Origin of the sequence: Streptomyces ardesiacus (assembly GCF_003112575.1) — a bacterium.
GTDB classification, from domain to species: Bacteria; Actinomycetota; Actinomycetes; order Streptomycetales; family Streptomycetaceae; genus Streptomyces; species Streptomyces ardesiacus.
The window spans coordinates 280,807-323,526 of sequence record NZ_BEWC01000004.1; the positions used below are offsets into that span (position 1 = coordinate 280,807).

Here is a 42,720-nt window from a genome sequence, read left to right on the forward strand (position 1 = left end):
GAGAGGGCCGCACGCGAGGCGATACGGAGGGTCGCCCCGGCGACCGGCGCCGTCGTGGAGACCTGGCCGGCCGACGACCGGCCCGAGCCCGGCAGCACGCCGCTGGCCGGAGTGCCGTTCCTGATCAAGGACTTCGGCATCTCCATGGCGGGCCGGCGCATGGAGATGGGCAGCCGGCTCGCGGCCGGGCACGTCGCCCGCTCCGACTCGTTCCTGATGCGGCGCCTGCGCCGCGCCGGCCTGGTGACCCTCGGGCGCACCGCGTCACCGGAGCTGGCCTACAGCATCACCACGGAACCGGCGCTGTACGGCCCGGTCCGCAACCCGTGGGACCCCGGCCGCGGCGCCGGTGGCTCCAGCGGCGGCGCGGGAGCGGCCGTCGCCTCCGGCGCGGTCCCGCTCGCCCACGCCACCGACGCGGCGGGCTCGTTGCGGATCCCCGCCGCTCACAACGGCCTCTTCGGGCTGAAGCCCACCCGTGGCCGCGTCTCCCTCGGTCCCGCCCTCGACGAGGGGTTCAACGGGCTGGCCGTCCAGGGCGGCGTCAGCCGGACCGTGCGGGACAGCGCGGCCCTGCTCGACCTGGTGCGCGGTCCGGAACCGGGCGACCCCTACTTCGCCGAGCAGCCGTCCCTCCCCTACGCCCAGGAGGTCACCCGCCCTCCGGGCTCGTTGCGGATCGGGGTCCTGCCCCAGGCATGGGGCGGACGCCGGACGGCCGCCCCGGTGACCGACGCGCTGGACCGTACGGTGCGACTGCTCGAATCCCTCGGGCACCGCACGGAGGAGGTCACGGTCGGCCTGGGCGTCGGCTGGGAGGAGTTCGTACTGGCCAACGCCCGCCTGTCGACGGCGAATCTCGCGGCCTCGGTCGACGACCTGGCCGCCTCCCTCGGCCGGCCCGTCGACTCCTCGACCCTCGAACCGTCGACGCTGGCCGCCCACCGGTACGGGCAGGAGGTCAGCGGCCCCCAGTTCGTCGCCGCCCTCGCCGTCCGCAACCGGGTCGCCCGCACCCTGGCCCGCGTCTTCGGCACCCACGACCTGCTGCTCACCCCGACCCTGCCGGAACTCCCCCCACTGCTGGGCGCCTACGGCGAGGGCGCGGAGGCGCTCGACGGCCTCGGCTGGATCGAGCGGCTCAACGACCGCTCGCCGTTCACGATGGCGTTCAACGTGGCGGGCACGCCCGCCATGTCGGTGCCCCTGGCGGCGGACGCCGGGACGGGCCTGCCGATCGGGATGCAGTTCGCCGCCGGCTACGGGCGCGAGGACCTCCTCTTCCGTCTCGCCGGACAGCTCGAGAGGGCCCAGCCGTGGGCGGGCCGGACCCCGGACGTGTGGGCGGGTGCCCGCTGACGGCCGGTGCGTGGAAAATCCGGTTGCCCTCCGGACGCCGGTGGGGTTGTCTTCGGGGCATGAACGTCATCGGCCGAAGCACCTTCGCGACCGCGCGAGCGACCAGCTCGCCGGTTGCCGCCGTCTGACCTTCCCCCTCTTCCACCGGCGACCGGAAACGGTTCGTCGGTGGTCCACGTGGCGCCCCGCCACCTTCACCTCGGTGCGAGGACCGCACGGTTCCGTTCTCCGGTGCCCCTCCCGCCCCGAAGCGAAGGAGTCACCCCATGGACACCGAGCACGTCGTCCGCACGTTCGTCGAGTACTACGAGGACCACGGCCACCGCCGGATCACCGGCTCGACGCTGCTGCCCGAGCCGGGCGACCCCGTGCTGTTCACCAGCGCCGGCATGCACCCGCTCACCCCGTACCTGGAGGGCCGCCCCCATCCGCTGGGCCGGCGGCTGGTCAACGTGCAGCGCTGTCTGCGCACCACTGACCTGGACGAGGTCGGAGACCGCACCCATCTGACCGTGTTCCAGATGCTCGGCACCTGGTCGCTGGGCGACTACGAGGGCCCGACGAGTCTGGAGTGGGCCCACCGCCTGCTCACCGAAGGGCTGGGCGTCGACCCGGGCCTGCTGCACGCCACCGTGTACGGGGGCGGCGAGCAGGCCGGGCCGGACACCGAGTCCCTGCGGCTGTGGCAGGAGCTCGGTGTTCCCGTGGAACCGACCGAGGACGACAACTGGTGGTCCAACGGGCCGGTGGGCCCGTGCGGTCCCGACTCGGAGATCTTCCTGTGGAGCGGCGACACCCCGCCCCGCTCCACGCCCACCGGGGACGACCGCTGGGTGGAGGTGTGGAACCACGTGATGATGCGCCACCGCCGGCTGGAGGACGGCCGTCTCGTGCCGCTTCCGCAGCGCAACGTCGACACGGGCATGGGTCTGGAACGGCTGGTCTCGCTGCTGCAGGGCAGGCCGTCGGTGTTCGACTGCGACGTCTTCGAGCCGTGGCGGCGGGTGCTGCCCTCCCTGTGGCCGCTGGACGAGCCGTCGTTCCGGGTGGTCTGCGACCACCTGCGGTCCGCCGTGGTGGTCGTCGGCGACGGGGTGCGTCCGGCCAACACCGGCCAGGGCTACGTGCTGCGCCGCCTGGTGCGACGGCTGCTCACCGTGCTGTGGCGGGACGATCCCTCGCGCGGGCTCGGCGACCTGCCCGAGGAGCTGATCACCCACACCTCGCACCACTTCCGGCAGGCCGTGGACCCCGGCCTCGTACGGCGGCTGCTGGTGGAGGAGGAGCGCCGGTTCCGGCGGCTGCTCGAACGCGGCCGCCACGTGCTCTCCCGGCCCCGCTTCCGGGGGCCGCTGGGGGAGGAGGACTTCCGCTACCTCCACGACACCCACGGTCTGCCGCGCGAGCTGGTGACAAGCCTGCGCGGGGACGAGGACCCGCGGGGGGACGGCGTGGAGTCCGTACGGCCGTGACGCCCCGTCGGCCTCTGCGCGGGCACTCCCCACGCCCGCAGCGGACGGCACCGCAGGTCTCGCCGCGGGCGGTGGCCGGGGAGGGCGAGCGGCGCGGACGCGCGTGAGGACACCGGCGCGCGGGGCAGTCCTCATTAACATCCGGAGGGCGGCATTCCCCGTCCCGGACGGCCGACCGGCCCTCTCCCCACGCCGGCTACCCCACCGGCCCGTGCCTAGGAGCAAGCGTGCGCCAGCTCGACCTCGTGGTGATCGTGGTCTATCTGATCGGGATCGCCTGGATCGGCCTGCGGAAGGCCGGCCGCCAGAAGTCCTCGAAGGACTACTTCGTCGGTGAAGGCCACATGCCGTGGTGGGCGGTCTCCTTCTCCGTCGTGGCCACCGAGACCAGTGTGCTGACGGTGATCAGCGTCCCCGGCGGCGCCTACAGCGGCCAGGCCTTCGGCAACGTCGAACTCGCCCTGGGCTACGTCCTCGGACGCGTCGTCGTGGCCACCGTGCTGATCCCCCTCTACAAGCGCGGCGGCTTCGTCAGCGCCTACCAGTACCTGGGCGACCGGTTCGGCCCGAAGCTGCAGGGCCTCGCGTCGGTGACCTTCGTGTTCACCCGGCTCCTGGCCGAGGGGGTGCGGCTGTTCGCCTCCGCCATCCCGATCAAGCTGCTGCTCGACGAGTTCGGCGTGCACGCGAGCTACCGCGTCATCATCGTCGTGATCACGCTGATCACCGTCGTCTACACCTACCTGGGCGGGATCAAGGCGGTCATCTGGACCGACGCCATCCAGATGATCCTCTACCTCGGCGGCGCGGTCCTCGCCGTCGCGGTGCTGTCCGCGCACGTCGGCGGCGACGGCTACGCACGTGCCCTGGACGCCGGAAGGTTCACGCTCTTCGACACCGACTTCGGCCTCGCCCACATCCTCACCAGCCCGTTCGCCCTGCCCACGGCCCTCGTCGGCGGCGCCATCTTCGCCATGGCCTCGCACGGCTCCGACCAGCTCATCGTCCAGCGGGTGCTGGCGACCCGGACGCTGCGCGAGGGGCAGAAGGCCATGATCGCCTCGGGTGTCTTCGTCACCGTCCAGTTCGCCGCCTTCTCGCTGGTCGGCGCGCTGCTGTGGTCGTACAACCAGGGCCGGTCCTTCTCGGAGCTGGGGCTGTCCAGCTCCGACAACCTCTATCCGGAGTTCATCCTGCACGGGCTGCCCGTGGTGGTCTCGGGTCTGCTCGTGGCCGGCATCCTGGGCGCCGCGATGGGCTCGCTGTCCTCGGCGCTGAACTCCATGTCGAACTCGACGGTCGCCGACATCATCCACAGTTTCTTCCGCAGTACACCGTCCGAGGAGGCACTGCTCCGGCTCGCCCGCTGGACGACGCTGGTGTGGGCGACGCTCATGGCCGTCTTCGCCTGCGCGTTCAGCGCGAGCACGGGCAACGTGTACCTGACCGGCCTGACCATCGCGGGCTACACCTACGGCGCGCTGCTCGGCGCCTTCCTGCTGGGACGGCTCGTCGCACGGGCCAACGAGGCCGACTCCGTCGTGGCCTTCCTGGTCACCGTCGGCGTGATGACGTACATCGTGCGCGGGGTGAAGATCGACGTCACCACGGGCGGCACCACGGTGTCCCAGGCGATCGCGGCCCAGTGGCTGGTGCCCGTCGGCGTGGTGGTCACCCTCGTCGTCGGCGGTGCGCTGAGCCTGTTCCACCGGGCGCCGGAGCCGGGGCGGAGCGCGTCGGCCGGCGAGGGGCCGGGGGCGGGACCCGACCGGGCGGCCACGACGGCCGACCGCGCCTGATCCCGGCCGGCCCGACCCACCCTTCGCGGGAGTACCCGGTCCGACCAACCCTTCGCAGGAGTACGTCGTGCGTGTGATCGGCCTAATGTCAGGCACGTCCTACGACGCCGTCGAGGCGGCCGCCGCGGATCTCGAACTGAGGGGCGAGGCCCTGGAGATGCGTCCGCTCGGCCATCTTTCCTCCCCCTGCCCCGACCGGCTGCGCGACCTGATCGCCGGCAGCCTGCCGCCGTCGGCGGTGACGGCCCGCACCGTCGCCGAGCTGGACACCGGCATCGGGCAGGCGTTCGCCGACGTGGCCGTGCGGGCCGTGCGCGAGCTGTGCGGGGGCGGCGCCGACCTGGTGGTCTCGCACGGGCAGACCCTGTACCACTGGGTCGAGGACGGCACCGTGCGCGGCACCCTCCAGCTCGGCCAGCCCGCCTGGATCACCGAGGCGACGGGACTGCCCGTCGTCTCCGACCTGCGCAGCAGGGACGTCGCCGCCGGTGGCACCGACGCCCTCGCCCTGGCGGCGCTGCCCGGCGTGCCGGCGGCCCTGAACCTCGGCGGGATCGCCAACGTCACCGTCGTCGCCCCCGGCGCCCCGCCGCTGGCCTTCGACACCGGGCCCGCGAACGCCCTGATGGACGCCGCCGTACGGCACTTCACCGACGGCGCCGCCCCGTACGACGAGGACGGGCGCGGGGCCGGTGCGGGCCGGGTCGATCCGGCGCTGCTGCGCGTGCTGCTGGACGACCCCTACTACGGCCGGCCTGCGCCGAAGAGCACCGGCAAGGAGCACTTCCACCTGCCGTACCTGCTGCGGGCGCTCGCGGCGGCACCCGTGGCGCGGCCCGAGGACGTCCTGGCGACGCCGGCCCGGCTCACCGCCGTCACGGTGGCCGACGCCTGCCGTGCGCACGGCGTCACGCGGCTCGTCGTGTCGGGCGGCGGCGCGCACAACCTCGTGCTGACCGGCATGCTCGCCGAAGAGCTGCCCGGGGTGTCCCTCGGCCCCAGCGACGCGCTCGGGCTGCCGTCGGACGCCAAGGAGGCGCTGGCCTTCGCCCTGCTGGGGTTCCTGACCGTCATCGGCCTGCCCGGCGCGCTCCCTTCGGGTCCGGGGGCGCGCCGGGCGGCTCTGCTCGGCACCGTCACGCCGGGACGGGAGCCGTTGCGCCTGCCCGAACCGGCCGGCCGGCCGCCCCGGCTGCTCCGCGTCACCGGCGGGCCCTCGTCCTGAGCGGCGCCCGGGTCAGGGCCGGGCCAGGACGAGGGACGAGCCGCCGGCCCGGATGCCCTCGGCCGCGGCGTCGGTCAGGTCGGTGTCCGTGACGATGGTGTCGAAGGCCGTCAGCGGTGCCACGCGGTAGCGGCCGAAGGTGCCGTACTTGGACGAGCCGGCCACCAGGACGGAGTGCGCGGCCGAGGCCATGGCCGCCTGTTTGACGTCCACCTTGGGTTCCGACGGGGTGGTGGTGCCGCGGAGCAGGTCCCAGGAGCTGGTGCTGATGAAGGCGATGTCCAGGGCGAGTTGCCGCAGGGTGTCGGCGGCGAGGCGGCCCACGCTGGAGCGGTTGGAGACGTCGACGCGGCCGCCGACGTGCACCAGTTCCAGGTTCTCGGCGTCCATCAGCCGGCCGATGGTGGTGAAGTCGTTGGTCACCACGGTGAGGTGCGGCAGCCGGGCGAGGGCGGGAGCCATGGCGAGCAGGGTGGTGCCCGCGTCGAGGTAGACGGTCATGCCGTCCTGGACCAGGCGGGCGGCCTCGGCGGCCATCGCCCGTTTCTGCGGCTGCTCGACCTCGGACTTGTCGAGGAAGCCGGGTTCGGTGCTGATGGTGCTGGCGATGCGCACTCCGCCGGGGACGGAGAAGACCAGGCCGCCGCGTTCGAGTTCGGCGATGTCGCGCCGCACGGTCATGTGGGAGACGCCGAGCAGCCGGGTGATCTGCTGCACGCTGAGCACCCCGTCGCGCCTGAGGTGCTTCAGCAGTTGCTCGCGGCGCTGGTCGGGGATGAGCGGAGGCTGCTCGCCGTCCGAGGTCATGGTCTGGTCTCCCTTCGACCGTGCTGACGTTAGCGGATGATCATGCCGGTGACGGCCGGGACCGTCACCGGCGGGCGCGCGCTCAGCCGTGCACGACGGTGCTGAGCAGCATGACGCCGGCGAGGCTGAGCAGCGACTGGACGGACAGCATGAGGGTCCAGGTCCGGAAGGTCTGCGCCACCGACAGCTGGAAGTACTCCTTGAACAGCCAGAACCCGGAGTCGTTGACGTGGGAGAGCATCACCGCTCCCGAGGCCGTGGCCAGCACCATCAGTTCCGGCGAGGTGCCGGGCGAGGCACTGAGCAGCGGCGCGACGATGGCGGTGGCCGCGGCGGTGGCGACGGTCGCCGAGCCGAGGCAGATCCGCAGCAGGGCGGCGACCAGCCAGCCCAGCAGCAGCGGGGGTATCGCCCAGTCCACGGCGTAGTCGGAGATGAGCTGGTCGATCCCGGTCTCGGTGAGCATCGCCTTGAAGCCGCCGCCCGCGCCCAGGATCAGGATGATCGCGCCGACCGGGGCGAGCCCCTTGGAGGCCATCTTCTGCAGCTGGCCGAGGCCGAAGCCGGACCGTACGCCGAGGGCGAAGAAGGCGAAGACCACGGCCGCCAGCAGGGACAGCACCGAGGAGTTGCAGGCGTCGAAGAACTGGTACGGCAGGGTGCCCTCGGCCGTGTTGGCCGTGCCCAGGGTGCCGATGAGCATGAGGCCCGGCGGGAGCAGCACGGTGATGAGCGCGAGGGTGAAGGAGGCCGGCTTGCGCGGGTGCTCGGGCTCGGTGCTGACCGACTGGACCGGGCCGCGGTCGAGGTCGGGGGCGGGGCCGAACCAGCGGCTGACGACCCGGGTCAGCAGGGGGCCGGTGAGCACGGCCATCGGGATGCCGATGACCAGGCCCCACAGGATGGTGAGGCCGGTGTTCGCGCCGTACGCGGAGACGGCGAGGGTCGGCGAGGGGTGCGGCGGCAGCAGGCCGTGCGACACGTAGAGGCCGGCGGCCATCGGCAGGCCCACCCACAGCAGGTGGGTGTTGCTGCGCTTGGCGACGGTGTACACCAGCGGCACCAGCATGACGAAGCTGACGTCGAACAGGTGCGGCATGCCGATCAGCAGTGCCGCGGCGGTGATGGCCGCCGGGATCCACTTCACGGGCCGGGAACCGATGAAGACGGTGGCGATGCGGTCGGCGCCGCCGGAGCCGAGCAGGATGCCGCCCAGCAGGGTGCCGAGGCCGATGGTGGGACCGCTGCCGCCCAGGGTGTCCCCGAACCCGTCCTGGAAGGCCTCGACGGCACGCACCGGGGCGATGCCGGAGGCGATGCCGAGCCCGAGGGCGGACAGGGCGAGCGCCAGGAACGGGTGCAGCTTGGTCTTGGTGATCAGCAGGACCAGGACGACGACGGCGGCGGCACCGAGGAGGAGGTGCTGGAGGTCGGTGCTCATACGGTGGGCTCTCCTTCCGTGCCCCGGGGGCAGCCGCGCGAGGCGCGGCCGGCCCGCCAGGCACTCAGCAGGCCCGGGTCCGGGTCGGCCAGGTCGGCCACGCGCAACAGCTCACCCGCGGCGACCGGCCGGGCGAGGGTGGCGTGGGCGGCGAGGTAGAGGGGCGCGACGTCGTCGGGCGCGTCCTCTCCGCGCAGCAGGACGGCCCGTACGCCGGTGACGTCGTGGTGGTGGCCGCCCATCGCGAGCACGCTCCCGGCGGGCAGGCCGGTACGGACGCGGCCGGCGAGCACGGCGTACGAGCGGGGGTCGGTGCCGCCGGAGGGGCGGTGGTGGAGCACCGCCGAGAGCAGGCTGACCGGCGTCTCGACGCCCATGAGGTGGTACGGCAGGTAGATCGCGGCGTACCGGCCGTCCTTGCTGAGGACGTGGCCCTTCTGGCGCAGCGTCTCCCAGGTCACCGGGTCGTCGGTGCGGACGACGACGAAGACGCCGCCCGCGAAGGACGCCTCGCCGGGCAGGCGCAGCGCGCTGAAGACGTCCACGGCTCCGTCGCGGGCCAGGACGCCGCCTTCCTCGCGGGGGCGGTAGACGTCGGCGAGTTCGGCGATGCGGGCGACGGGGTAGTGCAGGCGTTCCGTGTCCGGGCGAAAGCCCGTGTTGTTGGCGACGACGGCCATCTCGCAGTAGTCCGCCGTGGCGCCGGTGGGCAGGCCGGCCACGGCCGCGGCGCGGGCGTCGAGGGTGGCCCGCACGTCGTCGCCGAGTTCGAGGAGCCCGGCGAGCGCCGGTGCGGGCACCGTGGTGTCGAGCTGGGTGACGGTGCCGGCCTCGGGGTCGAGCACGAGGTCGTACTCGGTGGACTTGCCGATGGCCACGATGTCGAGGCCGAGCAGTTCGGCCCAGGTCACCAGGCCGATGAGGTTGGCGGGCTGGTCGCCGTCGGCGGTGGTGTAGACGAGGCCCCGGGCGGCGGCGAGGTCGGCGAGGTGGAGCCCGGCGACGGAGTCGACCTCCTTGCTGACCATCGCGACGTGGCGGTCGGCGGCGAGGGCCGCCTCGGCCATGGCGAGGCCGTCCGCGGGGCTGCCGGTGGCCTCCACGAGGATGTCCCAGGGGGCCGCGGTCAGGAGCGCGGCGTCGGCGACGAGGGCGATGCCGCCGCGGGCGACCGTGTCCGCCACGGCCGCCGCGTCGTGGCACTCGGCCGGCTGTGCGGCGTCGTGTCCCAGGTCGTCCAGCATGGCGCGCAGCCTGGACAGGTCGCGGTCGCACAGGACGGCCGGGACGAGGCCGGGCAGGCGGCGGCTCTGGGCCAGGAGGGTGCGCGCGAATCCGCCGCCGGCCCCGGTCAGTGCGTAGCGCACCGTCCGGCCGCCGCTGTCGGCGAACAAGTGGTGCAGGTTCATGAGGCCCTCCTGAATGAGCGCGCAAGGTGGTGGCAGGGGCTAGGTGGTGGCAGGGGCTTCTCGCGCGGTCGACGGGGCGACGGTGTGCCGTGGGACGCGCGTTCCAGAAGCAGCGGATGAACATTGTGTATCACCAGATCCCACTTGCGTAAAGTCTGTTAACATAATTTCACAGATCATCACGGGTGGCCGTCGGCCGCACCAGGAACCCGGACAGCAGAGCAGGAGCACGTGATGCCGACCCTCGGGGCCATCGCAGACGATTTCACCGGCGCGACCGACCTTGCGACGATGCTGGTCGCCCGCGGCTTCCGGACCGTGGTCGCCGTCGGCGCCGACGCCGTCGCCTCCCCCGCGGAGCCGGACGCGCCGGACCGGTGGGCCGACGCGGACGCCGTCGTGGTGGCGCTGAAGTCCAGAACGGCTCCCGTCGCGCAGGCGGTGCAGGAGTCGCGCCGGGCACTGCGTGCGCTGCGGGCCATCGGCTGCCGGCGCTTCTACTTCAAGTACTGCTCGACGTTCGACTCCACGCCCCGCGGCAACATCGGTCCCGTGACCGACGCACTGCTCGCGGAGACCGGCGAGCGGCGCACGGTGGTGGTCCCCTCCTTCCCGGCGACCGGGCGGACCGTGTACCGGGGGCGGCTCTTCGTCCACGACGACCTGCTCGACGAGAGCCCCATGCGCCACCACCCCCTCACTCCGATGCTGGACTCCCGCGTCGACCGGCTGCTGCGGCCGCAGACGGACCACCCGGTCACCCGTGTCGGCCTGGACACCGTCCGGGCCGGTGCCGACCGTCTCCGCGCCGAGCTGGACGACGAGGCGCACGCCGACGCCCTGGTCGTCGTGGACGCCGTCGACGACGAGGACCTGCGCACCGTCGCCGCCGCCACCGAGGACTTCGGCCTGGTGACCGGCGCCGCCGGACTCGCCGCGGGACTGACCGGCCCGCATCCGGACCAGGCGCGCGCACGTGCCGCCTCGCGTCCGGGGGACCCCGGGGTCGTCCTCGCGGGCAGCGCCTCCGCGGCGACCCGGGCCCAGGTCGCCCACGCCCTCGTACGGCTGCCGCACCGGCGGCTCGACCTGACCCTGCTCCGCGGCGACTTCGGCGCCGCCGTGGCCGGCCTCACCGCCTTCGTGCGCGACCAGTGGGCCCACGACCCCGCCCGGCCGCCCCTGATCTACGCCGTCGCGACGCCCGAGGACGTCGAGACGGACACCCCGGCGGGGGCGGAACCGCCGTCGGTCCTGGTGGAGAGGGCGCTCGCGGCCTGCGCCCGGGAACTGGTGGACGCCGGGGCCCGACGGCTGCTGGTGGCGGGCGGCGAGACGTCGGGGGCCGTCGTCACGGCGTTGCGCGCCCGCACGCTCGCCGTCGGGGCACCCATCGCCCCGGGGGTCGCCTGGGCCCGCACCGAGGTGCGCCCCTCCGGTGCCGCCCACACCGTCGATCTCGCCCTGAAATCGGGGAACTTCGGCGGCACCGACATCTTCACGCAGGCATGGGAGCAGCTGGTATGACCGCCCTCGCACACGAACTCGTCGGGGCGGCAGCCCACTTGGCCGCGCTGGGACTGAGCCCCGGTTCCTCGGGCAACGTCAGCGCCAGGGAGGGCGACCGCGTCCTGATCACACCGACCGGCACCGACCTCGCCGCGCTCGATCCCCGGAACCTGTCGGTGCTCGGCCTCGACGGCACCCACCTCGACGGACCGGCGCCGTCCAAGGAGTACCCGCTCCACCTGGCCTTCTACCGGCGCGAGCGGGCCACCCGGGCCGTCGTCCACCTGCACTCCCGGCACGCCGCCGCGGCCTCCTGCCACGCGCCCTGGTCCGAGCGCAGCGCGCTGCCGCCGCTGACGCCGTACTTCGTCATGCGGGTCGGGCAGATACCGCTGCTCCCCTACGCCCCGCCCGGCGACCCCGCGCAGGCCGCCGAGCTGGAGCGGCTCGGCTTCCCCTGCCGCGCCGCGCTGCTGCAGAACCACGGCCCGGTCGTGGCGGGCACGTCGCTGCGCGCGGCGACGGAGGCCGCCGTGGAGGTGGAGGAGGCCTCCGCGCTCCACCTCCTCCTGGGGGACCGGCCGGTACGCCACCTCACCGCGGCCGAGGCGACCGCGCTGGCCACGAAGTACGGCACCTACTGGGAGCCGGCGCACTGAGCCCAGTGGGGGAAGGCGGGGGGCGGGCGGGTCACGACGGACTCCCCGAACTCGCCGATGCGGGAGTGCACTTGGCGCATCAGACGGGTGTCCTCGATCCGGTCCAGGTACCGACAGCGGGCGGCGAGGCCCGGCAGGTCGAAGGCGAAGTACAGGGACAGCAGCGAGTTGACGAACAGCTCGCTGCCTCGGGTGCGTCCGGTGAACCGGACGTCGCCGAACTCGCCCCGGACGGCCGCCGCGACGGAGCCGTTGACGATGCTGGGACGCTCCGGCGTGTGCTCCTGGGCGTGGGCCGGCGCGTCGAGGCGGAGCGCGCCCTCACGGGTGGTGCGTGAACGGAGAACGCGCCCAGGTAGGCCCCCGCGCGCTCCAGGACGGCGATGTTCTCCAGGACCTGCACGTGGTTGACGCCGTGGTACGCGTCGAGGCCGAAACCGGGCGAGACGACGAGGCGGGGAGGCCGTCCAGCGGGGCCGGCGCCGCCACGCCGGTGAGGCCCTCCTCCGGGGTCCCCAGTCCCGCCAGCGAGCCGTGCGAAGAGCGGGTTCGTGTGCAGAGTTGTCATGCCGGTCATGGTGCCGGTGCGCCTCTCGCCCCTGCCGGGCGGGACCGCACGGCCGGCGGTACGGCGACGAGGGGGACGGGCGCGCCGCGTGTGCGCGGGAGGGGGCCGCACGGAGCCGGTCCCGGGGGCGCAGGTCCGCGTCACCACTGCCGCCGTCTCCGCTTGCGAGGGCCGTGCGGCGGCGGAGACTGATACGGACGACGGCACTTTGGAGGTCCTGGACGGATGGGCGAGCACGCGGTGCGTCCCGGCGCCGGGACGCGGCACGGCCGGCGGGCCGACGGTCGTCGCCCCGGGGCCGTCCGCCCCGGGCCCGGCCCCAGCGTCGGCGGGAACGCCCTGCCGGGCGGGCCGGAGCGGACCCCGTGCGCCGTGATCGTGCCGCGCGGTCCCCGGGCGTCAGCCACTCCCCGACGAAAGGCAGTTCCATGACGGACACCCCGCCCGCCACCACCACGGACTCCGGCGCGCCCGCGGAGAGCGACGAACACTCGCTCACCGCGGGACCGGCGGGTCCGGTCCTCCTCCAGGACGCCTACCTCATCGAGCAGATGGCGCAGTTCAACCGGGAGCGCATCCCCGAGCGCCAGCCGCACGCGAAGGGCAGCGGCGCCTTCGGCCACTTCGAAGTGACGCACGACGTGAGCGCCTACACCAAGGCGGCCGTCTTCCAGCCGGGCACGCGCACCGACCTGGTCGCCCGGTTCTCGACCGTCGCGGGCGAACGCGGCAGCCCGGACACCTGGCGCGACCCCCGCGGCTTCGCGGTGAAGTTCTACACCAGCCAGGGCAACTACGACATGGTCGGCAACAACACGCCGGTGTTCTTCGTCAAGGACCCGATGAAGTTCCAGCACTTCATCCGGTCGCAGAAGCGCCGGGCGGACAGCAACCTGCGCGACCACGACATGCAGTGGGACTTCTGGACCCTCTCGCCGGAATCCGCGCACCAGGTCACCTGGCTCATGGGTGACCGCGGCATCCCGCGCACCTGGCGCCACATGAACGGCTACACCTCCCACACCTACATGTGGATCAACGCCTCGGGCGAGCGCTTCTGGGTGAAGTACCACTTCAAGACGGACCAGGGCATCGAGTTCTTCACCCAGGACGAGGCCGACCAGATGGCGGCGGCCGACACCGACTACCACATGCGGGACCTCTTCGAGCACATCCGCGACGGCGACTTCCCGAGCTGGACACTGCACGTACAGGTCATGCCGTACGCGGAAGCCGCCGGCTACCGGTTCAACCCCTTCGACCTGACGAAGGTGTGGCCGCACGGCGACTACCCGCTGATCCCGGTCGGCCGCATGACGCTGGACCGGAACCCGACGGACAACCACGCCGAGATCGAGCAGGCGGCCTTCCAGCCCAACAACCTGGTCCCCGGCATCGGCCCGAGCCCGGACCGCATGCTGCTGGCCCGGCTCTTCTCGTACGCCGACGCCCACCGCCACCGGATCGGCGCGAACTACCAGCAGCTTCCCGTGAACGCTCCGGTGGTCGACGTCCGCACCTACTCCAAGGACGGTGCGATGGCCTACCGGAAGACGACCGACCCGGTCTACGCGCCGAACTCCAAGGGAGGTCCGGCCGCCGACACGGAGCGCTTCGGCACGCCGCCCAGTTGGGAGACGGACGGAGCCATCACCCGGACGGCCTACGTCAGCCACGCCGAGGACGACGACTGGGGGCAGCCGGGCACCCTGGTGCGCGAGGTGATGGACGACGCGGCCCGGGACCGGCTGGTCGACAACGTGGTGGACCACCTCCTCAACGAGGTGACCGAACCCGTGCTCCAGCGGGCCTTCGCGTACTGGTCGAACATCGACAAGACCATCGGCGACCGCATCGCCAAGGGCGTCCGGGCCAAGGCGGGCGAGAAGGACTTCAAGGCCGCCGAGCAGCGCAACCCGGCCCGGCAGTCCATGCAGGACAAGGCCTGACCCTCCGCCGGACGCCGGCCACGGGGCACCCGCCCTCCCGGCCGGTCAGTCCTCGCGCACCGGAAGCGCGTACAGGCCCGGCAGGTTGACCACGATCGCCTCCTGCGTACTGCGGGCGATGACGACCACCGCCTCGTCGGCCGGGTCGGGATTCTCCTCCCGGTGCGGGACGAACGGGGGGACGAAGACGTAGTCGCCGGGGGAGGTGCGCAGCCGCACCTCCTGCGGGCGGTCCTGCGAGTCGTCCAGGAACACGAATTCGGGATGACCGCTGACCACGTAGATGGCGGTCTCCGACGCTCCGTGGTGGTGGTCGGAGGAGGAGGTCGACGGGGCGACGTGGGTCTGGCCCATCCACAGCTTCTCGGAGCCCACCGCACGCCCGCTGACCGCCGCGAACCTGCGCATGCCGCCGGTCTGCGCCGTGCCGCCGTCCAACGCGTCGGCGCGGATGTGGTGCAGGCGGCTGCGCAACGGGGTGACCTCGGGTGCGGGGGCGTCGTGCAGGTGGGGGTGGAAGCCCTCGCCGGGGGCTGTCAACGGCTCGCTCATGGCGGGGACGCTAGAAGGGTGCCGAAAAGGATGTCAAGAGGTGTCCATTGCGTTTCACCTGCGGCAATGTTGCCGCAATGAAGGTACGCAGGCGGTGAAGGCCCTGGGCACGGCGGCGGTGTCGGGCATCATGGGCGCATGCATATCTCCGCGAAGGCGGACTACGCCACGCGGGCCCTTCTGGAGCTCGCCCGTGAACCCGCCCGCCCGTTGACCTGTGAGGCCATCGCCTCCTCGCAGCGGATCCCGTTCCGTTTCCTGAAGTCCGTCGTGGGCGAGCTGCGCCGGGCCGGCCTGGTCCGCAGCCAGCGCGGCTGCGAGGGCGGCTACTGGCTCGGCCGGCCCGCCGACGAGATCACGCTGCTGGACGTCTCCCGTGTCGTGGACGGCGAGTTGCTCACCCTTCGGGGCGAGGCCGTGGCGGCGCTGGACTATCCCGGGGCCGCCTCCGGGCTGCCCGACGTGTGGCGCCGCATCGAGGCGGACGCGGCGGCCGTCCTCGGCGGCGTGACGGTGGCCTCCCTGCTGCCGGCCGGTGACGTCCTGGCCGGGGCGGGCGGGGCGCCGGCCGCGAAGGGTGCCGCGTGACGGCGGTGCCCGACGGACCGCTCGCCGGGACGCCGGGGACGACGGAGGTGGTCGAGTACACCGATCCGCTGTGCCCGTGGGCGTGGGGCTCCGAACCCGTCTTCCGGTGGCTGCGCGCCGCCCTGCCCGCCGGGGTCCGCCGGCGCCGCGTGTTCTGCGTCCTCTTCGACGAGGACGACGACCCCGCACCCGACCCCGCGGCCGAGACGGCCTGGTACGCGCGGTACGTCGAGGACGTCGCCCGGCACACCGGCGCTCCCCGGGCTCCCCGGCTGCACCGGGTGGCGGCGAGTTCGTGGCCGGCCTCGCTGGTCGCCAAGGCCGCCGAGACCCAGGGGGCGGACGTCGCCGAGCGGGTGCTGCGGCGGCTGCGGGAGACGGTCTTCGTCCTCGGCGTGCCGGCCGACACCCATGAACTGGCGCTCGCCGCGGTACGGGGCGTGCCGGGCCTGGACCCGGCCCGGCTGGCCGCCGACGCGCTGTCCGACGCCGTACGGGAGCGGGTGCGGGCCGACCGGAGCGAGGCGCGGCGGCCGGTGCCCGGGGCGAGGTCGGTGCCGGGCGGTTCGCCGCACCCCGGTGCCGCCAAGGAGACCGGGGACGGCGGCTACCGGTACGCGCTGCCCACGGTGCTGGTCCGGGCACCGGGCGGCCACCGGCTGGTCCCCGGACTGCGTCCCCGGGAGGCGTACGCGGCCGCCGTCGGCGAGATGTGCGCGGGGGTGCCGCTCGTGGCCGTGCGGCTGTCGCCGGACGAAGCCCTGCTGCGCCACCGGTCCCTGACCGGGCCCGAGTGGGAGTTGTTGACGGACGGCGGGGAGCCCCCGTCGTGGGCGGTCCGCGTCGAGACGGGCAACGGGCCGCTGTGGCTGCACCCCGAGGAGGCGGCGACCCACCCCGCGACCCGGTCCGGCTCCACCGCCGGACGGTGACAACGCTCTGATCTGCGAGGGAGCCCGTCCCGCCCAATGAGACACCAATTGGTGTCCATTGACAGGCGCTCAGGACTGCCCCCAGGATGTGCACCATGCTCACGACGCACCCCGCCGTGGTGTGCCGCTACGTGGACCTGCGGCGCACCTGCAGCGCTCTCTGTCGCTGACCGACCGCCGCGATCGGCCCGGCGGCGCCCGGCCCTCCGCACGGGCCCGGCCCGCCGCCCCCGCCTCCCGGCGCTTCGCCGTCCCCTCCCCCTCCCTCTTCTCCCCCGCCCGGGACGACGCCCGTCACGCGTCCCGCCGTGCGCCTGACCTGCCCTGACCCGCACTGCCCTGACCGTCGCTCCCGCATGTCCGCGCCGACGTCAGGTCCGCCCGTGCGACCGCCCGTTGCCCCGTAGCCGCGCCCCGGCCTGCCCGGACGCGGCCGCGGACCGTCACAGAAAGTACGAGATGCCCGGACGACTCACGCCCCGCCGCCCCGGACCGCGGCGCCGCTCCCGCCGACTGCGTGCCACCGCGCTCGGCGCCGCCCTCGCCACCGTGTGCGTCCCCGCCCTCAGCGCGTGCGGCGGTGACGCGGCCTCCGCGAGCGGCGACGCCACCCTCAAGTGGACCTCCACCTACTTCCCCGCCCACTGGGACCCCGTGGTCGGGGGAAGCGGTGCCCAGTTCCGCGAACTCTCCCTGGTGTACGCCTCGTTGACCCGCACCGACGCCGAGGGCAAGGCCGTCCCCGACCTCGCGGAGAGCTGGGAGTACAACGACAGGGGCGACCGGATCACCTTCCACCTGCGCCCCGGGCTGAAGTTCAGCGACGGCGAGCCGGTCGACGGCGCCGCCGTCAAGGCGGCCGTGGAACGGGCGCAGAAGCAGAAGAACTCGGCGCTCTTCGGCGATCTCACCTCGATCGCGTCGGTGGACGCCCAGGGACTGGACGCCACCCTTCACCTCAACCAGGTCGACTACCAGATACCCCAGTTGCTCGGCCAGCGCGTCCTCCAGATCGCGAGCCCCAAGGCCGCCGCAGCACCGGAGAAGCTGGACCAGAACCCGGTCGGCGCCGGTCCGTTCACCGTCACCCGGATCGTGCCCGGCACCAAGGCGGTGCTCAAGAAGAACCCGGACTACTGGGACGCGGAGAACATCCACATCGACCAGGTCGAACTCACCTCCGCGCCCGACGCCTCCACGGTCGTCTCCGGTTTGCAGACCGGCGTGTACAACTTCGCGGACATCGACCCCAGCCAGGCGGACGCCGCGAAGAAGGCAGGCCTCGACGTCTTCGTCCAGCCCGGGTTCAACGCCTCCAACATCAGCCTCAACATCAACAAGGCGCCGTTCGACGACGACAAGGTCGTCGACGCCGTGCGCCACGCCGTCAACCGCCAGGAGTTCGTCGACAAACTGACCTTCGGCTACGGCGAGGTGACCAACCAGCCCTTCCCCCAGGGGTATGTGGCCTACGACCCCGAGTCCGAGGACGCCTACCCCTACGACCCCGCCCAGTCGAAGAAGCTGCTCGCCGAGGCCGGCTACCGGGCCGGTGACATCAAGCTCGACCTGGTGATCCCGGCGGAGGACCCGCAGGCCGAGATCGTGCAGTCGCAGCTCGGGAAGGTGGGCATCACCGTCGACATCAGGATCGACAAGAACTGGGCCACACCCTTCTTCGCCAAGGACCTCACGTTCTCGCTCTACGGCACCACCGGCCGGGACTCCGCCGCCCAGACGCTCACCGCGCACTTCGGACCCGACGGACCGCTCAACCTCAGCTCCCCCTACCAGCCGGAGGGCTTCGAGGCGGCGGTCGCCAAGGTGCGGCGGACCCCGCTCGACGCACCCGAGTACCCCGAGGTGCTGCGAGCCGCGACGCGGGCGGGCCTGGGCAGCAAGGCCCTGGTCTTCACGTACTCCTCGCCCAACCTCCTCGCCAAGAGCAAGTCGGTCTCCGACCTGCCGAAGAACCCCGCCCACATCGACTGGACCGGCGTGACCATCGGCGGCAAGGGGGCGACCCCGTGAGGGCCGGCCGGACGCTGGGCCGGGTCCTGGTGACCCTCGCCCGGTCGGTCGCGATCTTCGTACCGGTGTTCCTGGTGGCGACCTTCGTGACCTTCGCGCTGCGCTCGATGAGCGGCCTCAGCCCCGCCCGGATCCAGCTCGGCGAGGAGGCCACGCCCGAGGCGATCGCCCGGGTCGAGGCCCAATGGGGCCTGGACCGCCCGTTCCTGGTCCAGTACGGCGACTGGATCGGCGGCGTCCTGCACGGGCAGCTCGGCTCGAGCTGGACCAACGGCGCCGACATCTCCGCACTCATCGGTCTCGGTCTGGGCGTCAGTCTCTCCGTCGCGACGTTCGCGCTGGTGATCGGTGTGGTGGTGGGCTTCGCGCTCGGCACGCTCGCGGCGCTGCGCCGCACCACATGGGTGGACCGGGCGGTCACCGGGTTCGTCACGGTGATCTCGGTGATGCCCGCGTTCGTGGTCGGCATCGTGCTGGTCGCGGTGCTCGCCGTCCAGTTCCGCCTCTTCCCCTCCGCCGGATACGTCCCGGCGGGGCAGGGTCTCGGGCCGTGGCTCGCGCACATCACGCTGCCGGCGCTGGCACTGAGCCTCGACGTCGTCGCCGACGTCGCGCGCCAGCTCCGCTCCGGTCTCGTCGCCGCCTACCGGGAGAACTACGTGACGGGCGCGGTCGTACGGGGGCTCGGCCCGCGGCGCATCTTCTTCGTGCACGTGCTGCGCAACGGGCTGGGACCGGCGCTCGCCACCCTCGGCCTGAAGTTCCCGGCGCTCGTCGGCGCCTCCGTGGTGACCGAGTGGATCTTCGGTCTTCAGGGCTTCGGGCGTTTCGCCAACGACTCCGCCCAGGCCGGTGACGTACCGGCCGTGCAGGGGGTCCTGGTGGTGTCGATCGCGCTGGTCGTCGCCTTCAACCTCGTCGTCAACCTGGTGCTGGCGCGTGTCACGCCGGCTTCGCAGAGGGGGGTGTGACACATGGTGCGTCGCGTCCTCTCGCTCACCTCCGGACGCATCGCCGTCGCCATCCTGACGGCGGTCGCGCTGCTCGCGGTCCTCGGGCCGCTGCTCGCGCCGCAGGATCCGCTGGCCACCAGCGACAACACGCTCGCCGCCGCGTCCGGCGGCCACTGGCTGGGCACCGACTACCTCGGCCGGGACGTGCTGAGCAGGCTCCTCGACGGCTCGCGGGTCAGCGTGCTCGGCGCCCTCCAGGTCGCGCTCACGGCACTGGTCGTGGGCGCCGTCCCCGGGATCCTGTCGGTGTACCTGGGCCGGGTCTTCGAATGGATCACCCTGCGGCTGGCCGACACGCTGGTGGCCCTGCCGTTCCTGCTGTTCGCCGTCGCCGTGATCGCGCTGCTCGGCAACGGGCTGACACAGGCGATGCTGGTGACCGGCGTACTGGTGTCACCCCTGTTCTACCGGGTGTCCCGCGCCGCCACCCTGGCCGTGGCCCGCTCGCAGTACGTCGAGGCGGCGCTGATCTCCGGCGCCTCGATCGGCTGGGTCGTACGGCGCCACGTCTGGGCCAAGGTGCTGCCGCCGATCGCGGTGGCCTTCGCCCAGACCATCGGCACCGGCTTCGTCATCGTGTCGAGCCTGACCTTCCTGGGCATCGGTGTGCAGCCGCCGGAGCCGACCTGGGGCGGGCTGCTCGCCTCCGACCTCGGCTACCTCAGCCACCGGCCGTGGGCGCCGCTGACCCCGGCGCTGCTGATCATGATCACCGTCTGGGCCGGCAACCTGCTCGCGGACGCGATCCGCGACGTGTCGGGCGAGGCGGGGCGCGCCCTGCTCAGGGGCCGCGGCGCCCGCACCGGCCGGACGGACCGGACCGGACCCACCGAACCCGCCCCCGCCGGAGGTGCGCGATGACGACCGTGTCCGAGAAGCTCCTCACCCGGGCCGAGGAGAGCGGCACCCGGGGTCCCGCCGGTCCGCCCGGCCCCGCCGTGCCCCTGCTCTCCCTGCGTGACGTGCGCATCGCCGACGGCGGCGACGGGCGCGAGATCGTGCACGGCGTCAGCTTCGACCTCACCCCCGGCAAGGTGGTCGGCATCGTCGGCGAGTCCGGCAGCGGCAAGACCCTCACCTGCCGGGCGGCGCTGGGCATCCTGCCCGACCACTTCGCGATCACCGGCGGTTCGGTCGAGATCGAGGGCACCGACATCTCGGCCCTCACGCCGGCGCGGTGGACCGCGCTGCGCGGGGCCACCATCGGCGCGGTGTTCCAGGATCCGGCGTCCTACCTCAATCCGTCGCTGCGCATCGGCAGGCAGATCGCGGAGGTCGTCCGGGTCAAGAAGGGCCTCGGGCGCCGCGCGGCGCGGGAGCGGGTCCTCGCCCTGCTGCGGGCGGTGCACCTGCGGGACCCGGAACTGGTCCACGACCAGTACCCCCACGAGTTGTCCGGGGGCATGCTCCAGCGCGTGCTCATCGCGGCCGCCGTCGCCGCGGACCCGCGGATCCTCGTCGCCGACGAGGCCACCACCGCGCTGGACGTCACCGTGCAGGCGGAGATCCTCGACCTCCTGGCCGACCTGCGCGACCGCGCCGGGCTCGCGCTCGTCGTCGTCTCCCACGACCTGGCGGTGGTGGCCCGGCTGTGCGACGAGGTCCTGGTCATGCGGCGGGGCGAGGTGGTCGAGCAGGGACCGACCCGCAGGGTCCTGGACGACCCGCGGCACGCGTACACGCGGCTGCTGATCAGCGAGCACGAGCAGTACGGGCTGGAGAAGTTCCTCGGGCCCGCGGCATCGAAGGGGGAGGCATGAGCACCGGTACCCGCCCGGTCCTGGACGTCACCGGGCTCGACGTCCACTACGGCGGGCGGCGCCGGCGCCGCCGGGTCCTGCACGGCGTCTCGCTGAGCGTCGCGCCGGGCGAGACGGTCGGCCTCATCGGCGAGACGGGCTCGGGCAAGTCGACGCTCGCCCGCACCGTGCTCGGCTTGGTCCGGCCCACCGCCGGGTCCGTGGTCCTCGACGGCGAGGACGTCACCGCGTACGGCGCCCGCCAGTGGCGAGAGCTGCGCCGCGGCGGGGTGGTCCAGTACGTCTTCCAGGACCCGCTGCGCAGCCTCGACCCGGACCTCACCGTCGAGGCCTCGCTGACCGAACCGCTGCTCGTGCGGGGCACGTCCCGGGCGGAGGCGGCGGCACGGGTGCGGTCCTTCCTGCCGCGCGTGCGGCTGACCGAGGACCTGCTCGGCCGGCTGCCGGGCGAGCTGTCCGGCGGTCAGCGGCAACGGATCGCGGTGGCCCGCGCCCTGGTCACCGACCCCCGGCTGGTCATCCTCGACGAGCCGGTCAGCGCCCTCGACTCCGCCAACCGGGTCCAGGTCCTGGAGATCCTCAAGGAGCTGCGCGCGAGCGGGGTGGCCCTCGTCTTCATCTCCCACGACCTCGGATCCGTGGCGGGGATCGCCGATCGCATCGCCGTGCTGTACCGCGGCGAACTGGTCGAGGTGGGTGCCGCACGCGACGTCGTGGGACGGCCGGAGCACCCGTACACGCGGCTGCTGGTCGGTTCGGCGCCGACGCTGCGCGGCGCCCCGGCCGACCGCGCCGAGCGCGCGGCCCTGCGCGCGCTGCTCCCCGCCTGACCGGCCCACCTCGGTTCACAGCCAGCAGTCAGCAATCAGCCGTCGGCAGTCGGCAGTCGGCAGTCGGCAGTCGGCAGTCGGCAGTCGGCAGTCGGCAGTCACTGAAGCCTCTTCACGACAGACAGGAACGAACCATGTCCCGAAGGATCCATCTCGCCCTGCACCCCTACGGCGTCGGCGGTCCCGGCCAGCACGGGCTGTGGAAGGACCCCCGCGTGGCCAAGAACGCCAGCATCGACATCAACTACTACATCGGGCAGGCCCAGGCGGCCGAGCACGCCCTGTTCGACGCCCTGTTCATCGTCGACAGCCAGTTCATCAACGCCACCTACCCGGCGCACTACCTCAACCGGCTGGAGCCGCTCACCCTGCTGTCGGCCGTCGCCACCCACACCCGGCACATCGGCCTGGTGGGCACGGCCAGTTCGACGTACAACTCGCCCTTCAACCTCGCCCGCCGCTTCGCCTCGCTCGATCTCATCAGCGGCGGCCGGGCCGGCTGGAACGTCGTCACCAGCTTCGACACCGGCACCTCGCGCAACTACGGGCTGGACGAACACCTCGACTACGCCACCCGCTACGGCCGGGCCCTGGAGTTCGTGGAGGTCGCCCGCGGGCTGTGGGACTCCTACGAGGACGACGCCTTCCCGGCGGACGTGGCGCGCAACGTCTTCCTCGACCCGTCCCGGCTGCACGAACTGAACCACGAGGGGGAGCACTTCAAGGTCGCCGGACCGCTGAACGTCTCGCGCTCCGCTCAGGGCCAGCCGGTCATCTTCCAGGCCGGTGTGTCGGAGGAGGGACGCGACCTGGCCGCGCGGGTGGCCGAGGGCATCTACGCGCCGGGCGGCTCGCTGGAGCAGGCACAGGACTACTACGCCGACATCAAGAAGCGGACCGCCGCGTACGGCCGGGACCCCGACCACATCAAGATCTTCATCCACGGCGGTCCGGTCGTCGCCGCCACCGACGAGGCGGCCCGGCGCAGGGAACGGGAGATCTTCGAGGAGGACAACGACTTCGACCGCCACCTGGCGCTGCTCGGCCGTTCCTTCGGCGCCTACGACTTCAGCGTGCACGACCTGGACGCGCCGTTCCCGGACGTCGCCCACCTCGCCGAGAAGGGCGGCCGGACGGGCGCCGCGCAGATCATCGAGCGGGCACGCAAGGAGAACCTGACGCTACGTCAGGTGGCCCAGTCGGTCGCCGAGTTCCGCCGCTCCCCCTTCGTCGGAGCTCCGGAGACCGTGGCCGACACCATCGAGCGGTGGTTCGAGGCCGGCACCTTCGACGGGATCAACCTCGCCTTCCGCACCCAGGAGGAACTGGACCTCTTCGTCGACGGCGTGGTGCCGATCCTGCAGAAGCGGGACCTGTTCCGCACCGAGTACGAGGCCGACACGCTGCGCGGCAATCTGGGCCTGCCGGTCCCGGCCAACCGGCACACCCTCCGGCGCCGTCCCGCGAACGGCTGAGGGGGCCTGGCATGACCGGCGAGCGACCCCGTTTCAGGCTCGGCTTCCTCACCCACGTCCAGGGGCGCGGCACCGACCTCGCCCGCACCTACCGCGACGCCCAGGACCTGTTCGTGGTCGCCGACGAACTCGGCTTCGACGTCGGCTGGGTGGCCCAGCACCACGTTCCGCTCGGCGGCGGCGGACTGTCCTCCCCGTGGACCTTCCTCGCGCACGCCGCCGCGCGCACCACCCGGATCCGGCTCGGCACGGCGGTCACGGTGCTCCCTTTGGAGGACCCGGTCCGCCTCGCCGAGGACGTCGCGACCGTCGACGCGCTCAGCGGCGGGCGGGTGGAACTCGGCGTGGGCAGCGGCTCCGGCGACCTGGAGTACGCCGCCTTCGGGCGGGACGCGGCCCGCAAGCGCGAACTGACCAGCGAGCACCTGGACGTCCTGCGGCGGGCCCTCGGCAACGAGGAGGTCGGCGCTCCCGGCTTCCGCGTCCAGCCCGCGCCCGGCGATTTCACCGACCGGATCTGGCAGGGCGTGTTCAGCCGGGGCGGAGCGGTCCACGCGGCGGGCGGCGGATCCAACCTGCTGCTCAACCGGGCCGCCTACGGCCACGACGCACCCACCGACGAGGTGCAGCGTCCCTGGGCGGACGCCTTCCTGGCCGCCTGGAGCCGCCCCCGCGGGCCGCGCATCGGTCTGTCCCGCCTGGTCTTCCCGGCGAAGGACCGCCGCACCGCGCTGCGGCACATCGGGGACGACGTGCACCGTGCGGCGCTGCGCATGGCGGAGCACGGCGCGTTTCCCGAGGGGCTCGGCGCGGAGGAGGCGCTGCGCCGCTTCCACGCCTTCCACGGATCCCCGGAGGAGATCGTCGCGGCCTTCCGACGGGAGAAGGTCCTGCCCCTCACGACCGATCTGATCACCCAGTTCAACCCCGCAGTGCCCGACCACGACGCCACGGTCCGGGCGCTGGAGCTCATCGCGACCGAGGTGGCACCCGCCCTCGGCTGGAGCCCGGTGCCCCGCGACCAACCCGCACCCGCACCCGCACCCGCACCCGCACCCGCACCCGCACCCGCAGGAGTCTGACATGACCGACCACACCGACCACCACGCCCCCGAGGGCCTGCGCACCCGCGGCACGGTCGTCGTGGTGCCCGGCCGCGGCGAGACCCGGGCGACCTACGGGCGGCTCGCGGCCCGCCTCGCGGCCGACGCCTACCGCGTCCGCGTCGTGGACGCGCCGGATCCGGAGGCCGGGGGCAGCGGGGCGCCCGACGGCACCGACGCCACGCTCACCCGCTTCGGCGCCCTGCTGGCGGAGGCGGTCGACGGCACCGCGGGTCCCGGGGGCGTCACGGAACCCGTCGTGCTGCTCGGCGCGGACGCGGGTGCCGCCGCGCTCGCCGCGCACCTCGGGCGGACCGGGCGGCTGCCGGGCGGCCGGCGTCCCGACGCCGTCGTCCTCGCCGGGCTGCCGGGACGTACGACCACCGCCGTGGGCACCTGGGACGAGGAACTCGACGTCCGCACGTCCTGCCCCGCGCACCGCGGCACGCTGAGCGACGACGCCGCGGTACGGCGGGGCTCGCTGGGCGAGGCACTCCCGGACGCGCTGCTCACGGCGGCCTACGAGGCCGAACTCGACATGCCCGCGCTGTTCCTGGTCGGCGACACGGACCCGCTCGCGGACCGGGACGCCCTGGTCCGTACGGCCAAGTCCCTGCCCCGGGCGCGCCTCTCGGTGGTCCGGGGCGCCCGTCACGACGTCCTCAACGACGTGCAGCACCGTTCGGTGGCCGCCGAGATCGTCACGTTCCTGGAGACCCTGCGCGAGGGCCTGGTGCCGGTGGTCGCCGTGGAGACGAGCCCCTGGTGAGCCGCGGGACCGCCCGCCCCTCCGAACCCCGACCGCGAAAGGGTGACCGCATGGCCGCCGTCCTGTCCGTTTCCGGAAGCCCCTCCCCCACCTCACGTACCGCACGCCTGCTGCGCCATCTGGACGACCGGCTGCGGCTGCACGGCCACGAGGTCACGCCGTTGGACGTCCGCACGCTGCCCGCGCAGGCCCTGCTGGGCGCCGACTTCCGGCACCCGGCGATCACCGACGCCGCCGCCCTTTTCGAGCGGGCGGACGGGGTGGTGATCGGGACCCCGGTGTACAAGGCCGCCTACTCGGGCCTGCTCAAGTCGCTGCTCGACCTGCTCCCGCAGTACGCCCTGGCCGGCAAGACGGTGCTCCCGCTGGCCACCGGCGGCAGCACGGCCCATGTCCTGGCCATCGACTACGCGTTGCGCCCCGTGCTCAGCTCGATGGGGGCGCTGCACATCGTTCCCGGCTGGTTCGCCCTCGACAAGGACATCACCGTCGGCGAAGACGGCACGACGCTCGTCGCCCCCACCACCGCCGACGCCCTGACCCGGGTCACGGACCAGTTCTCGACAGCCCTCACCACACGCACCACCAGCCTCGCCCCGACGGGGTGAGCGCCGCGCCGAGGACCGGCGGCGGCAACGCGCCGGAGCGCGCCCCGGGGTCCCGGAGCCCCGGCATCCCGGCATCCCGGCATCCCGGCATCCCAGAGTGATGGCAGCCGCTGTCATCGCGTGTTACGGTCGATGACAGCGGCTGTCATCGACGGTTCCCGTGGCGCGTGCCCGGTGGGACCGGCAGCCGGCGTGTACGGACATCTCTGGAGGAATCTCATGCGTGTCTTCGTCACCGGCGCCTCCGGCTGGATCGGATCAGCCGTCGTTCCCGAGCTGATCGGGGCGGGTCATCAGGTCGTGGGGCTCGCCCGTTCGGACGCCTCGGCCGAGGCGCTCACCGCGGCCGGGGCCGGCGTGGTCCGGGGCACCCTGGACGACCTCGACGTCCTGCGCGGCGCCGCCGCCGACGCGGACGGCGTCGTCCACCTGGCCTTCAAGCACGACATCGCGTTCTCGGGGGACTTCAAGGGCGCGGGGGAGGCGGACCGGCGTGCCGTCGAGGTGATCGGTGAGGCGCTCGCGGGCTCCGGCCGGCCGTTCACGATCGCGTCCGGGACCCCCGCGATCCCCGGGCACGTGGCGACGGAGCGCGACGGCCACGACCCGGACCTCGCCGCGGCCGCCCGGGGCGAGGCCCAGCACACCCGGGCCGCGACCGCCGAACTGACCCTCTCCCTCGCGGCCCGCGGTGTCCGCTCCTCGGTGGTCCGGCTGGCCCCGACCAATCACGGCGAGGGGGACAACGGGTTCGTCCCGGCCCTCATCGGGATCGCCCGCGAGAAGGGGGTCTCCGGCTACATCGGCGACGGCACCAACCGCTGGTCGGCGGCCCACCGGCTCGACTCCGCGCACCTGTTCCGTCTCGCGCTGGAGAAGGCGCCCGCGGGCTCGACGCTGCACGCCGTCGCGGAGGAGGGCGTACCCGTCCGGGTCCTGGCCGAGGTGATCGGCCGGCAACTGGGCCTGCCGGTGGTGTCCGTCCCGGCCGCCGAGGCGGACGCCCACTTCTCGTGGCTGGCGGGGCAGTTCGCGTCGAACCGGGCCGCGTCCAGCGCCCTGACACGGGAACTGCTGGACTGGCGGCCCGTCCAGCCGGGGCTCGTCGAGGACCTCGAACAGGGCCACTACTTCAAGTAGCCCCCCGGTCCCGTCCTCAGACCAGCTCGGGCTGCGGTTCCGCCGGGCGCGGCGGTTCCGGCTGCCGCGCGGGTACGGCCTCCGACTCCCACAGCCGGGTGGTGCGCACGTACCCGAGGACCATGGAGGCCGTCGCGAGGACGAGCAGCGGCCCGGCGGCCCACGGGTACGCGGCCATCTCCTGCGGCAGGTACCGGTACGACACCAGCAGCGCGACGAACACCGCGGTGCCGTACCCGACCAGCCGGACGGCCGCACGGTCCCAGCCCCGGGCGAACGCGCGCATCGCGGCCTCGACGGTGAGCGCGAAGACCACGCCGGCGACGAGGTCGGCGCCGTAGTGGTAGCCGAAGCCCAGCGTCGCGGTGAGCGTGGCGACCAGCCAGAAGGCGCCCGCGTACCGCATGGGGCGGGAGCCCTTGCGGGAGTGGATGAAGAGCGTGGTGGCCCACGCCGTGTGCAGGCTCGGCATGCAGTTGCGCGGGGTGATGTCGTCGAACGGGATCGCGTGCGGCGCGCCGCCCGGCGGCAGGGTGTCGGGCCACACGTGGGCCAGCGCCCACTGGCCGCCGTCGGCGCCGTAGGCGAAGACCGGTCCGACGACCGGGAAGACCATGTAGACGGCGGGCCCGAGCAGGCCGATGACGAGGAAGGTGCGCACGAGGTGGTGGCTCGGGAAGCGGCGCTCGACCGCCACGTGACGCAGTTGGTACAGCCCGACGAGCGCCGCGGCCAGCGGCAGCTGGCCGTAGACGAGGTGGAGGACGTGACCGCCGACCGGTTCGGTGGCCTCGACGAACCGGCCCACCAGCCAGGAGGGGTCGCCCAGCGCGTGGTCGGCGGTGGCCACGTACGGGTCGAGCACCGCCTTGCGGGTCTCGGAGGTGATCAGCAGCCAGGTGTCCCCCGTCTTGTGTCCGGCCACCAGCAGCAGGCCCAGCCCCGCCCCCTTCAGCAGCAGGGCCCGCTCAGCGCCGGTGCGGCGCGTCACGGCGACGACCGCACAGCCCAGGACCACCCACAGCGCGCCGTTGCCGAAGTTCATGTCGGCGCCGGCCGCCCAGCGCACCAGCCAGAACACCACGTCGATGCCGATCGCGGCACCGGCCGCGACAAGGCGCTGCCGCCAGGTCAGCACCACCGTCGTCAGGGCGAGCCCGGCGTACAGCAGCGGCCCGGAGTCCGGGGCGAAGACCACCTCTCGCGCCTGCTCCGTGATCGGGCCCCGCACGCCGTAGTGGCGCGCGGCGAACTCCAGCGCGACGAGGAAACCGAGGGTCACCACACCCGCGGCGGTCCACAGCACGGCCCGCGGCCGGCGCCACGCGGCGAGCAGGGGACCGGGGTCTCTGCGCGAGGATATTCGTGAGGGTGTGGTTTTCACTTGTTCGGCCCGTTTGCTAGGGATCGACCACGGAGGACGCTCGTACGGTTCGTCACGAGTTCGAACATGCTAACGGCACCGCTTGCCTAAGCATCTTAGGCAAGCTCATAATCGTCTCCGGCCGACGGACGACCGACGCGGAGGACGGGTGTGGCCCGGGCAGGACTGACGACCGAGACCCTGATCAGGGCCGGGGCCGAGACGGCCGACGAGATCGGCTTCGAGCGCACCACCCCCACGGAGCTGGCCCGGCGCTTCGGCGTCCGGACGGCGAGCCTGTACTCGCACGTGCGCAACGCCCACGACCTCAAGACCGGGATCGCGCTGTTCGCCCTGGAGGAGCTGGCCGACCGTGCCTCCGAGGCGGTGGCCGGCCGGGCGGGCAAGGACGCGTTGGTCGCCTTCGCCAACGTCTACCGCGACTACGCCCTCGAACACCCGGGCCGCTTCGCCGCCACGCAGTTCCCCCTCGACGCGGAGGCGGCGGCGTCCAGTGCCGGAGTGCGGCACGCCCAGATGTCGCGGGCGATCCTGCGCGGCTACCACCTGACGGAACCGCACCAGACCCACGCCGTGCGCCTGCTGGGCAGCGTCTTCAGCGGCTTCGTCGGTCTGGAGGCCGCGGGGGGCTTCAGCCACAGCGCCCCCGACTCGCAGCAGAGCTGGACGGAGATCCTGGACGCCCTGGACGCCCTGCTGCGGACCTGGCCGACCACGTCGTGACCCGCCCCGGCCCGGGCGCCACGGCGGTCCGCCTCCGCCGCCTCAGGACCGCGCGGCGGTCAGGGAGAGGGCGTACAGGGCCGTCGCGGTGAAGTCGTCCGCCGGCTCCACCGTCTGCCAGGCCCGCACGTCGTCGACGTAGCCGGCGCCCCGGCCGTCGAACGCGGCCCACGGCGCGTCCTCGGGGGCGTAGGAACACGGCCGGGCCCCGTCGAAGGCCTCCGGTTCCTTCAGCAGTTCCGCGTCGTTCGGACCGTTGACGACGGCGCCGCGCAGGATGTCGCCGCGGCCGCTGCGGCTCATGGCCAGGTTGGCGACCTGGTGCTGGAGGCAGTGCGGGAAGAGGTCGCCCGCTCCCACGACGAAGCTGGTGCCCCAGGCGTTGGCCCCGAAGACCCACGCCCGCTGCTGCGCGGCGAAGTCGTCGTAGCGGCGGTCGCCGGTGACGCGGGCGTACAGTTCGGCGGTCGCGAGCAGCCCGAAGGTGTTCGGCACCGCGTCGAAGTCACCGGGGACGACACCCGAGCGGAAGGGGTCCTCGGCCGCGCGTTTCCTCCCCGTCTCCACCTGCCGCCCCAGCTCCGCCGTCAGCGCGGCCGTAAGGTCCGCGCCGGGGTCCGCCGAGGCGAGCACGTCGGCGTGGGCGAGGGCGCTGACGTCGGCGGGGCCCAGCGGGCCGCCGCGCTCCTCCCGCAGGGCCGCACGGGCCCAGGTGGCCGCCTCCTCGCGCCACCGCGGGCCCCGTGCGTCCCCCAGGGCCTCGGCGCCGCGGGCGAGTTCGACGGCCGCCCACTCCATGTCGTCGCGCCAGGTCTGCTCCGGGTAGTAGTCCGCGGGCGTCGTGGTCACCAGGGCCCCCTCCCCCGGTCGGGTGTCCGCCCGTGCGTAGACGGCAGCCGCCTTGTCGAGCCACTCACGGGCCTGCGCCGGGCGCTCGGCGGCCTCGGTCTGTGCCGCGAGGGCGAAGGCGGCGCCCACCCGGCCGGCCAGGTTGGGACTGACCGGCTCCCCCGGCCCGTTGGCCCGGAAGACGGGCCGGTACTTGATGAGGTAGTCGGCGTCCCCCGGCGCCACGGTGAGCCGGTCGTCCTCCTCGGGCAACCGCCACACGTCGTGGTCCCCGCGCACCTCCCCGGCGCCGGATCCGAGCCCGACCTGCGCGTAGAGCGTGCCCGTCTCCCCGTCCCACATCCTGTCCAGCCACCGCAGACCGTGGCGTGCCTCCTCCCGCAGCCCGGGCACCGAGGGGGTGTCGCGGACGGTGGTCAGCATCTGCGCGACCACGTACGACGCCGTGTGCGTGAACTTCAGGAAGTCGCCGGCGTCGAACCAGCCGCCCGACACGTCCACGGTCCCGGCGGTGTGCGACGGCTTCGGGGCCGGCGTCGTCCCGTCGGCCGCCGAGGCGGTGCGCGGCATCGCGTAGGTCCGGGCCCGCGCGTCGGTCAGGTGCGAGGGCACCCGCCCGGTCGCGTCGGTCAGCACGTCCTCGCCGTCCCGCTGGGTGCTGAAGAACCGCACGCTGTCGGCGCGCAGCGGGTCCAGCAACTGCCGGGCCGGTGCCACCCGGAAGCGCACCCCGGGGTCGCCGTCCGCGCCGACCAGGCGCAGCCGGTAGGTGCCGGCGCGGTCGAGCGGGGTGAGGTCGACGGTGCGCACGGCGCCGTACGTGCTGTTCCAGCTTCCGAGCGAGGGACCGAGGCCGCCATGGGCCGCCGTGTTCCCCCGCTCGTCCAGCACCTCGTACTCCGCGTCGGCCAGCCGCTTCCCGTCGCCCATGACGTAGGCGACCTTCTGCTCGCCGCTCACGTATCCGACCTGGTTCACGCGGAGGGCCACCGGCGCGTCGCCGCCGCCCCCGGAGCACGCGGTGAGACAGCAGGCCGCCAGGACGGAGGCGGTCACGGCCGACACGGCGCGGGCCGGCGGCGGGAAGACACGGTTCATGGTGCACAGTCTGGTCGACGGCGGCACCCGGCTGCGGGCCGAGGTCCCGAACCGGGGCACGGGGGCCGTGAGAAGGGCCGTTCGGGCGGGATAGGCTTCCGACCTGCCAGCCCACCCGGACCGTCACAGGAGGAGTCGGCCATGGGCCCACAGGACCCGCGGGAGACGCCCGCCGCACCGGACACGGCCGCGCGGCTCCGGGCGATCGGCGACGAGCTGTCGGACCGCTTCTACGAACGTGCCGACGTCGTACGGACGTTGCTGGTGACGCTGCTGGCCGGTCAGCACTCGCTGGTGCTGGGGCCGCCGGGGACGGCCAAGTCCGAGCTGGCCCGGGAACTCACGGGCCGGATCGTGGGCGCGTCGTACTGGGAGATCCTGCTGTCCAAGTTCACCGCGCCGACGCGGATGTTCGGGCCGGTCGACGTCGCCGCGCTGGCGCGCGGGGAGTACCGCCAGATCTACGAAGGGCGTGCCACCACCGCGCACGTCGCGTTCATCGACGAGATCTTCAAGTGCTCCACGGCGGCGCTCAACGAGACGCTGGGCTACCTCAACGAGCGGATCTACCACCCCGAGAGCGGCGGCGAACCGGTGCGCTGCCCCCTCATCGGGGCCATCACCGCGAGCAACGAACTGCCCGAGGGCGAGGACACGGCGGCGATCTACGACCGGCTGCTGGTGCGGATCGAGGTCACGTACCTGGAGGACCCCTCCAACTTCGCCGCCCTGGTCCGCTCCGCCGTCCGCCGGCCGGCGGCGCCGAAGCGGACCACCGTGGAACTGGCCGCGCTGCGGCACGCCGTGGACGAGGCCGTCCCCGCCGTCGAGGTGCCCGACGCGATCGTGGACGCGGTGTGCACCCTGCGGGCCGCCCTGCGCCGCAAGGAGCTGATCGCCTCCGACCGCCGCTGGCGGCAGGCGGTGGGCCTGCTCCAGGCCTCCGCGTACCTCGACGGGCGGCCCGCGGTCGCCGAGAGCGACCTGACGGTGCTGACCCACGTGCTGTGGGACTCCCCCGCCCAGCGCCCGACCGTAGAACGCGAGGTGCTGCACCTGGTCAACCCGGACGCCAAGGAGGCCCTCGATCTGGCCGACACCATCGACGAGCTGGAGACCCAGCTCGACGCGATGGCCGGGCAGTCGCGCGAGGCGCTGAGCGAGTGGGTCATCAAGAAGGCCCACAACCAGTTGGCCACGGCGGGCCGCCGGCTGGAGAGACTGCGCGCGGAGGCGGTGGGCGCCGGCCGCTCCACCACCGCCATCGACCGGATCGCCGGGCGCCAGCGTGCCGTCCGCGCCCGGGTCCTCACCGAGGCCCTCGGCGTGGACGCCAGCACGGTGCAGGCCCAGCTCTGAGCGCCGGGACCGACGGCACCGTGGGCGACGGGACGAAGGCACACCCGGACACGACCGGCGGCGGGGCCCGCACGCGGCTCGACGCGCTGACGGACCGGGCCGGAACGTGGCTGGCCCGGTCGGCCGCCGGCGCTCGCACAGGGCACACCGGCGCCGTCGTCGCGGACCGTTTCGACCGCGCCACCTGGCACGACACCTACGAGCAGTCCGCCGCGCTGCGGGAGCTGGCCGCCGAACTGGACGCGCTCCACCCGCACACCGGCGACCTCCTGACGGACGCCTTCCTGGCGGCCTACAAGGCCGCCCCGCGCCTGCGCGACGCCACCGGGATGGAGCCTTCCCGGATGGTCAACCACCGCATCGTGGCCGCACTGCTGGAGTCGCCGGAGTTCGCCGCACTGCACCGGGAGACGGCCGGCGACCCGTACGCCGCCGCCCTCGCCGTGCTCGCCCAGGGCGCCGCGCTGCGCCGGATGCTGGACGACGCCCGGCCCGCCCGGGACCGTGACGAGCGCGCGGACATGGCGCGGCGGGAGGCCGGGGACGCGGCATCCGCCGTGGCCGAGGCGCTGCGGCAGGCCGCCGAGGCGGCCGACGAGGACGGCACCGTGCCGCAATCGGCGGCCGACGCCGTACGACAGGCGGTCGACGCCGCGGAGGCCGCTGCGCGCAGGGCCGCCGACGGCGCCGGTCAGGCCCTGGCCGCGGCGGTCCCCGGCGTCCGTGCCGTCGCGAGGGGCGCGGTGGCGAAATCGGCGGCGGCCGCCCGCGAGGAGGCCGCGCTGATGCGGGCCTGGGGCGTCGGTCCCGGCGAGCTGGAGCGGATGCCCTTCGGCGAACGCGCCCGGCTGGCCGAGCGGCTGCGCACCGGGCGGCTCGCCGGATGGGCCCGGCTGATCGGCCGTTTCCGGCAGATGGCCGACGGCGAGCGGGCCCGCAAGGTGGAGAACGCCACCGGAGAGCTGATCGGGGTCACCCTCGGCGACGACCTGTCCCGGGTCGTCCCCTCCGAGCTGGCCAGTCTCGGACTGCCCGAACTGCGGGCGGTGTTCGCCGCGCGGTACGCCGCCGGCGAGCTGATGCTCTACGACAGCCGGGGCGAGCAGTCCACCGGCCGGGGCGCGGTCGTCGCGTGTGTGGACACCTCGCACTCGATGTACGAGGCGGGGCCGGGCGGCATCACCCGGGAGGCGTGGGCGAAGGCGTGCGCGCTGGCGCTGCTGGACCAGGCCCGCCACGAGGGGCGCGACTTCGTCGGCATCCTCTTCTCCGCCGCCGACAGACTCCGGGTCTTCCGCTTCCCGGCCGGCCGCCCCGCCCCTCTCGCCCGCACCCTCGACTTCGCGGAGACGTTCCTCGGCGGCGGCACCAGTTACCAGCGGCCCCTGACGGCGGCGGCGGAACTGCTGGAGGAGGAGTTCAACGACACCGCCCGCACGCGCGGGGACATCGTGATGCTCACCGACGACGACTGCGGCGTCACCGAGGAGTGGATGCGCGGCTGGAACGCGGCCAGACGCCGGCTGGGCTTCCGGGTCTTCGGCGTGGGCATCGGCTCCCCGCGGGTCGCGGCGGCCGGGTCGGTCCTCGAGGCACTGTGCGACAACCTCCGTTCCGTCGAGGACTTCACCGACGTCCACGCCGCCGCCGACCTGTTCCGCGTCATCTGACCCGGGAGCCCGGCCCGGCGGGCGGGCCGGTCGGGTCGGCCGGGTCGCTACGGCTTGCGGGCCACCGCCCCGTACATCGCGACGTCCTCGTCCCGGATGCCCTGCTCGCCGGTGCCGTCGGGATGCCACTTGTGGACCTGGACGATGCCGGGTCCGGCCAGCTCCAGGCCCTCGAAGAACTCGTGGGCCTCCTCCATGGTCCGCAGCCGCATCGGCATGCCGCGGGCCGCGTACTCGCCTGCGACCCGGCCCACCTCCTCGGGGGCGAAGTCGGCGGTGCCGATGGTCATCGCCAGGTAACTGCCCGCGGGCAGCGGCTCCAGCAGGCGGCGGACGATGCCGACCGCGTCGTCCTCGTCCAGGACGAAGTGGACGATCGCGATCACGGTGAGCGCGACGGGCCGGCTCAGGTCCAGGGTCTTGCGGAACTCGTCCGACTCCAGGACGGCCTCCGGGTGCTGGAAGTCCGCCTCGATGTACGTCGTGCGGCCCTCGGGCGTGCTGGACAGCAGGCCCTGGGAGAGGGTGAGGACGATCGGGTCGTTGTCCACGTAGACCACCCGTGACTCGGGGGCCACCGACTGCGCTATCTCGTGCAGGTTGGGCGAGGTGGGGATGCCGGTGCCGATGTCGAGGAACTGGCGGACACCCGCCTCCTCGGCCAGCCATCGCACCGCGCGGTTCATCCAGTCCCGGTTGGCGCGCATGTGGACGGGGAAGGCCGGCCATTCCCGCGCCATCGCGTCGCCCGCCTCGCGGTCGGCGGGATAGTAGTCCTTCCCTCCCAGGATGTAGTCGTAGATGCGGGCCGAGTGCGCGTGGTCGGTGTCGATCCGGTCGGCAGGCCATCCGCTGTCGGACAACGTGCGCCCCTCTCTCCGTCGGGTGGTGCGGTACGGGTGGACTCTCGGTGGCGGGCTCTCGGTCTCGGCTCCCCGGGTGCTCACAGCTCCTTGCGCAGCGCGCCGAGGAGTTCCTCGGTGCCCCGGGCCGGCACCGCCTGGGCGCCCAGGCGGTCCAGGGCCTCGCGGTAGACGACCACGTCGTCGGCCTTGTCCAGGTAGACGGCGCCCACGAGCCCGCCCAGGTAGACGATGTCGGGCAGTTCGGGCGCCCGGAACCGGAACAGGTCGAACGCGCCGGCGCGCATGGCGGGGTGCGGTCCGGCCGCGAACGGCATGATCTGGAGCGTCACATGGGGCAGCCTGCCCACTTCGATCAGGTGATCCACCTGCTGCCGCATCACCTCGACGCCGCCGACGGGCCAGCGCAGGACCGTCTCGTCCATCACCACCCACAGCCGGGGCGGACGGGGCCGGGTGAGGATCTCCTGGCGCCGCATGCGCAGGGCCATCCGCCGCTCGGTGGCCACGGAGGAGGCGTGCGGATTGCCGGCGCTCAGCAGGGCCCGCGCGTAGGCCGGGGTCTGCAGCAGGCCGTGCACGAACCCGGACTCGTAGGCGCGGATGTGCAGGGCGGCCTGCTCCAGGCTCAGGTACGCCGCGAACCAGTCCGGCATGACGTCGCGGTAGGTGTGCCACCAGCCCCGTTTGTTCGCCTCGCGTGCCGACTTCAGGAAGGTGTCGATCTCCTGCCGGTCGTGGACGCCGTAGGTCTGGAGCAGTTTCTCCACGTCCGGAAGGCGCAGCCGGGCCACCTTCGCCGCTTCGAGCCGGCGGATCGTGGAGTGGCTCACCCCGATCGCCTCACCGGCCTGTTCGAACGTGAGACCGGCGCGGGTGCGCAACTCCTCGAGCTGCCTGCCGAGGATCATCCGCAGCACGGAGGGGGCGCCGCCCCAGTCGGTCTCCGTGGTCACACCGTCTCCCTTTCACCGTCCCGCGCCCGGTCCGGACACACGAGTCTGACACGGGCGCCACCTCGCCGCAGGAGCATGCCTCCACGTACCTGCAATTTTCAACTTGGTGGTTGCGCACGGTTGTTGACGGGTGACAGAGTGACTCCACCGCCCCTGCCCTTCCTCAACCGACGACCAGCACCGTCCTGTCGCGGACTCTTCCCCCCTCCCCTCCCCCGGGACGGTCGCGCGCGACCACGTTCTCCTGCCGTCCGTCGCGGCCAAAGGACACACCCCCCATGGATCCGCAGCACACCCGTGACCCACGTCCGTCCGAGACCGCCGGCCGCGACCCCTCCCGCCCCTCCGGGGCCGCGGCCGGCCCGCCCGGCCGACACGGTCCGGTCCCCGCCTCGCTCCGTCTGCCCGCGGGAGTGCGCGCCGGACTCGGGCACGACGCCGTGGGCACCTCCGCCTCCGACGGCGAGCGCATCCTGGCCCGACTGCCCCGCGCCGGCTGCGTGTTCGCCGAGGGGGAGCGCTGGTGGTGGATCGTCCCGTCCGGCTCCGACATCGGGGTGACGTGGCCCTTCGGCACCCACTACGTCACCGGCGACCCGTCCTGGGCCCGTCCCCGGCCCGCGGACCCGCCGCGCGGTCCGCTTCTGGTCCACGGTCCCGACGGCGACTCGCCCTACACCGCGCCCCTGCCGCTGTACTTCGTCGTCTGCCGGCTCGCCGGTGTACCACCGCACTGGTCCTCGCCCCTCTGAGGGTCCACGCCAACTCCCGCCGCCCGCTTCACCTCTCGAAGCTGGAGGCTGTTCTTCCGATTGATTTCGTTCATCTTATTGACATGTGCAGGGAAGGACTACAACGCTGCAAGTCCCCCACACCAAGGAGGACCGTGTGCTTTCCCCACGCAAGCTGACGGCGTCCCTGGCCGTCGCGGCGTCGATCGGCGCCGTCGCCGTCGTCGTCGGGCCGGCCGAACCGGCTTCGGCGGTGCCGGAGACCATCCCGCTCACCCTGACCAACGACTCGGGCAGCGCCGAGCAGGTCTACGTGTACGTGATCGGCACCGAACTCGCCTCGGGACGGCAGGGATACGCCGACGAGAGCGGCGCCTTCCACGCCTGGCCGGCCGGTGGAGCGCCGCCGGTCCCGGCCCCCGACGCCTCGTTCACCGGCCCCGCGGACGGCGGCTCGAAGACCGTTCGGCTTCCGAAGTTCTCGGGCCGGGTCTACTTCTCGTACGGCAAGAAGCTGGACTTCCGGCTCGCCGAGGGCGGTCTCGTGCAGCCCGCCGTGCAGAACGCCGACGATCCCAACCACGACACGCTGTTCAACTGGACGGAGTACACGCTCAACGACTCCGGGCTGTGGATCAACTCCACCCAGGTGGACATGTTCTCGGCCCCCTACTCCGTCGGCCTGACGGCGGGCGACGGCTCCGCCAAGCAGACGGGGTCGCTGAAGCCCGGCGGCTACAAGGCGGTCGCCGACGGTCTCACGCAACAGGGCGGCGGCTGGGAGGGTCTGGTCCAGACCCGGAGCGACGGCTCGCCGTTGCGGGTCCTGGCCCCCGGCCACGGCATCGGCTCCGGCGACCTGCCCGCCGGCGTGATGGACGACTACATCGACCGCGTCTGGGCCAAGTACGCCGGCGAGACGCTCACCGTGACGCCGTTCAAGGAACAGCCGGACACCAAGTTCTACGGCAGGGTCAACGGCGACAAGATGGAGTTCACCGACGGCGGCGGCGCGGTGGTGACCTCCTTCGACAAGCCGGACTCGGACTCGGTCTTCGGCTGCTACAACAAGCTCGACGCCCCCAACGACCAGGTGCGCGGCCCCATTTCGCGGACCCTGTGCGCCGCCTACAACCGCTCCACGCTGCTCACCGCCGCCGAGCAGCCCGACGCCGACGCCTCCGGCTTCTACCAGGACGGCGTCACCAACCACTACGCCCGCCTGATCCACGCGCAGATGCGGGACGGCCGGGCGTACGCCTTCGCCTTCGACGACGTCGGCAACCACGAGTCGCTCGTGCACGACGGCGACCCCAAGGACGCGGCGATCACGCTCGAGTCCTTCGGCTGACCCCGGGCCGGCCCCACCCGCCCCGGACCGCACCACCTTCCCCCCACCTCGGTGCCCGCTCCCCTTCCGTGGGAGCGGGCCCACGGAACGGAGAGACATGGCATCCCCACGACTGCTCCGCAGCTGCCTTCTCGCCACCTTGTCCGCCACCCTCGTCGCGGCCGCCGCGGTGACCCCCGCGCAGGCGGAGCACCGGCCCGGGCCCGCGGCCGCGGTGACCTTCTCCGACACCTTCGACGGGCCCGCCGGATCCGGCGTCGACGCCGCCAAGTGGCAGCTCGAGACCGGCGACAACGTCAACAACCACGAGCGGCAGTACTACACGCCCGGCACCGACAACGCGAAGCTCGACGGCGAGGGCCACCTGGTCATCGAGGCACGGCGTGAGAACCCGGGCGGCTACCAGTGCTGGTACGGCACGTGCGAGTACACCTCCGCGCGCCTGAACACCTCCGGCAGGTTCACCGCGACCTACGGCCACGTCGAGGCCCGGATGAAGATCCCGCGCGGGCAGGGCATCTGGCCGGCGTTCTGGATGCTGGGCCAGGACATCGGCGAGGTCGGCTGGCCCGCCTCGGGCGAGATCGACGTCATGGAGAACGTCGGCTTCGAGCCGTCGACGGTCCACGGCACCCTCCACGGCCCCGGCTACTCCGGCTCGGGCGGCATCGGCGCGGGTTACACGCTGCCGGGGGGCGAGGCGTTCGCCGACGCCTTCCACACCTTCGCGGTGGACTGGGCGCCGGACAGCATCACCTGGTCGGTCGACGGCAACACCTACCAGACCCGTACGCCGGCCGACCTGAACGGCAACGAGTGGGTCTTCGACAAGCCGTTCTTCCTCATCCTGAACCTCGCGGTCGGCGGCTACTGGCCGGGCGACCCCGACGGCTCGACCACCTTCCCGCAGCAGCTGGTGGTCGACGAGGTGAAGGTGACCACGAGCGAGGGCTGACGGCCCCCGCTCCGGGCGCCGGCCCGCCCACGCTCCCGTCTCAGAGGGAGGTCGTGCGGGCGACGTCGGCGCCCGGAGCATCCTCGTCGGGGGCCGCCGGAGGCGGGAATATCAGATCTTCGAGCGCGTCCGCGCCGAAGAGGAAGGCCATCATCACGACGGGCAGGAGCAACGCGAGCAGAATCACAGGACCTCCCGTTGGGTCGGTCTGTGGGCTTCGTGGCCCGGCTTCCAGCATGGACCCGAATGGCGGAACTCGCACGGCGGGCGGTCGGGCGTCGGTCCTGGCCTCGGGGCCCGCCGGCGGTCCCGCATTGCCCCACCCACGAAGAGCCCACTCCGCGTGACCGTCTTCGCGAGCGCGGGCCCGGAGTCCTTCCTCGCGCACGTGGACCTGCACGTCGGCGAGCAGACGGACGACCTCGCAGACGTCGCCGCCGTCGGGACCGCTGGAATCGGTCGGGTCGAGCACTGAGGGCCATCGTCCCCGGCGGCGGGACGCAGTGCCTCCGGACCTCCGGACCGCCGGACCTCCGGGACCGCGTGGGTCGCCACCGCGCACTGGAGGTCATCCTCACCGTGGTGGCCGAAGACCCACCCGAGCACGGCGGGGCTCCCTTGACGGGCTGGTCGCCCGCCCTCATATTCACCACCACCCCCTCGACAACCCCCAGAGGTGACCGTGAGAGGCCTCAGACCCTGGGCCGCCGTCTGCGCGGCCGTCGCCTTCGCCCTTCTCACCACCACGCTCACCCCCACCCCCTCCCCCGCGGCGCCCCCGCCGGACCGGGCGGCCTTCTCGACGCACTCCGCCAGGGCGGCACTCGCCCGTCTGCTGCCCCGGCACGCCTCGCAGTTCACGCTGGTTCCGGTACGCCGCTCCGGCTCCGGCGACTGGTTCGGTGTCTCCGGCCGCGCCGGTCACGTCCACGTCAGCGGGACCAGCCCCGCCGTGCTCCTCGGCGGAGTCGACTGGTACCTCAGGTACACGGCCAAGGTGGACATCGGCTGGCCCGGACGCAGCACGGCGAAGCTGCCGCGCACCCTGCCCGCACCCGAGGGCACCGTCCGCCGGCACGCCTCGGTGCCGCACCGTTTCGCCCTCAACGACACCGACGACGGCTACTCGGGCGCCTACCGCGACTGGGCCTCGTACGAGAAGCAGATCGATCTCCTCGCCCTGCGCGGCGTCAACGAGGTCTTCGTCCAGATGGGCGCCGACGCCGTCTACTACGAGACACTCCAGGAGTTCGGTTACTCGGAGAAGGAACTCAGGGCCTGGATCCCGGGCCCGGCGCACCAGCCGTGGTGGCTGATGCAGAACATGTCCGGCTTCGCCGGTCCGGTCTCCGAGCGGCTGATCGCGGACCGGGCGGCGCTCGGCCGCAGGATCGCCCACCGCCTGCGTGAGCTGGGCATGACGCCCGTCCTTCCCGGCTACTACGGCACCGTGCCCCCGGGCTTCACGGAACGCAACCCCGGCGGCACGGTGGTCCCGCAGGGCGAGTGGGTCGGTTTCGAGCGGCCCGACTGGCTGGACCCGCGCACGGAGGTGTTCGCCCGGGTCGCCGCCGCGTTCTACCGCCACCAGCATGAGCTGTTCGGCGACTCCACCATGTACAAGATGGACCTCCTGCACGAGGGCGGGCGGCCGGGCGACGTCCCCGTCGGCGACGCCGCCAAGGGCGTCATGCGGGCCCTGCAGACCGCGCGCCCCGGCGCCGTCTGGACCCTGCTCGGCTGGCAGAAGAACCCTTCGACGCAGATCATCGACGCCGTCGACGAGAGCAGGCTGCTCATCGTCGACGGGCTGTCCGACCGCTACGACGGGCTCGACCGCGAGACCGCCTGGCACGGCGCGCCCTACGCGTTCGGCACCATCCCGAACTTCGGCGGTCACACCACGGTCGGCGCCAACACCGCTGTGTGGGCCGAGCGTTTCGACCGGTGGCGCGCCGAGCCGGACAGCGCGCTGGCGGGCATCGCGTACCTCCCGGAGGGCACGGGCGGCAATCCGGTCGCCTACGAGCTGTTCACGGAACTGGCCTGGCGGACCGAGCCGGTGGACCACTCCGCCTGGTTCGCGGCGTACGCGGAACGCCGGTACGGCGGGCCGGACCCGCACGCGGCCCGCGCCTGGGAGCTGCTGCGCACGGGCCCGTACAGCATGCCGTCCGGTACCTGGAGCGAGGCGCAGGACAGCCTCTTCACCGCCCGCCCCCGGCTGACGGCCACCTCCGCGGCCAGTTGGAGTCCCGGCGCCATGCGCTACGACCCGGACACGGTGCGCGAGGCGCTGGCGGAGCTGCTGAAGGTCGCGCCGGAGCTGCGGACGACCGACGCCTACCGCTTCGACCTGGTCGACGTCGCGCGCCAGGCCCTGTCCAACCGCAGCCGCTCCCTGCTGCCCGAGATCAAGGCCGCCTACGACGCCGGGGACGTGTCCCGGTTCCGTGCGGGGGCCGCCGAGTGGAAGGACGACCTGATGCTGCTCGACCGGCTGCTCGCCACCGACTCCCGGTTCCTGCTCGGCCGCTGGCTCCGGGACGCCCGGTCCTGGGGTCGCACCGCGGCGGAGCGGGACGCCGCCGAGTTCGACGCGCGCTCGATCCTCACCACCTGGGGCCACCGTTCGGGCAGTGACTCGGGCGGTCTGCGGGACTACGCCAACCGGGAGTGGTCCGGTCTGGTCCGCGACTTCTACGCGGTGCGCTGGACGACGTACCTCGACTCGCTCGACACGGCGCTGGTCACGGGACGGCCGCCGGCCGCCGTCGACTGGTTCGCGTGGGAGAACGCCTGGAACCAGCGGCACGACCGCTATCCCGTGGAGCCCTCGGGCGATCCCGTGGCGACGGCCGCCGAGGTGCTCGCCGCCCTGCCCGCACCGGTTGCGCCGGCCCCGGCCGGGACGGCGCGGTGAGGCGCGTGCGCGGCAGAGCCGCCGGGGCGGTCGCGGCCGTGCTGAGTGGTCTGGCGCTGGTGCTGGCGGTGTCGCCGACGGCCGCGCACGCCGCGACCGGCCCCGACGTCATCGCCCACCGCGGCTCCTCCGGCATGGCACCCGAGAACACCGCCGCCGCCATCGACCTCGCCGTCCGCCAACACGCCGACCACGTCGAAATCGACGTCCAACGCACCAAAGACGGCACACTCGTCAACTTCCACGACTGCACCCTGCAACGCACCACCAACGTCGAAGACCTCTACCCCAACCGCCCCACCTACCGCGTCTCCGACTTCACCTGGAACGAACTCAGCCGCCTCGACGCCGGAACCTGGTTCCACGACGACTACACCGGCGAACCCCTCATCACCCTCGACACCGTCATCCAACACCTCCAGCACACCCCCACCGGACTCCTCGCCGAAATCAGCCCCTGCAGCCAATACGGCACCACCCTCGCCACCGACCTCGCCCACACCCTCAAAAACAAACCCCACTACGTCCGCACCGCCCTCGCCCGCAACAAACTCGCCGTCCAGTCCTTCCAGACCGACGACGCCCACACCTTCCACACCGCACAACCCGACATCCCCATCGGCATCCTCGACGCCGACCGCCCCACCGACACCGAACTCCTCCAACTCAGCCAATGGGCCGACCAGATCAACCCCCAGCACACCATCACCGACCAAACCCTCGTCGACCGCATCCACCAACTCGGCATGACCGTCAACGTCTGGACCGTCGACGAACCCGGCGCCATCCGCACCATGACACGACTCGGCGTCGACGGCATCATCACCGACTACCCCCAAACCCTCACTCAACGGCCCTGA

General features: G+C 73.1%; 36 protein-coding genes and 2 pseudogenes (1 of these 38 only partly in view). 28 read left to right on the forward strand and 10 right to left on the reverse strand.

The genetic code is table 11. The annotated features are described in order from the left end of the window. The 4 genes from Sdi02f_RS16275 to Sdi02f_RS16290 all read left to right on the forward strand — a co-directional run. Positions 1-1,359: the 3' portion of an amidase gene (locus tag Sdi02f_RS16275; RefSeq protein WP_108933543.1), read on the forward strand. The gene continues 84 nt to the left of window position 1, outside the view; the window shows 1,359 of its 1,443 coding nt (coding positions 85-1,443); its start codon lies beyond the left edge, outside the window; the stop codon is at positions 1,357-1,359. Between the two features lie 266 nt (positions 1,360-1,625). Further along, entirely contained in the window at positions 1,626-2,831 is a 1,206-nt protein-coding gene (locus Sdi02f_RS16280; RefSeq protein WP_053664682.1) for an alanine--tRNA ligase-related protein, read from the forward strand. 227 nt (positions 2,832-3,058) lie between these two features. Further along, entirely contained in the window at positions 3,059-4,630 is a 1,572-nt protein-coding gene (locus Sdi02f_RS16285) for a sodium:solute symporter (RefSeq protein WP_030400432.1), read from the forward strand. Between the two features lie 67 nt (positions 4,631-4,697). Then, the gene (locus tag Sdi02f_RS16290; RefSeq protein WP_108933544.1) at positions 4,698-5,855 is read left to right on the forward strand and encodes an anhydro-N-acetylmuramic acid kinase; all 1,158 of its coding nucleotides are present in this window, start codon (positions 4,698-4,700) and stop codon (positions 5,853-5,855) included. 12 nt (positions 5,856-5,867) lie between these two features. Here Sdi02f_RS16290 and Sdi02f_RS16295 read toward each other — a convergent pair whose 3' ends face one another. The 3 genes from Sdi02f_RS16295 to Sdi02f_RS16305 form a co-directional block, all read right to left on the reverse strand. After that, on the reverse strand, positions 5,868-6,662 hold the full coding sequence (locus tag Sdi02f_RS16295) for a DeoR/GlpR family DNA-binding transcription regulator (RefSeq protein WP_030400431.1): 795 nt from the start codon (positions 6,660-6,662) through the stop codon (positions 5,868-5,870). An 82-nt stretch (positions 6,663-6,744) separates the two neighbouring features. Then, entirely contained in the window at positions 6,745-8,103 is a 1,359-nt protein-coding gene (locus Sdi02f_RS16300; protein WP_030400430.1) for a GntT/GntP/DsdX family permease, read from the reverse strand. After that, entirely contained in the window at positions 8,100-9,512 is a 1,413-nt protein-coding gene (locus Sdi02f_RS16305; protein ID WP_108933545.1) for a homoserine dehydrogenase, read from the reverse strand. Before Sdi02f_RS16305 ends, Sdi02f_RS16300 begins: the two co-directional genes overlap by 4 nt. A 234-nt stretch (positions 9,513-9,746) precedes the next feature. Between Sdi02f_RS16305 and otnK the strand changes: the two genes are divergently transcribed. Together otnK and Sdi02f_RS16315 are read left to right on the forward strand one after the other, a co-directional pair. Continuing rightward, positions 9,747-11,039 (forward strand): 3-oxo-tetronate kinase, encoded by a 1,293-nt coding sequence (gene otnK, locus Sdi02f_RS16310; protein ID WP_108933546.1) that lies wholly within the window; start codon positions 9,747-9,749, stop codon positions 11,037-11,039. Next, entirely contained in the window at positions 11,036-11,680 is a 645-nt protein-coding gene (locus Sdi02f_RS16315; protein ID WP_030400427.1) for a class II aldolase/adducin family protein, read from the forward strand. The genes otnK and Sdi02f_RS16315 overlap by 4 nt, the downstream gene beginning before the upstream one ends. On the opposite strand, the pseudogene Sdi02f_RS36440 reads toward Sdi02f_RS16315, so the two are convergent. Further along, positions 11,659-12,214, reverse strand: a pseudogene (locus Sdi02f_RS36440) (DUF1152 domain-containing protein); the annotation flags it as partial. The gene Sdi02f_RS16315 and the pseudogene Sdi02f_RS36440 sit on opposite strands and share 22 nt — an antisense overlap. A 462-nt stretch (positions 12,215-12,676) precedes the next feature. On the opposite strand from Sdi02f_RS36440, the gene Sdi02f_RS16325 reads away from it, so the two are divergent. After that, positions 12,677-14,197 carry a catalase gene (locus Sdi02f_RS16325; RefSeq protein ID WP_030400425.1) on the forward strand — a complete coding sequence of 507 codons (1,521 nt, stop codon included), beginning with the start codon at positions 12,677-12,679 and terminating at the stop codon, positions 14,195-14,197. A 45-nt stretch (positions 14,198-14,242) separates the two neighbouring features. On the opposite strand, the gene Sdi02f_RS16330 is transcribed toward Sdi02f_RS16325, so the two are convergent. Continuing rightward, positions 14,243-14,749, reverse strand: a complete 507-nt coding sequence (locus Sdi02f_RS16330; RefSeq protein WP_031082255.1) for a cupin domain-containing protein — start codon at positions 14,747-14,749, stop codon at positions 14,243-14,245. Positions 14,750-14,887: 138 nt separating this feature from the next. Between Sdi02f_RS16330 and Sdi02f_RS16335 the strand changes: the two genes are divergently transcribed. The 12 genes from Sdi02f_RS16335 (at position 14,888) to Sdi02f_RS16400 (ending at position 26,998) form a co-directional block, all read left to right on the forward strand. Next, a complete protein-coding gene (locus Sdi02f_RS16335; protein WP_030400423.1) occupies positions 14,888-15,337 on the forward strand; it encodes an RrF2 family transcriptional regulator in 450 nt (149 codons plus the stop codon). After that, entirely contained in the window at positions 15,334-16,269 is a 936-nt protein-coding gene (locus tag Sdi02f_RS16340) for a DsbA family oxidoreductase (RefSeq protein WP_245962202.1), read from the forward strand. The genes Sdi02f_RS16335 and Sdi02f_RS16340 overlap by 4 nt, the downstream gene beginning before the upstream one ends. A gap of 459 nt (positions 16,270-16,728) precedes the next feature. Continuing rightward, positions 16,729-18,300, forward strand: a complete 1,572-nt coding sequence (locus tag Sdi02f_RS16350) for an ABC transporter substrate-binding protein (RefSeq protein ID WP_031184822.1) — start codon at positions 16,729-16,731, stop codon at positions 18,298-18,300. Continuing rightward, positions 18,297-19,271, forward strand: a complete 975-nt coding sequence (locus Sdi02f_RS16355) for an ABC transporter permease (protein ID WP_108933547.1) — start codon at positions 18,297-18,299, stop codon at positions 19,269-19,271. The genes Sdi02f_RS16350 and Sdi02f_RS16355 overlap by 4 nt, the downstream gene beginning before the upstream one ends. Positions 19,272-19,274: 3 nt before the next feature. Further along, on the forward strand, positions 19,275-20,174 hold the full coding sequence (locus Sdi02f_RS16360; RefSeq protein WP_031082250.1) for an ABC transporter permease: 900 nt from the start codon (positions 19,275-19,277) through the stop codon (positions 20,172-20,174). Beyond that, entirely contained in the window at positions 20,171-21,073 is a 903-nt protein-coding gene (locus tag Sdi02f_RS16365) for an ABC transporter ATP-binding protein (protein ID WP_030400418.1), read from the forward strand. Before Sdi02f_RS16360 ends, Sdi02f_RS16365 begins: the two co-directional genes overlap by 4 nt. Further along, positions 21,070-21,903, forward strand: a complete 834-nt coding sequence (locus Sdi02f_RS16370; RefSeq protein ID WP_030400417.1) for an ABC transporter ATP-binding protein — start codon at positions 21,070-21,072, stop codon at positions 21,901-21,903. The genes Sdi02f_RS16365 and Sdi02f_RS16370 overlap by 4 nt, the downstream gene beginning before the upstream one ends. 134 nt (positions 21,904-22,037) lie before the next feature. Further along, the gene (locus tag Sdi02f_RS16380; protein ID WP_108933548.1) at positions 22,038-23,378 is read left to right on the forward strand and encodes an NtaA/DmoA family FMN-dependent monooxygenase; all 1,341 of its coding nucleotides are present in this window, start codon (positions 22,038-22,040) and stop codon (positions 23,376-23,378) included. A gap of 11 nt (positions 23,379-23,389) precedes the next feature. Beyond that, positions 23,390-24,460, forward strand: coding sequence for an LLM class flavin-dependent oxidoreductase (locus Sdi02f_RS16385; RefSeq protein ID WP_108933549.1), 1,071 nt, complete (start codon positions 23,390-23,392; stop codon positions 24,458-24,460). A 1-nt stretch (position 24,461) separates the two neighbouring features. Continuing rightward, positions 24,462-25,250, forward strand: a complete 789-nt coding sequence (locus tag Sdi02f_RS16390) for a serine aminopeptidase domain-containing protein (protein WP_030400414.1) — start codon at positions 24,462-24,464, stop codon at positions 25,248-25,250. Between the two features lie 50 nt (positions 25,251-25,300). Continuing rightward, positions 25,301-25,858 carry an NADPH-dependent FMN reductase gene (gene ssuE, locus Sdi02f_RS16395; RefSeq protein WP_030400413.1) on the forward strand — a complete coding sequence of 186 codons (558 nt, stop codon included), beginning with the start codon at positions 25,301-25,303 and terminating at the stop codon, positions 25,856-25,858. A gap of 219 nt (positions 25,859-26,077) precedes the next feature. Then, positions 26,078-26,998: an SDR family oxidoreductase gene (locus Sdi02f_RS16400; RefSeq protein ID WP_030400412.1), complete on the forward strand. Its 921-nt coding sequence runs from the start codon at positions 26,078-26,080 to the stop codon at positions 26,996-26,998. A 16-nt stretch (positions 26,999-27,014) separates the two neighbouring features. On the opposite strand, the gene Sdi02f_RS16405 is transcribed toward Sdi02f_RS16400, so the two are convergent. Then, positions 27,015-28,382 (reverse strand): phosphatase PAP2 family protein, encoded by a 1,368-nt coding sequence (locus tag Sdi02f_RS16405; RefSeq protein ID WP_037798685.1) that lies wholly within the window; start codon positions 28,380-28,382, stop codon positions 27,015-27,017. 150 nt (positions 28,383-28,532) lie between these two features. Between Sdi02f_RS16405 and Sdi02f_RS16410 the strand changes: the two genes are divergently transcribed. Continuing rightward, positions 28,533-29,105 carry a TetR/AcrR family transcriptional regulator gene (locus Sdi02f_RS16410; RefSeq protein ID WP_030400410.1) on the forward strand — a complete coding sequence of 191 codons (573 nt, stop codon included), beginning with the start codon at positions 28,533-28,535 and terminating at the stop codon, positions 29,103-29,105. A 42-nt stretch (positions 29,106-29,147) separates the two neighbouring features. Here Sdi02f_RS16410 and Sdi02f_RS16415 read toward each other — a convergent pair whose 3' ends face one another. Next, entirely contained in the window at positions 29,148-31,052 is a 1,905-nt protein-coding gene (locus Sdi02f_RS16415) for a glycoside hydrolase family 9 protein (protein ID WP_108933550.1), read from the reverse strand. A gap of 141 nt (positions 31,053-31,193) precedes the next feature. Here Sdi02f_RS16415 and Sdi02f_RS16420 point away from each other — a divergent pair, with 141 nt between their 5' ends. Both Sdi02f_RS16420 and Sdi02f_RS16425 read left to right on the forward strand, forming a co-directional pair. Further along, on the forward strand, positions 31,194-32,411 hold the full coding sequence (locus tag Sdi02f_RS16420; RefSeq protein ID WP_108933551.1) for an AAA family ATPase: 1,218 nt from the start codon (positions 31,194-31,196) through the stop codon (positions 32,409-32,411). Positions 32,412-32,431: 20 nt separating this feature from the next. Continuing rightward, positions 32,432-34,081, forward strand: a complete 1,650-nt coding sequence (locus tag Sdi02f_RS16425) for a vWA domain-containing protein (protein WP_037824574.1) — start codon at positions 32,432-32,434, stop codon at positions 34,079-34,081. Between the two features lie 47 nt (positions 34,082-34,128). On the opposite strand, the gene Sdi02f_RS16430 is transcribed toward Sdi02f_RS16425, so the two are convergent. Beyond that, positions 34,129-34,944, reverse strand: a complete 816-nt coding sequence (locus Sdi02f_RS16430; protein ID WP_031082235.1) for an SAM-dependent methyltransferase — start codon at positions 34,942-34,944, stop codon at positions 34,129-34,131. 80 nt (positions 34,945-35,024) lie between these two features. Next, entirely contained in the window at positions 35,025-35,900 is an 876-nt protein-coding gene (locus Sdi02f_RS16435) for a Sco1979 family transcriptional regulator (RefSeq protein WP_108933552.1), read from the reverse strand. Positions 35,901-36,178: 278 nt separating this feature from the next. Here Sdi02f_RS16435 and Sdi02f_RS16440 point away from each other — a divergent pair, with 278 nt between their 5' ends. The 3 genes and pseudogenes from Sdi02f_RS16440 to Sdi02f_RS16450 form a co-directional block, all read left to right on the forward strand. Further along, the gene (locus tag Sdi02f_RS16440; protein WP_108933553.1) at positions 36,179-36,652 is read left to right on the forward strand and encodes a hypothetical protein; all 474 of its coding nucleotides are present in this window, start codon (positions 36,179-36,181) and stop codon (positions 36,650-36,652) included. A 136-nt stretch (positions 36,653-36,788) separates the two neighbouring features. Continuing rightward, positions 36,789-37,982 (forward strand): glycoside hydrolase family 64 protein, encoded by a 1,194-nt coding sequence (locus Sdi02f_RS16445; protein WP_030400403.1) that lies wholly within the window; start codon positions 36,789-36,791, stop codon positions 37,980-37,982. 97 nt (positions 37,983-38,079) lie between these two features. Continuing rightward, positions 38,080-38,931 (forward strand): annotated as a pseudogene (locus Sdi02f_RS16450) (glycoside hydrolase family 16 protein); the annotation flags it as partial. A gap of 46 nt (positions 38,932-38,977) precedes the next feature. Here Sdi02f_RS16450 and Sdi02f_RS16455 read toward each other — a convergent pair. Further along, positions 38,978-39,124: a hypothetical protein gene (locus Sdi02f_RS16455; RefSeq protein WP_037798681.1), complete on the reverse strand. Its 147-nt coding sequence runs from the start codon at positions 39,122-39,124 to the stop codon at positions 38,978-38,980. Positions 39,125-39,280: 156 nt separating this feature from the next. Here Sdi02f_RS16455 and Sdi02f_RS36750 point away from each other — a divergent pair, with 156 nt between their 5' ends. The 3 genes from Sdi02f_RS36750 (at position 39,281) to Sdi02f_RS16465 (ending at position 42,720) form a co-directional block, all read left to right on the forward strand. Continuing rightward, entirely contained in the window at positions 39,281-39,412 is a 132-nt protein-coding gene (locus Sdi02f_RS36750; protein ID WP_267714511.1) for a hypothetical protein, read from the forward strand. Positions 39,413-39,619: 207 nt separating this feature from the next. After that, positions 39,620-41,860, forward strand: a complete 2,241-nt coding sequence (locus tag Sdi02f_RS16460) for an alpha-N-acetylglucosaminidase (protein ID WP_245962203.1) — start codon at positions 39,620-39,622, stop codon at positions 41,858-41,860. A 5-nt stretch (positions 41,861-41,865) separates the two neighbouring features. Next, positions 41,866-42,720, forward strand: coding sequence for a glycerophosphodiester phosphodiesterase (locus Sdi02f_RS16465; RefSeq protein WP_245962204.1), 855 nt, complete (start codon positions 41,866-41,868; stop codon positions 42,718-42,720).

Bases quoted from the DNA above. Each gene is read 5' to 3' on its own strand.
- Sdi02f_RS16300 (WP_030400430.1), bottom strand. From the start codon at position 8,103: ATGAGCACCGACCTCCAGCACCTCCTCCTCGGTGCCGCCGCCGTCGTC.
- Sdi02f_RS16330 (WP_031082255.1), bottom strand. From the start codon at position 14,749: ATGAGCGAGCCGTTGACAGCCCCCGGCGAGGGCTTCCACCCCCACCTG.
- Sdi02f_RS16305 (WP_108933545.1), bottom strand. From the start codon at position 9,512: ATGAACCTGCACCACTTGTTCGCCGACAGCGGCGGCCGGACGGTGCGC.
- Sdi02f_RS16350 (WP_031184822.1), top strand. From the start codon at position 16,729: ATGCCCGGACGACTCACGCCCCGCCGCCCCGGACCGCGGCGCCGCTCC.
- Sdi02f_RS16440 (WP_108933553.1), top strand. From the start codon at position 36,179: ATGGATCCGCAGCACACCCGTGACCCACGTCCGTCCGAGACCGCCGGC.
- Sdi02f_RS16325 (WP_030400425.1), top strand. From the start codon at position 12,677: ATGACGGACACCCCGCCCGCCACCACCACGGACTCCGGCGCGCCCGCG.
- Sdi02f_RS16390 (WP_030400414.1), top strand. From the start codon at position 24,462: ATGACCGACCACACCGACCACCACGCCCCCGAGGGCCTGCGCACCCGC.
- Sdi02f_RS16385 (WP_108933549.1), top strand. From the start codon at position 23,390: ATGACCGGCGAGCGACCCCGTTTCAGGCTCGGCTTCCTCACCCACGTC.
- Sdi02f_RS16370 (WP_030400417.1), top strand. From the start codon at position 21,070: ATGAGCACCGGTACCCGCCCGGTCCTGGACGTCACCGGGCTCGACGTC.
- Sdi02f_RS16280 (WP_053664682.1), top strand. From the start codon at position 1,626: ATGGACACCGAGCACGTCGTCCGCACGTTCGTCGAGTACTACGAGGAC.
- Sdi02f_RS16335 (WP_030400423.1), top strand. From the start codon at position 14,888: ATGCATATCTCCGCGAAGGCGGACTACGCCACGCGGGCCCTTCTGGAG.
- Sdi02f_RS16400 (WP_030400412.1), top strand. From the start codon at position 26,078: ATGCGTGTCTTCGTCACCGGCGCCTCCGGCTGGATCGGATCAGCCGTC.
- Sdi02f_RS16360 (WP_031082250.1), top strand. From the start codon at position 19,275: ATGGTGCGTCGCGTCCTCTCGCTCACCTCCGGACGCATCGCCGTCGCC.
- Sdi02f_RS16415 (WP_108933550.1), bottom strand. From the start codon at position 31,052: ATGAACCGTGTCTTCCCGCCGCCGGCCCGCGCCGTGTCGGCCGTGACC.
- Sdi02f_RS16295 (WP_030400431.1), bottom strand. From the start codon at position 6,662: ATGACCTCGGACGGCGAGCAGCCTCCGCTCATCCCCGACCAGCGCCGC.
- Sdi02f_RS16380 (WP_108933548.1), top strand. From the start codon at position 22,038: ATGTCCCGAAGGATCCATCTCGCCCTGCACCCCTACGGCGTCGGCGGT.
- otnK (WP_108933546.1), top strand. From the start codon at position 9,747: ATGCCGACCCTCGGGGCCATCGCAGACGATTTCACCGGCGCGACCGAC.
- Sdi02f_RS16365 (WP_030400418.1), top strand. From the start codon at position 20,171: ATGACGACCGTGTCCGAGAAGCTCCTCACCCGGGCCGAGGAGAGCGGC.
- Sdi02f_RS16420 (WP_108933551.1), top strand. From the start codon at position 31,194: ATGGGCCCACAGGACCCGCGGGAGACGCCCGCCGCACCGGACACGGCC.
- ssuE (WP_030400413.1), top strand. From the start codon at position 25,301: ATGGCCGCCGTCCTGTCCGTTTCCGGAAGCCCCTCCCCCACCTCACGT.
- Sdi02f_RS16315 (WP_030400427.1), top strand. From the start codon at position 11,036: ATGACCGCCCTCGCACACGAACTCGTCGGGGCGGCAGCCCACTTGGCC.